Genomic DNA, 53,950 nt, shown 5'->3' with positions numbered 1-53,950 from the left:
CGTTGGCAGAACGCGCCAAACCGGCTGTCTTGTCCTTCAGGTCTGCCAGTTCCTCACGCACATCACCCAGAATTTCCAGCAGGGCCTGATGGTCTTCCGCAGCGCGGCGGTCTGCCCCACGGCTAAGCACCGCGTTGCCCACCATCAGCGCGGGCAGTGCTACAAGCTGGATACAGTTGCTGATATATAGCAGCGTGTTCTGCCACTGGGGCACAACCGCCGGCACCAGAGAGAACAGGAAAAACACATACACGCACCAGATACTGCCGAACATGATTGTCATTTTAACAGCCACGTTCTCGTTAAATCGGTTCACCCATGTATCTGTGGGTTTTTGGGGTTTGGGTTTCATTTTTATACCTTTGCCTGAAATTACCCACCCTGTTCGGGCAGGGCGTCTATTTGGGCAAAGGTGTATCACAGCGCTGTGTGCTTGTCCGCCTGCGGGCAGCAAGGCTGGCTCCCACTCCGCAGGGTTCAGGCCAGCAGAAAGGGCTGGCCGGTGGAGTTGGTGAGCACACCTTGCGGGGCCAGCACGGCGTTGGGGGGTATGGGTGTGCCATCTGCCAACGTGGGCATCTGTGGTGGTGGCGTGGCGGCACTTTGCGCGCTGATGTAAAGCTGCACATTTACCGTAACGCTGCGCCCCTGCACGGTATGCAGCACCATCTGCACCGTCTGCACCGTATCTGGCGGGCCGCTGCCCAAAAACACGCAGGCCATGCCTTGAATAATAGTCACCCACAGCACGGCCAGGTCTGTATTCTGCCCGGTGGCTGTGGGCACGCTGGCCTCCACCTTGGCAAGTGTATCCCCCGTGCTCTGCAACCATGCAGCGGGGGTAAGCGTATAATCCAGCGCATCTGCACTGCTGCGCGCGGGCCATGCCTGCACCACCTGCTCCGCCAATTGGCCGCGCAGGCACAAACCCGGTGCAATCATAACTGGCAGCACGCGCGCGCTGGCTGGCTGCCACCCCGGCGCCAGCACCGCCCCCTGCGGCAAAAGGGTGCAGGATGTATCTGCAATATTACAAGAACATGTCATGGTTTTTTACCTTGGCCCAATGGCGGTAACCCATACCGTTATGGGGGTGGAAACTGCGCCATCATGGTCATCCACCACGTAGCGCACACCCACCGCACCAATGCCCGTGGCGGTGGGGGCCTGCTCTGGCATGGCCAGTGTCATACGTTGTTCATACTGCATGCACTGCAACTGCACGGATGTAGGCGCCCCCGCAAAAGCCTGCGGAAAGGTAATGGCATCTCCATCCTGAATATTTACGGAAAAAGACTGAATGCGCTGCCCGTATGGCAGGTTGATAACGCGCCCATCCTGCGTGGCAAAATCGGCCTGATACGTGCCCTGCCCCACATAGCTGCCTGCGGGCTGAAACACCCCGTTGGCCCAACCCTGCGTGGCCACCACCGCACCATCTGGCATATGGATGGTGCCATCTTGGCGGAACTGCCATTCATGCCACCCGCCTGCGGCATCTGTTAACTGCACGCTGGCAAAGGCATATTGCTCAAACGCATCGCGCAGGCAGAACAGCGCCTTCATGGTGGCGCTATACCCCAGGCGAGAAATAAACTGCGGCCCCCACGGCATATCGCCCGCCTGCGGTGCGCCATTGCTGCCGCTGCCGCCCCATGTGCCCGTGCTATCATAATAGCCATTGCTAATTTTGCCGCCCGTAAGCGGAAAAAAGCTTTGCGCAGCCTGGGCAGATGTCAGCAACCCATTAAACAGGTTTGTCCACGCCGCACCCTGCGCGCCGGGGGTGGAAAGGTTGTTATCCTGCCCGGAAACCCAAAACGTGCCCGCAACGCTGCCCGCCACCACGGCCCCGGCGGGGTAACCGCCAATGGCTGCGGCAAAGCTGGCATCAAACGGGCCAACATAGCCTGTTTGCAAAACCTGTATGGCGGCGGAAAGTGTTTTTAAAAACCCGTTCATATCCGCCCCACGTGGGGGCACGCCACCGGCGGCGCGCTCTGTAAAGGTTTCTGGCGGAAAGCCCAACGCCATGCTGGCCGAGCCATCGCCCGCCGTGCTTTGCGCTGTGGGAATATCCGCACAGTTGGCCGCTGTGGCAGAGGCCGCAATGGGCGATGTAAACCGCCCGGAAATATCTGCTTGTTTCATAAGTGTTTCAGCCCCTGATGCTGTAGGAAACCGCAACCCCGGCAGGGCGCGGCAGCACGCCGGCGTTTTCGATAATGGAAACCTGCACATCTGTTGGCACAAAGCCAAAGGCGTAGGTCATGCTCATGTTGGCGTTATCTTCCACCCATGCATCGCCCTGCCCGGCAAACAGCGTGCGCAAAATGGCGTTGAGCGAAAGAACGGAACAATCCGTAATATTGGCCAGCGCCTTGGCATAAATAAGCTGCCGAAACCCGGAATCTGACAGGCTGCAATTTGCAAAATCACCCACCACAACACGGCCTGCATACCACGGGGCGGTGTTAAAGCCCTGCTCTGTCAGGTCATTGGCCTCGGCAAAGCCCAGATACTGGCCCGATGCCATGCGCAACACGCGTGATACCCCAACAATACGGCCCCATACATCCAGCCCGTAACCTTGGGCTGTTTCTATGTTCCATATGCTGGCAAACCAGTTTTCTATACTTTGTGCCGGATCAAAACACTGGTTCCAGCCTTCCAGCAGCGCGTTCAGGCTGGGCGAGCATGCATATTGCGAAAGCACCGTTTGCCCCACATTCTGCATCAGGCAAACTCCACGGTAATAGCGGCCAGTTCCAGCGTGAAAATCTGGTTGATATTGGCCTGTGCCGTAACCCCCGTGGGGCTGGCCGCCGTACCCACCCGAATATCCACCACTTGCGCCCAACGGCCCACCGCTGCCACGCAGGCGTAAAACCGGCTGGCATACAGCGTGCCGCCAATGCCCACACGGGCCGTGCCATCCTGCCCCAAAAAGCACGCCAGCACGGCTTGTTGAATGGCAGATGTTGCCGTATCTGGCACCTCTGCGCCTGCTGCCAGTGTAAGCGCAACATAAAGCGGCGTGGGCTGCGCGCGCTCAAACGCCACCGTATAGCTGGGCGGCGTGGTGTAGGTGCCGGATGTATCCGTAACCGTTACACGGGTGCTGCCGGTATAGGCGCAGCCGGGTGGCTTTTTGCGCAAAATGGCCAAGGCGACATCAGCATCCGCGCCACCATTTACGCACACATACAGGCTATAGGGCGCAAGGGTGATGCCCCCCTGTGTGACAGCAACATTGCTGCTGTTATCGGCAACATATGCATCTGTTACGCCCTCCACCGCCTGCACGGCAGCCAGAATGGCGGCCAATGGCCCTACGGAATTAACAGCCACGGCAGCCTGCCTGCGGGCTTCAAACGCCATGCGGCCTTCTACCTCACGCCCTGTTACCCCCGCCACGGCGTTGCTCACGCCAGACCACCCGGCAACAGACTGGCACAGCCGCACGCTGCCCGCCGGGCAGGATACCTCCCCCACCGTGGTGCAGGAAAACGTGCCAGCACCTGTGCCGGTAGTATCCAGCGTAATGGCGGCATCTGCCGCATAGGTGTTGCCCGCGGCATCTGCCACCAAGGCCCCTTGCGGAATAACCGTGCCCTCCACCCCCGTGCACTGGCATGTTACCACCGTGGGCGTGGCGGGTTTGCGTTCCATAAAGTAAATGCGGCCAATGGCATCCTGCATCCGGCCAGAAGCACGCGCGGGGTCCACCCCGTTAAACACGGCCAGCATCTGATCATACGCATCGCCCAAAATGGCGGTGAGCGATGTCGCCAACTGCCCCTGTGGGGTGGACAGATCCGTATTGAGCGTATTGCCAAAAGCGGCGTTTATATCTGCCAGAACACCGGCCAGCATGTCTGCCTCCTGCGGCAACACAAAGCCGGTATCATCCAGCGTGGGCGCGGGCACGGATGTGGTGCCCGCTGCAAATGAGGTTTCAGAAACTGGCAAGGGTTGTGCTTCCGTTTTGCAATATCAGATAAATCTGGCCGCTGAGTTTGCGGTCTGCCCCAAGGCTGGCCAGCACACAGGTGGCGCGCGCCACGTTGGGCACGGCAAGGGCCGCCTGCGCCACATCGGCCCGAAACAGCGCGGCAGACTGGTTGCGCCCCAAAATACCCGCCAGATAGGGCAGGCCAAGGGCCGTGTTGTACCAGCACTCGCCCCTAAACACGCGCACCGCGCTGGAAACATCCTGCGCGGTAGCATAGGGCACATCCGCCACGGCAATATTGCCCTGCGCATCCACAGCCAGATCCCATGTTGCGCGGTCCAGCAACAAGGTTTTCATATGTGCTTCTCCTAACCCTGCGGGGTGCTGGTGCTGCCACTGCCGGGCATAACCCCGCCATGCACATGCGATGTGAGGGATACACCACCAGCCTGCACATCCTGCCCCACATTCAGGCTGCCGCTTATGCTGGCATCTCCTGAAATCCTGAGTGATTTTGCAGATATTTCCACGGTTCCGGGTGTATGTATCACCACCCCATCGGGCGTGAACTGAATATACTGGCTGGGGGCCGCGTTTAAAAAACCACCCAGATACAAGGCATCCGCCATATTGTTGTGGCGGAAACTGGCGGGGGGTGCGGCGGCACGCGCGGTTTTAACGTTCAGGATATCCCGGTCCGCCATTACGGCCAGCCCGATATACCCCACCGCCGGGTCCAGCACCACAGCGCTGCTGCCCCCCTGAAGCCGAAAATACGGCACGTTATACAAAACCCCATGCGGCGTGGTCTGGCCTGCGGCATCCTGCTGGTGCACCATGGGCTGCACATCCACAAACCCTACGGGGGCCAAACCTGCGCCCCAAACCGCACACACCTTAACGGGTATGGCGGTGCGCACTTCCACCAACATGCGGCGCATAACGGCCACAAGTGCGTTGTAATCCGATGCCGCAGCCCCTGCCCTGTCAAACACCGCCTGGCCGGATGCAGGCATGTTGGGCGGAAATCCAGATGTAAAACTGTTTTGATACGTCATGATTTTTCTGCCCCAACAGCCTGTGCCACAACATGAGTAAACCACGGGCCATCTGGCATGTGTGCGCTTAAACTGTGCCGAAGCTGCAAAACCTGCCACAGCCCCACATCACCCCCGCCGGGCTGATACCGGCTTTGCAACGCCAGCACGCTGCCGTAGCTGATACGTGGGTTAAACAGCATGTTTAGCGCCACCCCACCGGCAGACCATGTGGGATACCCCACCAGCCCCGTGCTGGCCGAAACCGCAATGGCGGCAGATGTTTCCACCATTGCGTTGGCCCCACCCGTTCTGGCAGGCCATGCCACCAAACGTCCCCGCCCCAATGCGGCCTGAAAAGGCTGTGTGTTCCAACACTGGCTGATCTGCTGCCCTGCCGTGCCATGAAAATACGGATCATGCAGCACGGTGTTCAGCCCGTTATTTTCAAACGCCAACCCGGCCTGTGCGGCAATACGCGCCAACACCTGCGCCAGTGGCACAGCCCCCCTAAACCCGGTGGGCGCGGCAGGCAGTGCGTTTGGCAGAACTGTAGAAAACGCCTGCACTACAAAGGCAACATCTGGTGCGTCGCTGTAATCTGCAAAAGCCAGCGTAACCCCACCTTGAAATACAAGTGCCTGTGCGCCAGATGCGCCATCCGGCACCATCAGCAGCACCTCGCTGGCACTCTGGCTGGTGGGGTCTGGCGCGCTCAGGCTCAGGCGGTTCATCAAATCCGGGGGCAGGCCGGTTATGCGTATCTGCGCGGTTTCTCCCGTTGGGTACGGGGCCTGCATGATCTCCGCCTGCACCTGCAAGCCAGAAAGGGTAACCGTATCCACCCCATCCGCCGTGCCAAACACGCCATTGAGCAGACGGAACGTCACCTCCACATCTCGGCTGGCCCAATCTGGCGTTTTTGTGGTTTGTGTGTTGCTCATGCGGGCCAGCCTGTGCGCCACAGCAGCACATAGCGCGTGCCAAGCCCGGTGCTTTGCGGGGCCTGCGTGCCTTGAGTATCCATAAACGCCAGATCACCCGGCAGGCCGGTGGCGGCAGTGCGCGCCAGCCATGTGCGATCCTGGCACAGCACGCCAGAAAGCACGCGCGTGCCTGCGCACCAGATATCTGCATACAGGCCGGTGGCCCGCTGGCGCAGGGCTATCTGGAGTATCTGTTCGGCCAGCGTGATTTTAAACATTTGTGCAGGCACAGCACTTATGGGCACCTGCACCAGTGTGGCATCTGTGCTGCTCATGCAATTTCTCCGGCATCTGCGGTGCTGGTGGTGGCATAGGCCATGCCGCCGCACTGTATCTGCTGGCCCTGCGGCATGCGTGTGCTGGCAAACTGCGTGCTTCCGGTTATGCGCACTTCCTGCAAGGCAATTTCTACAACCGGCATGGTAATGCCCTGCCGGGCCTCCCGCATCCAGCGGTGGCCGATAATGTTCACGCTATCGTATTTCTTTTCCGGGGTTATTACGGCATACAGGTTTGTATCGGCCTCCAATGCCTCCAGCGTGGCAAAAAAGCCTGCACGCACATATAGCGCGCCCGCCTGCCCAGCCCCGGCCAGAACATCCAGCGCAAGGCTGGTGGCGCTGGCATCTTCCATCCCGGCTTCAGACCCATCGCACACCATCATAATCCGATGTTGCCGAGACATGCGCACCTTGCTGTAAGATAAAAACGCACCATCCTCCAGCGGGGCTTCTGCAATGCGCCATGCACTTTGCATATCGGCAGAAAGCACATGGGCAGATGTTAAAACCCGCTGCCCGTCCTGCGTAAAAATACCCCACTGGCTGGCCGCCTGCGTAATTTGCAGATCATCCAGCAAACTGCCCACCGTTACAGAGGCCGAAGCCTGCACCCCGGCAGAAACAGATTGCCCCATAAGGGCAGGCACCCCCGCTGCCACGGGAATATTCCATACAGATGGCAGGCTGACTGGCAACATGGGCATGAAACAGAACTCTTTACTGAACAGAAAACAGGTTTTTAAATGGAACCAAGCGTGGAAAGTGCTGCCAAAGTGGTGCTATCTCCCCCACCAAGGCCCTGCATGGCTGCGCGCGATGGCATGGGTGCGGGGTGTGGAGCAGGTGTTGCAAACGCTCTGGCAGATGTTTGCGGTACATACGCAGCCGGTGCAGGCCGCGCCACGGCCACAACAGGCTGAACCGCCGCCCGCATAAACAAAGATGACGGCAAAAATGCCCCCACCATATTGCGCGCAACAGGCTGGGCTTTGTCTGACACAGCAACACGCTGAAAAGTGCGCAAGCCACCGCGCCCAGCCTGTTGCGGAATACCCTGCAAACCCCGCCCATGCACCAGAACGCTCTCTAAACCACTTGTTCTTTCAAGAGGGTTTATATCACGCACCCTTCCCTGCCTTGGCACTAGCGCAGGGCGGGCAGATATAGGCATGGTAACTGGAGCACCTTTCCCTTCGGCCAGTATGCGCGGCACAGACCTTCTGCCCCTTGAGGCACGTACAGGCGGCACAGAAAACGGCCTGCGCGCCAGAAGATCCACCGTGTTTTTGGGTTTGTATTGGCGGGCTTTTCCGGGTTGCGTAAACTGTAAAGCGCCTTCCGCCGCCTGCGCCGTGCTGGACACCAACACAATACGCCGAGATACTGAAAGGTTATTTTGCAAAATACCTTTCTGCCGGTAAGGCACCGCCCTAACAGCTACCACGCCCGCCTTATACCGCACGCCACCACCCGTTCTGGCTGCAAACACAGGTTGCGCACTCCCCTGTAGAGCGTGCGCAACGGGCAACACGGGTTCTCTCATACCCAAAGGCGCATACCCCGCCCCCATGCTGTATTGGCGCAGAAGCTGCAATAATGCCAAAAGCCCCTTGTGCTTGGCCTTTTTTGTGTGTTTCTGGCTTTGCAAAAAGCGTTCCAACACACGGCGCAGGCGTTCCAGCAGCGGCAGCGTTGCGCGCACCTTGCTCTGGGGCGATGAATTTACAGTTTGGGCCATGTTTGCGGGCTTTCCTGCGCGGGCGTGTGCGCCATATTCCAGTTGCGCACAGAAAGTATTTCTAAAAGCGTGTAAAAATCTTCGCTGTCATAAACTGTTTTCAGGTCATGCAGGCTTGCAAGGCCGGATGCCACAACCGCCGCCATGGCGGGTGAGATGTTTACGCAGTTTACAACGGGGCCTGTGCGGCCTCGTCCCCCAGCAAAGCCGCCACTAGGGGGAAAAGCTGGTGCGCGGCGGCCCGCAAAAAACCCACATGCAGCCTAAAGGCCTCTGCCCGCACCATGCCCAGGGTTTCGGGTTCTGCAAAATCGGCGGAAATAACAGCGCGTGTCACTTCTGGCCGGTGTGGGTCTGGCCGTATTTTTACGCACTGCATCAGCCGTGCCAAAGCGGTATCCAGATCGGCTTCTTCCATAAAGCCAAAAATTTCCAGCCCAAAGGCGGCAAGCCCGGCAAGGCCCGCCTCTGCCATATCCGCCCCCACACGTGCGCCACCACGTATGGCGGCCTGCAATACATGGCGCGCCCAGCTATCTGCGGCAAAGGCATCCATGCGTGTGAGCACAAACACCTTGCCCTGATCTTCCCCCGGCAGGGGGTGCGTGTAATCCACGGTTTTCATGCCTGCTCTTTCCTGTCATTTTCAAAAACACATCTGTTTTACAGGGCAGCAGGCAACACACGTTCCCACACAATTTCAAAACTGCGGGCCTCCAGCACGCGGCCTGCGCTGGGCATTGCGGCCACGGCCTGCAACAACCCGCGCACCATGGTGTATTTACGCCCAATGGAGGGAAGCTGGATTTCCGCCCCAAGCCGATACAACCCGCGCTGTGCATCCTGTGCGGCGGCAATGGCCTCAAACACCAACCCACTTTCACTGCTGGCGGCAAGGGAGATTGTCTGCCTCACGGGTGTGGGTATCCAGCCTGCGTTCAGGTAGCCATCAATGCTCATGGCGGTTTCTGCCAGTTCCCGCGCGGTGGTTTCAAAAGCGCGGTCGGCAGAATAGTTTTCCAGCGTAATGGGCGTGTTGTACAACCCCGGAACCGTAATGGTAAAAACCGAGTTGGCGGCTGTAATATCGTAATCAGACATGCTTACTGCACCTCTACCGTAGCCAGAGAGATAGACTGGACAGACTGCCCATCCATATAAAAGAACCGTGCCTGCACCGGCCAGCGCTTGGCCCGTGTGGCGGCAGATGCGGTGGAGGCACCGGGCAGCAGATACCACCCGCGTGTGGCCAGCGTATCTGCAATGCTGCGCCCTGCCTGTGCGTTCACCACCTGCGCCTGTGCTGCAGAAAGCGTGACGTTGGGCTGGATAGCGCCAAAAGCCACAGCTGTATCAATGGTGTTTTGCACAGAAGTGGCCAGCAGCGTATCACCCTGCACGGCATAAGGTATCTGCCCCACGGCAGAAAACAGCGTGAGCAGATCAGACTGGAAGGAGGATGTCATCCAGATCTGGTTCAGATAACTATCTGCCCATGCAAATGCGCCAGATACGGCCCCGTTGTTGAGAAAACTGAATGTGGAATCCCCACTTTTATAGGACCCATAAAAGCTGTAGCCATTTTGCAGCAAGGCCTGCGCCTGTGTGGCCGTAATATCCGCGGCACTCACGCCGCCATTGTTACGGAACATCAGCGTGGTGCGCCCGGCATTGCGCTGCGGGTTTATGCTGGCTGCCCAGCCCAAACACAGGGCCGCAGCCAGTGTGCCGTTGCCATCCGTATTGCACAGGCATGTCAGCCCCGGCGTGGCCTGTTCTGTAACTATGTTGCCAAAACATCCTGATTCTGCCAGCAAAATGTTGGCATCAGCATCCTGCACAATACCCCAGTAACGGTTGGGGTTTGTGGGCATCCATGCGGCAATGGCGGTTTTGGCCGTAGCATCTGGCTCCTGCGCAAAGGCAAAGGCGCACCAATCTGCACTGGCGGCGGCAGCGTTTGTAAGGGCTGCGGTGTAATCCGTATCTTCTGGGGTGGCGGGCAGTTGGTAAAAATACAGTGTTTGCGGCAGATCCTGCGCATTGGTGTAGCCCGCAAAGTAAATGCTGGCCATGCGGGCTTCCATACTTTCTGCGCCGCATGTGGCTGCCACTTCCGCCGCGGTTGTAAATGTGGAAAGGCCGGAAGAAAGCGCTGTGTTTGTAGAAAATACAAGCCCGTTCAGCAGGTTTGTGGTGCCCCCCGCCGCCAGCACACCCGGCGTGACAGACACAAGGGAAGAAACAGGAAGGATCATGCAGGTTTCACTCGCATTTCAAAGCCTGTCTGCCACCACGCTGTGCACTGTGGCAGCGGTGGCTGTGGCGGCTGGCAGGGTAATGGAAAAAGTAAGCTGGCTGTGCAGGCTAAGCTGCCAATGGGGTTCGTATTGCTGTTGCGCGTTAACATAGGGCAGACATTCGGCGTTATCTGCATACAAGGGGGATAGGCGCGGCATGTCTTTTTGCTGTGCCGCAAGGTTTGCAAAAAACGTGGTGCTCCATACATCGCGCCATAGGGTGAACAGCGTTTGCGCGGCATCTGCTGCCCCTGCGCCAAACAGGCTGATCTGGGTGGCCAGTTGCTCCTGCCGCAACAGGGTGCAGCTTTGTGGCCCATAGCGTGTGCTGCCCGTACCAATAAGCTGGCGAGAAAGCGGCGTGATAAGCACCAACATGCCGCGCGGTGGTGGCGTGCGGTTTTGCCGAGTTTGCAAAACGGTTGTGCCTGTAGGCAAAACTTCCAGCACAAAGGCACGCAGGGCGGCAAATAGCTGTGCCTCATCTGGCTGTTGCACGTTCTTGCTCTTGGTGCTCATGCCGCCACCTGTTGGGTCACCAGCACGCGGCACCATTGCCCGCCCCATGCCTCGGGCTGGGCCGTTACCAGCCAGTGGGCGTTATCAAACACAAACACATCGCCCCCAAACTGATGCGTGCGCTCTACCCCGCAAATGGTGCCGGGCATATAGATTTCTCGCTGAATGGTGCTCTGGTTTTGCCCATCGGTTTGCATCAGTTCAGCCGTGGGCACGGGCTGCACCCTGATTGTTACGGCAATATCCATAAAGCACGGCGTGGTGCTGCCATCTGGCGCGGTTGTGTAACCCGTGTTCACACGCAATATGGCGGGCACAGATGGCAGCAAAGCCGCCGTGGCCCCCAACGCCATGTTGAACAGCGCATTCATGGCCAAGAAACCACTCTTTGCGGCCAGCCCGGAACATAGCGCCCCATGCGCAAAAAGGCAGATGCTGCCCAAAAGGTTGCGCCATAAGGTGTTTGCACCCACCACGCCTGTGTGGAGGAAACCGCGCCCATATCGGCCTGCACCTGCACGCTGCCCATGCGCGCGGTGGTAATGCGCCCCACAAGCGCGGCGGTGCCATCTGCCGCGCCGGTGGCATACGCCCCGCTATTGATGCCAAGCTGGAGCAGATGCGCTGTAATGAGCATAAGCAATTCTGCCCGCTTGGCCGGGTTGCGCACGGAGGATGTGCCAGTGTTGTTCAAAAACAGCCCGGCACGGGCAAAACACGCGCTGGCGGCATCTGCCCCCGTACTGGCCACAAGGTTGGGGTAGCGCGCCTTAAAGGCTGCGGCATCAAACACAACGGCCCCATCTTCCGCCATGTTGCAGGCAGAAGGTAAGCCAGCCGCTTGCATTGGCTGATTTTCCGGCATGGAAAACATCCTTTTACATGCTGCAAGATAACGGAAGTTCTGGCCTTACGCGGGCGTAATGCCGGGAGCTGGTGCTGCGGGGTTAAGTGGTTCCATACCCGTGCGCAGGCTGGCTTGTTCCTTGGCTTGGCCTGCGGCTTTTTCTGGCGTGGTCTGGGCAAAAATCAGCCCGGCTTCCAGTGGGGGAAAGCCTGCATATTTTTGCGCCCATACCTGCCAGAAATCTGCCGGCACGGGGGTAAGCCCATACCCGCCTGCCTTGGCCGTGCGTGCGCCTGCCAGCTCGTGCCGCTGGCCTGCCAGTTCCAGCACAAGCCCGTTGGGCAGTTTGCACCCAACGGTAACTGTTGATGTTGTTGCCATGTGTTTTTCCGTTTTTATGTGTGCGTGCCCTGTGGGGGTGTGTTTTACAGGCCGGTCATGGTGGCAATGCCTGCGGGCATGTAAATAACGGCCCCCCATGTGCCTTGGGAGAGCTTCTGCTTCCATGCCGAGGCCTCGGTTACCACCGCATGGGCCCGCAGTTTTTCTGTAAACGCGGCTTCGGCGGTTTTCTGCACATCCACATGGTCAGCCATAATCTGCATGGTCTGCACACCGTTGGCGGCGGCATCTCCATACTCTACGGCCTGCACAAAACGCAGGTTGGGGTAGGTTTCTCGCAACATGGTTAGGGCAGAAAGGCCAAACGTGTTGCGGCGTGTCAGCAACCCCATGCGGGTGGGGGCAAGGCCCAACACCATGGGCGTATCCGTATCCACCAGCCCGGCCGTTTGTTTGCGTAGCTGGTTGATAAGGGCAATCACGTCATCCTGCCGCTCTTCGGGGGTGGCGTTTTCCCACGCCGTGCCCCCTGCGGCTTTGGTGGCAGGCGTAATGGCGGCAGGCAGGCGCGGGTCATTCAGATAGCCATAAAGTTTCAGCCCGCTGATGCCAAAAAAGTATGTCTGGTTCTGAAACTTGTTCAACTTCAGGGCTGCGGCCTCTCGCAGGCTGGCGGCCCATTGCAGGCGTGCCTGCCCGGCCAGAGCCAGTTCCTGCTCACCCCACGCCACAAATACCTGATAATGGTAGGACTGGCGTTCGGGGAAACTGGGGTTGAGGCTGACCGTGCCATTCTGGTTCCAATCCCCGTAGGAGGAAACCTGCCCTGCCGTTTCCAGCATGGGAAAGACGGCTGTTTTGGAAACCCAGTCCCCCTTGCGCACCTCGCCCAGCAATTCGGCCGCGCGCATGGGGGCAAAGGCCACCTTGATAAGCCCCGTATCCACCCAGGCAGACATAAAGGCCGGAATACCTGCATTGGCGGTGGTGGAAAGCGCGGGCTGGGCATCCATCGCCATGGTGTCTGATACCAGATGTTCGGCACCAATCAGGCCGCGTGCATCGGGCACCACAAAGCCAAGGCGGTTGAGTTCCGCCAGTTCTGAATGAGAAGTCAGCATTATGCGTGCATCCATGTAGAAATCCGAACCAGCTCACCCGCAGCACCAGCGGAAGCTACAAAAAACCCTGTGGCCACCGCACCTGTTACAGAACTGCCTGTGGCGGCGGTGCTGATGGTGCCATCACTCAAACTGGCAAAAACGGCCTGCCCCGGCGTGGCCTGCGTGGTGGGCTGCACCCAGAAATCCCCCGCCGTAAACAGCGTTACGGGAAAGCCCTGCGGAATAACCATGCTTTCCGATGCCGTAAAATCCGTAATCTGGGCAGTCAGATCCCGATGCACAAAGCCATCGGGCGCGGCAGTGCTGCCAGATGGCGGCATGTTGGCCACACTTACGCCATCGGCCTGCACCCAGCCAAAGGCGGCCACCGTGCAGCCACCCGCAGCCGCCACCAATGCGCCCTCACCCGCCGGAAAGGTGGCCGTGGGGTTGAGAGATGCAAAATCACCCGGCACAGCGGGCGCTGGCTGGATGTTGACCTGATTTTGAAAAGACATTTACCTGCCTTGTATCATACGTAAAACAAAAAAGGCTTTCAGCCGCGCACGCCAATGCGTTCCAGCCCAAAGCGCTGCCGAAAGCCCTGCGTGGCTGCGGCATCCTGCCCCATGACCGGGGCGGCACCATCCGCACGCGGCTGCATGCGCGCAAAGCTTTCAAACAGCGGTTTCAACCCCTGTTCAGGCACGCCCGTGACATCAATGCCTGCTTCCTTTAAGGCAAAACCGTAAACGGCGGGGGCGCTATCCATCGCCACATCGCCCACAAAGGGGCGCACGGCAGCGCGGGCTGTGTGCAGGTCTGCCATCTGGCGTACGGCGCGTTCTTCCGCCTGCTGCACAGCCTGGGCAATGGCGGCATCCATGGCCGCAACGGTAATGGGCGTTTGATCAGGCATGGCCTGAAAGCTCCTGTTGTTAAAAGGCATGTTGGGGTTTGGTGCGGCATCGCCAATAATGGCGGAAGGCACACGGGGCTGGGCCACAAGGGCCAGATGGTTAAAGGCAATATCCGCCATTATCAGCGTATAGGGGGTGCCCATATAGGTGCCCGCCTGCCTGATGGCCGTGTACCGATACCCGGCGGAAACCGCGCGCTGTGTGCCGTTTTCTATGGCCGCAATGGCTGTGGCATCCCATATCGTTAAGCTGCCTGTCAGGTTGGGTGGGGTAAAGCGCACATCGCTGCCCACCGCGCCAACGGTTATGCTGGCTGGGTGATCCTGCGCACTTACAGGGGTATGCTGCATAAGCACCGGTTTGCCGCGCAGGCTGAGGGCGGCGCGCATAAGCGCATCGGGCGGGCGAAAAACGTTGTAAACGTCATCATCTTTCAGGCCCAGCGCAGCGGCTCCCGGTATTTCGCGCCCATAATAGGGGCTAACGGTTGCGGCGGAGAAAATGCAGTGCGCAATGTGCAAATGCCCATCTGCATCCACCCGGCGCACGCTGGCCCTGTCCAGCGCCAAAGGCTGCGTATCGGGCGCAACAGCAGCGTGCGGGCTGGCGCGGGCCTGCCCGGTATTGCGTGTGTTCATGGTGGCGTACTCTGTTTTTTGGCGTCTATGTCCGCCTGTTCGGCCTCATCCATCTGCCAGAGCGGGCGGAAGGTGAACGTAATGTCCGTATCCACCGCGCCCCACAGGTTCAGCATCACCATATGCAGAATGTACGTAAGGTTGGGGCGCAGGAAGGATTCCTGATAAGCGCTGATGCGATCATAAAAAACCCGGATCTCGCCATCAGCCGAGGCATTCAGCCCGGAAGGGGAAATACCGGCAAACTTTACCAGCGGCTGTTGTGCCACGGTGCAGATCTGCTCCAGCGCCTGTGCCTGCAAACTGTCCAGCCCGGAAAGGGGGGCTGCCAGAAGTTCCAGCTTTTCGCGCTCCTTATCCAGCACAAACGTGCCCCGGTTGGAACGAAAGCGGTTAAACGCCTCCACCCGCGCCAAAAGCCCTTCGGGGTCTTGCGCATAGGCCGCCATATTGGTGGACAGTGCGACAATGGAAAACGCATTCAGCAAATCCGAAACACTCTGGCGCGTGCGCAACCAGTTTTCCACATAGGGCCGCGCCATTTGCGTAAGGGAAACACCGCCGAAGTTATAAGCGGGTTTAAGAATATCCGGCACCTCCCGCGCGCAAAACCGCAACAGGCGCGTGGCATGTAAAAGCGTGCCCTGCACCCACCAGCTTTGCGGTTTGTAAAAGGCAGGGTGCAGCGGGTTTGCGGTTTCATACATGGCGGGGGTTGTCCAAACCGGCTCCACCGGCACCAGTGCGCGCAAACTGCCTTGGCGGAAGGTTTCTGGCCGCAACAGCAAGGGGGATGCCAAACCACCCGCCACGGGGGAAAGCCCGGTATCTACATACAGCAGGCCCATGCCGTAATGGCCGTCCATTTCCGCCATGCGGCGCAGCACATCGCGCACATTCAGGCGGGTGAACTCAGCCTCCAACTGGTTAATGCGGTCTGCCTTGCCCGCCCCTTGCCCGGAGCGGGAGGTAAACACCAGCCATTGCCGCGTGGCCTCGGTGGCAATGGTGTCCACCATGTGCCGGTATTCTGCCCGCTGGGCCATTTCCGCCAGCCGTGCATAACCGGGAAACACCACCCCATCCGCCACGGCATTGCGCAGCCAGTCCAGCAAACCGGGGGCGTTTTGTGCGGCGGCACTATCCATAGCCAGCGGGGCGGTGCTGCCATTGGCCCGCACCCCGCGCGGGGGCCGATACGGGGCAAACACATCTGCCCGCGCCACGGCTGCCGGGGCCACCTTGGCCACATCTGCCGCAAAGGCCCCCTGGGGCAGCATCGGCTCCTTACGCGGCAGGGGCACAGGGGCATGCCGCCCGCGCAAACGCTGCCACCACCCCAGCCGAGCGCGGGAAGAAAAAGACAAACCAGACATACCCTGCCCTTTGTTGAAAATTGGAAAAAAACTTGTCTGCCCCCGCTGCGGGCGGGTAAATGGGCGGCATTGAAATGCAACCTGATTGCGGTGCTGTAAGCCGTGGCGCGGAACGGATGATCTGCAATCACCCAACAGGCCCAAGGAACTTGCCGAGCATGACTGCCCAGCCCACAGCCCCCACGCCCGATACGGATACTGCTGCCCTGCCCATTTGCGTGGCGGCCCTTTACCGCTTTACCCCATTTGCAAACCCGGCTGATCTGCGCGGGCCGTTGCAGAATGTGTGCACCGCCAACGGGGTAAAGGGCATTCTGCTTTTGGCATCCGAGGGCATTAACGGCACCATTGCGGGCACAGATGCCGGTATTGAGGCCGTGCTGGCGCATATCCGCACCCTGCCCGGCTGCGCGGATATTGAGGTCAAGTTCTCCCGCGCGCCAGAAATGCCCTTCCTGCGCATGAAGGTGCGGCTGAAGAAGGAAATTGTCACAATGGGTGTAGAGGGCACAGACCCCAACCACATTGTAGGCACCTACGTGCCCCCCACAGAATGGAACGACCTGTTAAAAGACCCCGACACCATTCTGATAGACACACGCAATGATTACGAAGTGGCCGTAGGCACGTTTGAAGGCGCGATAGACCCGCAGATTAAAACCTTTAGGGAATTTCCCGCTTGGTTCCGCCAACACCGTGAGGAACTTCTGGCAAAGGGCCGCAAGCCGCGTGTGGCCATGTTCTGCACAGGGGGTATTCGGTGTGAAAAATCCACCGCCTTTGCCAAGGCCGAAGGGCTGGATGAGGTGTACCATCTGCAAGGGGGTATCCTGAAGTATCTGGAAACCGTGCCAGAGGAAGAAAGCCTGTGGCGGGGTGAATGTTTTGTGTTCGACCAGCGCGTAACGGTGGGCCACGGCCTTAAACCCGGTGAGCTGGAACTGTGCCACGCCTGCCGCACGCCCATTACGGCGGAAGACAAGGCCAGCCCCAAGTTTGAAACCGGCGTATCCTGCCCGCACTGCTACGGCCAGTGGGATGAAGCCCGCCGCGCCCGCCATGCCGAGCGTGAACGTCAGGCCCGTTTGGCCGCACAGCGTGGTGAGGCCCATCTGGGCGCCAACATGGCAGAAGAACGCGCCCGCAAACGCCAGCAGCGTGAGGAAGAAAAGCGCCGCCAGCAAGCCTTGCGCCAGCAGCACGCACACTAAATACGGGCCAGAAAATCCGGCCCAAAGCGCGGCAGGGGGTGTGCCTCTGCCAGTGCGGCAAAGGCACCGGCTGCGGCGTCCACTTGGTCATCATGCGTGGCGACGGGGAATGCTGCCAGTTCCTCCATAAACGCATGCACCCACGGGGCGCGTAGCAGCAGCACATTGCCAGCGTTCACCTGCGCGGCAAATGGGGCGGCGCGGGTGGCTTTATCTCCTGTTTCACGCACGCAGCGCACCTTGTAACCCGCCAGCCTGCCGGTAAGGTATCGTGCCTGCGCCACACCGGCTTGCCCGGGGTCTTGCGGCAGCACAATGTCCACCCCCACACCATCACGCGCGGCGGTGGCCAGCAGGGTGGCTTCTACCTGTGCGGGGTCTCCGCGCAGGCGGGTGATGTCCGCCACCACAAAGCGCCCATCTGGCAGGTGGTGCATTTTTACGCCCACTGTCCAGTCCGGGTTGTTGCTGCCGGTCTGGCGGGTAGCGGCAAGGTCCCACCTCCGCACGGCGGGGCCGGATGCTGCGGGCAGTGCCTCCTGCACCCCCAGCATGTGGGTGTGAAACAGATTGCCAGAAAGCGGCACCGGGTTTTGCTGGTACAGTGCGGCCCATTCCCGCTCCCCCACGGCCTGACGTATCCGCGCAAGTTCCGCCGTATCAAACGCCTGCGGCCACAGCGCCTGCCCCGGTATGCGGCCCAGTGCATCAGGTGCGGTGGCCAGGGCGGGCAGGTCCAGCACATGCCATGCCTCGCCCGTTTTGTTGTGCATATCATCCAGCAGGCGGCCTGCCAGATCATCCATGCTCCAGCGTGTCATCACCAGCACAATGGCGCCGCCGGGCATCAGGCGGGTGCGCAGCACGGCGCGGTACCAGTCCAGCACAGCGGCACGGCGGGCGGGGCTTTCGGCCTCCTGCCTATCCTTTACGGGGTCATCTATAATGGCCAGATGCGCGCCACGGCCCGTTAGCCCGCCGCCCACACCCATGCCGGTGTACCCTCCGCCCTGTGCGGTGTGCCATACATCACGCGCGCTGCTATCTGCCGCCAACTTTGTTGCAGAAAACAACGCCCCATAGCGGGAGGACGCCACAATATTGCGCACATCGCGCCCAAAATCCTGCGCCAGCGTGGCCCCGTAAGAGGCCCCGATAATCTGCCGCCTGGGGTGCCGCCCCAGATACCATGCGGGAAAGCGGCGAGATGTCAGCTCCGATTTTCCGTGCCGGGGTGGCATAAACACCATCAGCCGCGTAATACGCCCGGCCTCCACCTGCTCCAGCGTGCGGGCCAGCAGGGCATGATGTGCGCCTGCTTTGTAATCTGGCAGCGTATAGCGGGCAAAATCCAGAACATGCTGGCGAGCGGCCTGCCTGCGTGCCAGTTCTGCCCGCGCCACCCGGCCCGCCTGCAGGACGCGTGCAGGTTGAGGCAAGGAATGCCGCATAAAGCCCCCTGAACATCATAAGAAAAAACACTTTTTGGCAGGGTTGCCCGCACCTGTTCAGCGCCCTTCGCTTTCCGGCGTCTGGCCTGCGGCTGCCCGTACCCCATGTTGCGACGGCACGTTGTTTTCCTGCGCAAGAGCGGCCAGCTCCTCATCCGTAAAGGCATCGGCGCTGCGGCGTGGTTGGGCATCTGCGGCAAGCCCCGCAAGCTTGGGGTGCATGTAGGGGGCAGCCACCTTTGCGGCATCAAACTGGCGCTCTGTTATACTTTCATCCCCCTGCATGATGCGGATAAAGATATCCAGCGGCGTTACGGCCCGTGTACTGCGCCGCCTGCGGCGTGGCGGCGGCTCCAAAGCTGATGGCCCGGATACGCCCGGCGCGGGTGCTGGTGTCTTGCGTGGCATGGGCGCCCCCACTGTGCGGGTTATCAAAAAAACGGCTGCACCGCGTATCTGGGCGGCGCGTAGTGGTGGCAAAGGGGCGGCCTGTTTCATCCCTGTGGCGGCGCAGCTCCTGCACAAGAGTGGTGAGCATGCGCTGGCGTAGGGGGCTGTTCAGCCAGCCCACACCATGCAGCCCCGCCACATTGGCCCGCCATACGGGGCGGCAGCGCAGCACGGCCTGCGCGGGGCAGCCCAGTTGCAGCGCCTGCACCCAACCTATGCAGATATCCGCCCGATGGTGATGGCGGGGCACGCATACCAGCGGGCACACAACAACACCCGCCCCCACCGGCTGCGCCACAACCCACCAGCACCGTGCGCCACGCAGCACTTTGCCACACGCCGCCTGTGCCATGCGCGTTGCTATGGGCATACGGAATTTCCTTGGTTTTTTACAATTTTCGGGATGATGAGCAGGAATTAGAATTGACCACGCAGCCTGTCAAAACCCGATGATCTGCGATGTGAACACGCAGTTAAGAACCAATAACAATCAGGACTGGCAAATATGGCGGACACTGATATAGTGCGCCGCGCGTGACAAAATACTTTGGCAAACTGCGTGATGGGGAGGTCATGGACAAAGCTTGTGCATGGTGTGACCGACTCTACCATACCCCCACCTATGCGCCCTATTGCAGCGCCAGATGCCAAAAAAAGGCAGAAAAAGCCCTGCGCGCCGTTTCGGCAGAGCCTGTCTCCCACACCACGGATGAAACACGCGCCATACGTTTTGGGCTTATAAGCCTTGTGGGCATTGCGGCTGCGGGCTTTGCCATGCTGCTGCTGGCAGGCCCCGTGCCGCTGGAACCACCCCCCGGGCACAGGCCGCCGGGTGTGCCCTATGCGCTTAACACGGCGCCACCCCCTCCGCCGGGTTTGCAAACACAGGCCACCGCCACCACACAGGCAGACATACCGCAACTGACCCCCGCACAGGATATGACTGCGTATCATGAAGGGCAGAATGCCCGCCGCGTCTGGAACCGCTGGATTGCCGGGCTAAGTGGTGAGCGCAAACGTGGCGCCCTGTTTTGGATGCAGGGTGCGCTGCACCACCGCACCAACCCGTGCGATGGCACAACCGGCTTTGCCATGGGCTGTTTTCAGGCCCGCAGGCATCTTTCCCCCATATTGAACAGGTGGGATGATGCCCCAGATTTCTGGCTGGGGTGGAACGCCTCCTAAACGCGGGCTAACGGGCCAGCACGTTATCTAAAAACGTGGCGTGCTGGCTTACAAAACCGGGCCTTAAATGCTTGTCATCGGCATATTTTGGGGTGGCTGGCGGGGTGATGACCGCACAGGTGGGGCCGGTGCCACAAATATCGGGCCACGCATCCAACACGCTGGCCCCGGCCTGCGCAGCCACCTGCCGCAAAAAGGCTGTTTCCGCCGCCATATCCTGCCGTAGCTGTTCAGCCGGAATGCCCTGCTCCAGCAAGGGGGTGTTAATGGCAATATGCATCAGGCTGCGTGTTACCAACCTGTCGGGGCTGAAGCGCGCATCTACCGGGGTGGGCAGCACCAGCCATACAGGCCGCGCCCCGTTGGCGGAAAGGCTGCGTAAATCACGCACAAAATCCGCCTGTTTTTGTGCCATTGTGCCCGGTGTGTGCTGCACCACACGCGGCCAGAACGCCCCCACAACCACGGCCTGCACCTTCTGCCGCTGTATGATGCCCCGCTGCACGCTTTGCATATTTTGGCAATATGTAAAGGATTTTTCATAAACCTCGCCCGCAAAGGGGCTGCAACTGGGGCCTGCCACAAAAATAACCGTGTGCTTCAGCCGCCCCTGCTGCAACAGGGCCTCCACCCTTGGCGCCCACTGAAACAGCAGGCTATCCCCCGTAAACAGCACCGGCTGGCCCGCGTGGCCTATGGTGGCCACTGTCAGCCCACCTTCGTGCGTAATGTGCATATGTGGCGTGGGGGCAAAAATGCCATCGCGCACCGCCAGATTGATGGCGGAAAGATCCGTGCCCGCAGCGGTATGCGCAAACCGCCCCGGCCAGCCGGCATTGTGCCATGTAGCCAGCCCCGCCACGCCTATGGCTGCCAGCCCGCCTACAAGTGCTGCCGTTTTGCCACGCCGAAAGTGCCCGCCACGCAGCGGGTTTTCCACACCTTTGGTTGTCAGCCACGCCAGCGCCAGTGCTGTGCCTATAAGCGCAAACCCCGCGCGGTTGTGGATAACCCCCACCCCGCGCACGATATGAAACCACGAAACCAGCGGCCAGTGCCACAGATACAGCGGGTAGCTGACAAGCCCCACCGCCCGCACGGGCCGCGCGGCCAGCACATGCCGGTTTACCCACGCGCCCGCCCCGGCCCAAATCAGCAACGCCGTGCCCCCGGCGGGCAACAGCGCCCAAGGGGCGGGAAAGCCCATGCCCGGCCGCAGCACCACAAACCCGGCCAGCACGCAGGCCAAACCCAATGCCGCCGCCCCCTGCCGCACCGCGCCTGCATCTGCTGTGCTACGCCCCACGCCATGCACGGCAAGGCCCGCCCCCAGCATAAACTCCCACCCCCGGCTAAGCGGAGAATAAAACCCCGCTCCCGGCCACCACATGCTGCACGCCAGACTATATATAAAGCATGCCACCCCCGTGGCCCCCACCAGCACACCCGCACGCACCCGCGCGGCAAAGCCAAGTGCCAGCACCAATGGCCACAGCAGATAGAACTGCTCCTCCACCCCCAAAGACCATAAATGCAGCAGGGGCTTAAGCACGGCTGCGCGGTCAAAATACCCTTGTGCGTGCCACATCTGCAGATTGGCGAGGGATGCCGCACCCGCTGCGGCATCTGCCCCCACGGCGGCAAATTCGGTGGGCAGCAGGGTGAACCACCCGGCCAGCAATGTTGCGGCCAGCACCACCAGCAGTGCGGGGGCCAGCCTGCGCACGCGCCGGGCCAAAAACGAGGCCACAGAAAACCGCCCCGCCCCAAAATGCGCCACCAGATGCCTGCTGATTAAAAAGCCGGAGATGACAAAAAACGCATCCACCCCGCCAAACCCACCGGCCAACACGGCGGGAAAAACGTGGTACACCACCACCCCCACCACAGCCAGCGCGCGCAGGCCATCTATATCTGCCCGCCACCCGCCATGGGGCCGGGCAGCAAGCTGGGCGGCGCTGCCGGGCCACACCCACGCCATGCCCCGCGCCGCAGCCTGCATAACAGGCCGCAAAAAGCCAAACCCAATCATCCCGCCCCTTTACGCCGCCAGCCCATTACGCCCCTGCCCTTACGTATATTCTGCACCGCCGCCTGCTTCGTATATCCTGCATTGCGCCCTACACGCAGGTTTTACACGCAAGCCCCTTGCCTTGGCCGCCACATCCGCCACGCACCCCGCAAAAAGCACGCCCCACGGCCCCAACATGCCAGCATGGGTGCCATGCCAAAAGCCCGGCCCCGCCGCATTGCAGCGCACGCATGGATATGCCAAATCCATGCCCTGTGTGCATCCCTGTTATTACGGGGTACACCACACCCTACCGCCACCCCGCAGGCCAGCTTAGGGGCGGCAATTGGCTACGGTGTGCACACATCCGCCATGCTTGAGCGGAGGTGGACAGCCCCCCACCCCTGCTTATGTATATTCTGTAACAAAGGGGCACCATCTGCCCGTTTTTTCTTTTAATCCAGCAGATCCTGATACCCACATGCCAGCAAATGACCTACGCCTTCTGATCATTCAGCCCACGCATTATAAAGCCCCTACGGACCGAACGCTGTTTAAAACCAAGCGCCGACAGATGGTGCCGCTTGCCCTGCCGTACCTTGCCGCCCTGACCCCGCCAGAGTGGAAAGTAACGCTGCTGGATGAACAGCTTGAAGATATAGATTTTGATGCCCCGGTGGATGTTGTGGCCCTTACGGCCTGGACGCTCCATTCCTACCGCGCGTACGATATTGCCAAGGAATTTCGTAAACGCGGCGTAAAGGTGATTATGGGTGGCCCCCATGTGTATTTTAACGCCGAGGAAGCCGCCGAGCACGTAGATGCCGTGGGCGTGGGTGAGGCCGAACCCATCTGGAAGGAAATGCTGGATGATGCCGCCGCCAACCGGCTGAAAAGCATTTACCGCGCCACACCGCTAAAGGAACTGAACGGCCTGCCCGCCCCAAGGTATGACCTGCTGGACCTTAAAAAGTTTGGCCCCTTCCGCACCTTTGCTGTGCAATCCTCCCGCGGGTGCCCGTTTGTGTGCGATTTCTGCTCCGAACGGTTCTACCTTGGCGGCCGCTACCGCTGGCGCCCGGTGGACGAAATGGTGAATGAGCTTAAGCTCATCAAAAACCGTGGCAGCCACTTCTTTTTTGGTGAAAGCAACTTTGGCGGCAAAAAAAGCCGCGCCATGGAACTGATGGAAGGGCTGGTGCCGCTGGGCATTCGCTGGTCCACCCTGTGGTCCTCCAATCTGTGCCTGGATAAGGAGTTTCTGGATCTGGCGCGCAAATCCGGCGTGATGCACGTGAATATCGGTATTGAAAGTATTGATAAGGATATTCTGGACGGCATGCGCAAAGGCTGGAACAAAGCCAGCCGCTACCACGAAATGTTTGAAAACCTGCGCCAGCGCGATATCAGCTACTCGCTCAACTTCATCTTCGGTTTTGATGATGAAGACCACGATATCTACCGCGCCACCATCTCCTTTCTGGAGGAGCACAAGGTGCCTGCGGCGTATTTCAACATCCTTACGCCCACCAAGGGCACGGCGCTGTTTAACCGTATGGAAAAGGCAGGCCGTATTATCAACGCGCCAGAAATTGACCGCTGGCCCGGCCAAATCTGCCAGATCTGGCCCAAGAACTGCTCCCCCAAGGAAATGGAAGCCCGCATTCAGTGGATGTATAAAAAGTTCTACTCCATGCGCTCCATCTTCAAGCGGCTGCCTTTTCCGCCGCGCACCCGGTCTGACATGTCATCGTGGATTCTGGATCTTACAGAACGCCGCATGGCGTTTTCCTCCACCGGCAATAACGACTTCGATATCTACTAACACCCTTGTTAAATCTCGCTTTCCTCTGCCATCAGGGCGGAGGAAAGCACAGAACCATCCCCTCCAAAAATACATTACAGCCATAATATAATTGCATACGTAAATAAGCCTCAAACATGTTTTACAGTTATTGTTGTTAAATAAATGCACACATATCAAAATATCCCACTTTCAGCCTTTAGCCTTACATTATAACTTTACATTTCTGGGGTTTTTAGCTTTGCCACATCTTTTACACTGCAAAACAATAACAGAAAAACAAGAACAAACGCTTAAATAAAGAAAATATTATAAGTATAGTTTTTTATTTTAACAGTTTGTTAATGCTTTTCACACTTAGTATTGAGAATCTATATAGCCTTGCCAATTATATCCACCAAACCTCACGCACTTTATTTATTTTTTACCACTTGGCAAAATCTGGCTTCTTGGTCAGTATAGCGACAAGCAAAGCCAGATAAACGCGGTGGGCGCACGGGCCTTTGGACGTTTGCACCCTATGCAGCACAGGCATTGCAAAAAAGTTTCTAAATGCCCCTTATCCTTTCGCGGGGCAGGACGCATTTAAGTTTGAAACACATGTGAGGGAAACACCTTTCCCCTGTGTCAGTCAGAAGGAAGAAATGACAGCGCTTCCCCGCCATGCGCTTGTGCATGATATTCATAAACCAGATGAGCCATCCCTCCCCACGGGAGAGATGCATGTACCTTCCCCTTCCCTTCCGGGCGTTTTGCACGGCACAGACATTTATACCCAAACGGGCCATGTGCCTGTTCAAACCCTAACACCCACGCAAAAGCTGATAACGTATGACCCCGAAATGGCCGAGGTTTGCGCCACCATTACCAAGGTTGCCGCCCAGCACGTAAATGTGCAGCCCACCCAGCCAGAGGATGAGGCCGGCTACCCCATAAGAATTATAAAACACGCCATTGCAGATAACCTGCCCACGCAGGATGTGCTGCTTACACCCGACCAATGCCTGTTTTTTGAAAACAAATTTGTGCCCGCGGCCCTTCTTACAAACCGCGTTTCCATTTTTTATGATCACAGTTTTCAAAAATACACGGCCTACCCTATCCAAACACAAACCCCGGCCATTATTGTGGCCCAGGGCCTTTTGGTGGCCAGCGCCCTGCCGCCATGCCCCAACAACACGCACTGGCACACCCGCACAGATGTGCCCGTGGTAACAGAGCGCGCCGTAGTGGCCCCGCTGTATCACCGCCTGCTAGACCGGGCAAAACACTGCGGGCTGCAAAGCAAATTTTCAACATCTCATGCCATAACGCATGAACATGAGCTCAGCCTGATAACAGATACGGGCAAGCTTATCCGCAAAGCGCGGGAGCAGGATAATCTGGCCATGTTTATGCTGCCGCCCAATGTGCATGATGTGCATCTTTCCTCCCGCGCCAGCAGGCCGGTGGATGTTCTTGCCCCATACCTGCAAGACAAACGGCGGCTGGGCGTGCGCGTGGGCAACATTACCTTGCAGGAAAACAGAAAGCCCAAAAATATTTCTACCCATTTGCAAAAAAACCTGCCCGGATGGCACCCGCATGATGGCCAGCCCGGCCGCTGGACAGACGGCCACGCCCACCTGCCTTTGGAGCCAGAGCGCGGTAAAAACAGAATGGGCCTTTTATGCGTTCAAATATTGGAGAGCATTCCCTACCGGCATCATGATTTTCATGGACCGCGTAAAAATTATAAGTAAGAATAGGCAGTTTTAAAAAGCATTGCCATTCCGCAGCTTTTTGGCACACGGGCTGCGCTGCGGAATGATGTAAAACTTTTATGATATCACTTTAAGTTTTTGCAATATGCGTGAAACCATGCTGATACTTACATTATGCTGCTGGGCAATTTCGCGCAGCGTCAGCCCTTTGGCACGCGCCTGCGCCATGTCCTGAAAGTGCTGTTGTGTCAGTTTTCTGGGGCGCCCTATGCGGCACCAGGCAGATATGGCTTTTTGCCGCCCGCAAGACATTCTGTGGCGTATAAAGCGTTTTTCAAGATCTTCAATGCCAATCAGCACTTCCAACATCAGTATGCCACGCTCGGCTGTGGTGTTGGCCCAAGGCTCATCCAGAGAGGTGAGGGTACAGTTTTTTTGCTGAACCTGCATAATAATATTACGTAAATGCCGCCAACTGCTGACTATACAGTCCATCCGCGCCACAACAATGGTTGACCCGGCCTTAAGCTGGGCAACAAATTGCACAAATGGTAAACCTGTTTTTGCAAAACTCTTTACTATTATACTACTACATCCAAATTCTTCCAGTTTTTTTACCTGTTCCTTTTTACTAATAAAAGGGCAATCTGCACTTATATAACCCACAACCATAATTTTCTCCGCATGCAGATTATTCATTCTATCTCAATAAGATGAAATTTTATTATGTTCTGAAGATTTATGAACTTTTCAGAATCGCCCTATACCATTCCTTTGCGGCCATAGAAACATTCTGAGCGGAAAATAAACGGATTTCCATTTATGTCATAATTTTAATTTTAAAAGTTCTGTTTATATAAAAAGATATTTTTCATAAATTTACTATTTTTGAAAATAAAAATTGCTAACCATTATGGTCCTGTTTCCCTTACACAAAGCTTGGAAAATAATTTCTAAAGTCTCCTGACAGATTCGTAAGGAAACAAAAATGTCCTCCCCCGCACTCATCTCGGTTAACGCAGGCGTTGCCACCATTTACAGTAGTGGAGACCTGTCCAGCCTTGCCCAGATTTCGGCTCTGTCTGGCATTATTGTTACCCGCAACGCACAAACCCCGGCAGATGACCCGGTGGTGGTGGATTTTACGTCCGGCCTTGCAGGCGTAAGCGCGCTGTCCTACGTAAGCGTACGCAACGGCGCAACCCTGATAAATGATGGCGGGCTGGCCAACATAACCGCTCTTAAAGCCATTAATATTGATGGCGGAACTTACGAATCCACCACCCAGCTTCTGGATGTTTCAGCACTTTCAGGCATTACCATCGGGCCTGCGGGTGGGGTGCTTAAAATTGATCAGCCCGGCCTTGCTGCGGTTACGCTTAACCTGCCCATCTCTTATGTAGATGACAAAGGCAACGCCACCAGCACACCGCCAGACAATTTTGTGCTGGATTTGCCCTACCAGAAATTTCTGGGTGGATCACTTGCTGTTCCTATCAGTGTCAACTATTTCAATGGTGTCACCACCGTTCAGGATGATACCGGGCCAATCACACAGCTTTTGGGCCTTGCAGGCATCAACGTGCTCACCCGCACCATCTATATTGATGGCAACCCGTTTGACATGAAAAACGGCCAGACCAAGATATATGATGATTCCAACGGCGCCTCAGATGCCCTTATCTGCTTTTTACCCGGCAGCATGATCCGCACACCCAACGGTGATGTTGCGGTGGAAAACATGGTGATGGGGCAAGAGGTTCTGACATTTGATGCAGATGGCCAGGCCACCGCGCGCCCCGTTACATGGGTGGGCAAGGCACAGGCCCGCGTCAACCCGGATCAGCCAGATGATATGGCCGGCTACCCCGTGCGTGTGCGCGCCAACGCCATTGCCGCAGGCGTGCCCGAAGCAGACCTGCTGATTACGCCAGAACACAGCCTGTATCTGCAAGGCCGTTTTGTGCCTGCACGCATGCTGGTAAACGGCACATCCATTGTGTACGACAAAAGCATTACCAGTTACGACTACTACCACATTGAAACCGAAGACCATGCCGTTATCATGGCCAACGGCACGTTTACAGAAAGTTATCTGGATACCGGCAACCGCGCCAGCTTTACGCAAACCGGTGCCGTGGCACGCATTGGCGCCCCGGTTAAAAACTGGGCGCAGGATGCCGCCGCCACGCTGGAAACCTCCCGCGCGTTTGTAGAACCTCTGTTCCACACTCTGGCCACACGTGGCAGCACGCTTTATCCGGCGCAGCAGGCCGCGCAGCCTGCCGCAACATCTCGCCAGCCCAACCTGCATCTGGTTCTGGCAAATGGGCACACCATCCGCCCGTTGCGGCACAATAAAGATACCTATACCTTTATGCTGCCCGCGCAGGATTTGGAAAATGTGCATCTTGTCTCCCGCACATTCCGCCCGTGTGATGCAGAAGGCCCGTTTGTAGATGACCGGCGCATTATGGGTGTGGCTATCGGGCAGATCAGCGTGGCCTCTGCGGGCACGGTGCACGCCATCACCACACATCTGAACACCGATGATCTGCAAGGCTGGCATATTATGGGGGCTTCCCGGCGCGCACGCTGGACAAACGGCCACGCCGTTCTGCCGCTTCCCGCAGGGTTGCAGGGGCTTTGCCTGCTACAGGTGCAGGTGCTGGCAACAGGCACCTACACCATGCAGGCCGAGGCCACGGCAGAACGCAAAGAAGCTGTATAAAAACGCTTTATTGCAAACACCTGTTTTGCAAAAAGGGGCTGGTGCGCAAGCATCGGCCCTTTTTGCATGGCGTAGGTGGGGTTGAGGGTTTTATTTTAAAACCTTGCTGTGTGCAGGTGTGGTTTTTGGGGTGCGTTTTCTTTTTTCCTGCGCTGCACGGCGGAATGTTTCCTCCAACGCTGCCAGCTGTTCCAGCACCAGGGCACATTGCGCCGCAATCTTGCGCTGGGCAGAACTGCTGGAAATGGTGGGGAACAGGGCCTCCCCCATAGCGCGGAAGGAAAGATCATCCACCAGCATCATGCGCAAACGCTGGTGGGCGCACAGGCCCAGTGCATCACGCACCGCGGTAATACGCGCCATGGCCTGCGCACGCACCATCTGCCAGGATACGGCATCATGCCGCACGGTCTGGCCTTGTGGGGCGGGGCTGGTGTGTTCCAGATAATCATAGTAGCCAAATACATAGTTGCGGCACCAGCGCTCTGCGGCATCGGCGGCAGCCTGCGTAATGTCTCCGGCCTGTAGCAGCCCCTGCACCGTGCGGCGCGGGCGGTTAAGCGTGGCCTGAGCCATAAGGGCATTGGGGGTTGGGGCCTGTGCGGGGTTTGTATGCGTTTTCATAAACAGTCCTGAAACATCATTATTTTTGCAAATCTGGCGCACGCGTATCAAGCGCCAGCAGCGCCTTGCAGCCGCGGGCATCGCGCCAGATGGTGTTTGCAAAAGGCAGCAGCACGGCACGCAGTTCTGCCGGGGCTGGCCAGCGCGCACCTACAGGGTAACCATTGCGGGCAGGCTGGCGCGCCCATGCCAGACGCGCCTGCGGGCACCACGCCCCTACGGGCATATCCGCACAGACCTCGTATATGGCGCGGCATTGTGCTGCGGCATCTGCCGCCCCCGGTGGGTTGGAAACAAGCTGCCCCAGTTTTTTCAACCACGCGGCCACAATGGGTTGGCTAACCGGCTGCATGGCCCCCTGCACATGCTGCCAGCAAGCCTGCACATGGGCCATAACATTGGGCGGCATATCCCGCGCAGTTAGGGCCACGCCCTCACGCAGGGCGGCAAACAGGGCTTGCACATCTGGCGGCGCAGGCGTGTAGCCACCCCCACCCTGCGGCACCGGCGGCGTGGAACAGCCCTTGCCCGGCCCTCGCCACGCTGCATGCGGCTGCACAACGCTTGCGCTGTGTGAAAGATGCGGCATGTTACACGCCCTCCACATCCGGCACGCCATCCCACGCGGCCATGCGGCGGGCGTGCTGGCTGGTGGGTTCTTCTGGCGCGGGGCGCATCTGCAACTGGGTGCGCAGGGTGGCATCTATCCACGCCACAGGTTCTGCGGGATTAAAGTTGGCACATTCGGCCAGCACGTTCAGCACCACGGTGGCATCATCCCCCGTCAGCTTCAGCCAGCGGCCCAGAATGGCACGGGCGGACCGATCTGGCCTGCCGGTGGCCTTTTTTAAAAACGCCAGACCAGATTTGAACAGATGCGTGCGCGCATCCGTGTCCGGCCCGAACTTGGTGAGGGGATGTTCTGCTTCTGCCTCTGTTTCTGCCTCTGCTTCTTGGAGCATAACCTTGGCTTCGGGTAGGGGTGTTATCCCCTGTCCGGCCTCGGTTGTGGGGGCATCGGGCTTAAGCTGCGGGTTGCCCCCGGTGCGGCCCCACGCGGCCCCGGCATCGGATGCAGCGCGGTCTCGCACCAAACGGCGAGAATACGGCACCCCCTCCGCCGTGATGGCATACACGCCGGCATCTTGCAGCTCTGCCATATAGCGGCGCACCTGCTGCGGGCCTACGCCCACCATCTGGGCAATCTGGCGCGGGTGCAGGGGTTTACCGTTGACACATAAATGGCCGTAGGGCTCGGCCTCGTGCATCAGGCATAGCAGGCGCATCCACAAGCCTTGGGCTGCCAGACTGCACAAGCGCAAGGCGGGATCTCGCTCATGGTCCTGCCACCAGAACTTGGACCACCTGCGCCGCGTGCTGGCGGGTGTGGCTGCGGGCGTTGCGGGGGATGAGGCTGAAGCAGCAGAACGGGGCATTAAGCAGCACCTCCGTTCCACAGCAGGGCTTGGGCAAGGGCTGCTTCATCCTGCTGCCATGTGGTGGGAGCGTGTGCCTGCGCGGGTTGCCAGTGTTCCAACCCTTTCCAAAGCCCACGCATGGCAATGGGGTGGCCTGCGGGCAGGGGTTCGGGGTCTCGCACCAGTTCGGCATAGCCTTTGGGCTGGGGCGCGTGGGCGGGGGATTGGGCCTTCAGGGCATCTTCATACCGCATGAGCACCTGCCGCACGCCCTCCATACACCGGCCCACTTCCCGCCCGATCCGCCGGAAAGAATAGCCCCTGCGCCGCAACCCCACCATGCTGGCCACCATCTGGGCCGATGTGCCGGGCCGCTGCGCCTGCTGGCAGGCCCGTGTGCTCACACTCCCATCCTCTGGCACCGGCGGGGCGGATTCGGTATTTCCGTGTGATGTATCACACCACGTTAAGGGGATAGAAACATCTACATCCCCCGGCCTGCCCCCCTTATGGTCCGTGTTGGCCGCCCCTTTTCCTGCACGCTTGGGGGTGGGGGTGCCACTGGCCATAACCCCTCCCCCCTTCCGCAAAGACAGCAGGTTAGGAAATGGCAAAACATTATGATTTGAAAACTGTTTTGATGAAATATCAAACACAATGGAACCGGAAACAGGCATAATGGGTGATCCGTGGGTTGCAGGGTGGCTGGCCATTAACACCACCAAAACATGGCCTGCCCCGGACGCTATGGTGACCACTCACGCAGCGTCAACCCAAAAAATGGGATATATCCCCTTTTGCGCGCATGGCTCCGGCATGGAATAGTGCACAGGCCATGACAAGATCACCCGTAGCAGATGAACTGGAACGCAGGATGGCCCAGCTTGGGCTCTCCCAAAAGGCGCTGGCCCGCAAAGCGGGTGTGGGCGATACCTATGTGCGCGATATTCTCAAGGGGAAGTCTCGTAACCCCGGGGGGGAAAAGCTGGAATGTATTGCCGCCGTGCTGGGCTGCACTGCGCGGGATCTGCTTTTTCCCGGTGTGGACCATGCCCAGCCGGGGCTGATGCTGCGTGAGCGCCGCACCCCATACCTGCCCCCACCCTTTACCCCGCCAGAAAAAACAGGTTTTGCACGTGGGCACACCACGCTGGATGATACGCACCCTTCCGGCCCAACAAGGCCGCATTCTGGCGCGCAACACTACTTGCGGCTGCCCACACCGCCACCGCCTTCTGCACCACCGGCCCCGCCGGGCTATGTTACGGTGCCGTTTCTGGCCCGGCGCAGCACACTGCGCGGCCAGTATGATGAAGCGCAAATGCTGGGCAGCCCCAAATATTTTGAAGAAAGCCTGATTACCCAGCGCCTGAACGCCCATGCCGCAGATTTGCGCGCCCTGATGGTGGAAGGCCAAGCCATGGAACCCCTGCTGCGTGATGGCGATATGGTGCTGCTGGACACCCGGCGCACCACCTTGGCCGAACCGGGGCTTTTTGTGCTGTTTGATGGGGAAAACGTGGTGTGCCGCTGGGCAGAGCGCACGTTTGATGCCCACGGCCGCCAGGTGGTGCATATAAGCTGCGAAAACAAGCGGTTTTCTGCCTATAACCTGCCCGCCAGCCATGCCCTTATTTTGGGCCGTGTCGTGTGGTATGCGCATTGCGTATAGGTGATGCGACTTTTCTGCAACAGTCGTATTGAGAGTTCGTGAATACCTCACTTTTTCTTTAACAAGACCCTTGCGGTCCTGTTTCCTGCTGCGTAAATATACTTTACCAACGCGTTAAGATCAACCAAACAACGCCTTAAAGTGAACAAAAACACCAAGTACTCATCTGCTTGCTGAATGTTTTTACTGTATTCGCACAGGACTATACAAATCTATGACAAATACGGCTTCGACCACAGGTTCATCCTACACATGGGTTGGCCCTACTTCAGGGGGAGATTGGGACAACGCAAGCAACTGGCTCTATAACGGCCAGCCCGCACCCAATGCGCCAGACGCCAACACATCTGGCACCGTAACCATTCCCGCTGGGGCAGATGTCACCCTTCCGTCACGCGTGACGGATCTGGGGCATATGGTCATAGACGTACAGGGCAAGCTGAGCATTGTCAGCAGCACCACCAATCTGACATTTGGCGCCCTGATAGTGAATAACGGCGGCAGCGCCACCATTTCACGCGCGCTGAAAACAGATAGCGGCCTGACAGTCAACAACGGTGGCACGGCCACGTTCAAGGATGTCACGCAGGATTGGCACGCCTCTGGCTTCATGTTCGGTGTGGCCTCTGGCGGCACGCTGAACATTGATGATTCCAATATTGTCATCGGCACGGTCAACGGCGCCACGGCCGGGGCGCTGAACATTACCAATGGCTCCAATGTCAGCTCATATGATAACGGGCTCAGCTATAGTGGCCCCATTACGGTTACGTCCTCCACCTTTACGCCCAATTTTCAATATAATGGCACGCTTACGCTGAACAATGGCGCAACCGCCACGTTTGGCAACGCCACATGGCCCACAGCCACTGTTGTGTTTGGCACGGGCAACAACACGGTGGTGTTGCCAACAGGTGGCAAGGCCGCAGGCGTATCCATTACCGGCCTGAAAAGTGGAGACAGGCTGGGCGTGAACGGGCAGATTGTTGATACCGCCACACTCAGCGTTAGCAATGTCTCATTGGTCACGACAGCGGGGGAGACTGTCCAGCCCAAATCTGTCACGTATGACAGCTCCTTCAAAGATGCCCCCACGGAAGGTAACCCCCAGACGACCTTTCAGGATAACGGGCAAGCCGTTGTGTGCTTTCTGGCTGGCAGCATGATTGCCACACCCAACGGCGCGGTAGCGGTGGAAAACATCCGCCGGGGGGATGAGGTGCTGACATTTGCCGCCGATGGCACCACCCATGCTCGGCAGGTGGTGTGGGCTGGCACGGCGCAGGCCACGGTCAACCCCGCTCTGCCCGATGATATGGCAGGCTGGCCCGTGCGTATTTTGGCAGATGCCTTTGCCCCCGGCGTGCCCAACCAGGATCTGCTGGTAACTGCCGAGCACTGCATTTTTGCCAATGGGCATTTGGTGCCTGTGCGCATGTTGGTAAATGGCAGCAGCATCTTTTATGATCGCACCATAACCACTTACAGCTATTACCATGTGGAAACAGCGCAACACAGCATCATCATGGCCAATGGTATGCTGACAGAAAGCTATCTGGATACCGGCAACCGCCCCAGCTTTGTATCGGATGGCAATGTTGTGACCCTTGGGGCCAAGCCCAAAAACTGGGCAGAGCACGCAGCCGCGCCGCTAGGTGTTGCCCGGCCTCTGGCAGAACCGCTGTGGCGCATGTTGGCCGCCCGCGCGCCCGATGTGGCAGGCCACCAGCCCGCCCCCACAGCGCCAGAAACCACCACCAACCCCGACCTGCACCTTGTTACCCCGGCAGGCCGTGTTATCCGCCCCTTGCGGGTAACGGGGGCGCAGGTGTCCTTCATGCTGCCTGCAGGCACACAGGCCGTGCATCTTGTTTCTCGCAGTGCGCGGGCGTGTGATGTGGCAGGCCCGTTTGTGGATGACCGGCATAACAGAGGTGTGCTTGTTGGCCGCGTAACGGTGCTGGCCGGTGGGCAAACCACCATGCTCACCCCGCATTTGGATACAGCCATCACATCGCCCGAAAACGGCTGGGTGACCAAACCGCACAAGAACACCCGCTGGACAAACGGCAACGCCCTGTTGCCGCTAGGCACCGCCGCAGCGCATGGCCCGGCCCTGCTTACTGTGGAAGTGCGCCGTGCTGGCCCGTATTTTGCCACTGTGGCCGATACTGCGCCGCTACGGGCACGCGCCAACGGCTAAAACCGCTACGCCCCCGCATAACTATCTGTTTATGCGGGGGTTTTTAGTTACCGCCGCCGGGCCTGTTCTTCCATTCTATGGATTGATCGGCAATGTAATAAGTAATGGCGGAAATAAACAGCCAGAGCGGCCCGGCCACGCTGTTTTCCAGCACCAGCGCCACCCCCATGCTAAACGCGGCAATGGAAAGGCCAAGAATAATGCAGCAGCACAGCACGGCCAAAGGCCAGCTTCTGGGCCATCCCTTTTTGGGCTGAGACATGTGCTGTGTATCCTATCCGGCCAATGTTGCGGGCTGGGCTGCGTATTACTGTTATTGCGTATCGTAATCAACTAGCGCAGCCCTCACAACAAGCGTAGCGAATACCTGCCCCTCCCCCACGGCTGAGGTATGCTTAGGCCCGGCCCCGTAAAAGTACGGCCCCAAAGCCCACAAACACACAGGCCGTAATACGGTTGAACACCCGGCGCACAGAGGGGCGCTGCAACTGCTGGGCCAGTGTGTAACCCCCCACGGCATAAACGGCGTACCACAGGGTTTCCAGCAGCGCGAAGGTGGTTATCAGCACCACAAACTGCGGCAGATGCGGGGCTTGTGGCGTAATAAACTGCGGGAAAAACGCCGCCGCAAACAGCAACAGCTTGGGGTTGCTCAGGCCCACCCAAAACCCTCTGCGCCACCGCCCCCACGCGCCATCATACGGTACGGTTTGCGCTGCCTGGGGTGCACGCTGTGGCGCGGGTGTGGGTGGTGCAGGTATTTGCCCGCCCTCTCGCCATGCCTGCACGCCAAGCCAGATCAGATACGCGGCCCCGCACACGCGCAAAACACCAAACAGATGTGGAGAGGCCGCAAGTGCTGCCCCCAACCCCGCGGCAGAGGCCACAAGCACCAGCACAACCGCGCTAAGGCAGCCCAGCATGGTGGCCACCCCGCGCGCCATGCCCACCCGCGCCACGCTGGCCAGCACATGCAGCATGTTGGGGCCGGGAATGGCACACAGAAAAAACACGATGCCGCAGAACACGCTCCACTCATGCCAGTTCATACTACAGGCCCTTTGCGCCGAGGTTTTGGATGGAGTGTTTTTATACCCCAACAGGCCACAGAGCCAGAAATGGCGGAACACAGCCGCGTGACGAAATTTTTGAAAAAGTTCCATCACTTTTAAAGTAATGAAAATATTTTTTTGTTTTATTTACTTTTTATATACCTTTTTTGTATTTTTATATTTGAGAATCCTTAACACAATGCACCATGAAAGAAAAACCCATGCCAACCGTTGAAAAAACCACCGTAGATACCAACAAAACCGTTGTGTTTGATGCCGCAGATTCGGCACGCCACAGCAACGTAGATTTTACGGGCACAGGCGGGAATCTGGAGATCCAGAACCTCTCCCCCCATCATCCCATTGCGCTGACAGTGAGCGGCAATTTTGGAAAAAACATCTCCAACGTGCTGACATTCAGCGCGCAGGACCATCTCTCAACTTCCAAAAGTACTGTAAGTTACAACAAATTTACAAAAACAACCGTGATCACGCTGGAAAATGCGCACGGAAAGTTTTTGGGCACCATTACCCTGCACGGCAATGTGTATGATCTGGGTGGCTGGCACCATCATGGCACCACTGTGCCCTTGTCCAGAATTGCCAGCTTCAACCACAATCATCAGGCCACAGTGTGCTTTTTGGCAGATAGCCAGATCAGCACCCCAACGGGCACCGTGGCCGTGCAGGATTTGCGCGCGGGGGATGAGGTGCTGGTGCATAACAATGCTGGCACACAGCCCGCAGCCCTTATCTGGGCGGGCAAGGCGCAGTGCACCGTTAACCCCGCCCTGCCCGATGATATGGCAGGCTGGCCCGTGCGTATTGTGGAAAACGCCATTGCCCCCGGCGTGCCCAACCAAGATTTGCTCATAACGGCCGAGCACTGCCTATTTTTAAACGGCGGCTTTGTGCCCGTGCGCATGCTGGTGAACGGGGTTTCCATCTTTTATGATAAATCCATCAGCTCTTACGAATATTACCATATCGAAGCCCCCAACCATGCCGTTATTATGGCCAATGGTGTGCTAACTGAAAGTTATCTGGATACCGGCAACCGCAGCAGCTTTGTATCCGATGGCAATGTGGTGCGGATTGGGGAGATACCCAAAAGCTGGCAGGAAGATGCCGCCGCCCCGCTTTATGTGGCGCGGGATAAAGTGGAACCCCTGTTCAAGCAGATTATGGCCCGCCTGCCTGAAGGTGCCCGCAAACCGGCGGCAGAAACCACACAGGCCCCGCAACTGCGCCTGAAAACCGCCAGTGGCGCCACCATCTGGCCCGCAAACAGCCAGAACAACACTTACAATTTTATTCTGCCGCCCCACACACAGTCTGTGCATCTGCTCTCCCGCACAAGCCGCCCTGCGGATATTATTGGCCCGTATGTAGATGACCGGCGCAACCTTGGCGTGGCTGTGGCAGACATTACCCTGCTTTCTGGCCGGAAGCGCCACGCCATTACCGCACATTTGCAGGCTGAAAAGCCCGAAGGCTGGTATGAAACAGAGCAGACCATAACCGCAAAAACAGCCTGATCCTTTAAAAACAGGCTGGCATATTGGGGCGTTTTTACAAGGCCCCAATATGTTGCACGGCAGGGGGCACACACCTGCGCCCCCTGCCGTATGGGGCCATCACTTTTTGGGCATTCTGCTTCTGCCAGATGCCCTTTTTTGTATACTGCCAGCACTTCATCCTTACGGTAGAAAGGCTGGCAGTATGACCAAACCTTCCACACCCCCCGCATGGTTTGCCGCCAAGCGTTTTGGCTATGGCGCGGGCCTGCCTATTGCGTGGCAGGGCTGGGTGGCCTTGGGGCTTTTTCTGGCTGTTACTTTGGGTTCCACCTTTGGGCTGTCGGTTTTGCCCCTGCGCAGGCCGCTTGTGGCCGTGGGCGTGGTGATGGTGCTGAACCTTGCCGCCACGGTGGCCTTTTTCTGGGTGTGCAAAACCCGCACCAAAGGCGGGTGGAAGTGGCGCTGGGGCACGCGAGATTAACGCGCCAAAAAAAGAAATGGCGCACCCTTCCGCAAAAGAGAAGATACGCCATGACAGCAGCTTGGTTATTGCAGCCGCAAAATTACTTGGATACGCCTGCCACTGGTGCAAAGTTTTCATCCTTTGCTACAATCACAACGTGCTTGCCGTACCCTATTGTTACACCCCGCGCATGCAATTCATCTCTGGTTTCTTCATGGGCCTTGTCTGTCCAGTGCTTGCGCTCTGCAATGGCATAAACATCTGCCCACGGCAGGGTCACGCAGTTTTTGCCAGATTTTTCTAAAATCCCCTTCAGTTCCTGCGCAACAAGATCCGCCTTTTTGGGGGTGGTGTCGGCCATAATGCGTCATCCTTTATATATAAATAACATGAGCCAGCATGGCATTGCCCTTTAAGGGGTGAAAGTTCTGTTGCAGCGCATCTCTTATGCATGCAGCGGGCACGCCTCTTTCCCGCCCGCATGGTCCTGCCTAAGCGTGCAAGAACACCTCTTGCAGGATAAAGCCCGTTATGCCCACACCGCCAGCGCCTTCCGCCCCCCGCAAGCGCCCCCTGCCCAACACGCAGGCATGGCCGCCCTTGCCCGGCACGCGCGCCTATATGGCCCGCCAGCTTGCGCAGGATACCGCCACCGTGCGCCAGATTGTGACAGTTTTGCAAAACTGCGCCGGGCAGATAACCCCGCTTGTGGGCCAGCTTTACTTCACCAACGGCCCGCTGGCGGTGCTGGACTGCGCCGCCACCCTGCACGCGCTGGCGGATGACATTGCGCATGATGACCCCCAAACCCTGGCCGAGCTGGCGGCAGAGCACACCCCCACCCGCTGATATGTGGGTTTTGGAAACATCCTTGCCCTGCTATGTTGCCCCCTCGCCACCGCTGCGCAACAAAACAGAAACCGTATAGAGGACAGACCTTTTGAAACGCAGAAACCTTTTTGCCGCTTCTCTGGCTGCCGGGGCGCTGGCCGCCGGGCGCAAAAGCTGGGCCAGCGTGCCAGAGGCCGCTCAGGCCATGGGCCGCACCGCGCCGCCCGGCACCGTACCCCCGCTTACGCCCGCCCGCGTGCATGCAGACCAGATAATGGACATTAAGGTGTGCCTGCGCCCCTTCCGCCCCGCTGGCCCTCGGCTGGAAATAGAGCCGGTGGCAGATAAAATTGTGGTGCATAATTACGGGCATGGTGGCAGCGGGTGGTCTCTTTCATGGGGGTCTGCCGCCATGGCGGTGGAACGCGCCGCCCCACTGATGGAAAAACGCGTGGCCGTTATTGGCTGCGGCATTATTGGCCTCACCACCGCCATAACCGCCCAGCGCGCAGGCATGAATGTAACTATTTATGCGCGGGACATGCTGCCCCATACGCGCTCTGTGCGGGCCAATGGCAGTTGGACGCCAGATTCACGCATTGCGCTGATAACCGCCGCAACGCCAGATTTTGCCGCCACGTGGGAGCGCATGGCCCGATATTCCTGGCAAACCTACCGGGAATATCTGGGCCTGCCCGGCAACCCGGTGGATTTTAGAGACAATTACATTCTCTCCGACACCCCGCCGGATGAGGCCGACCATACCGAGCCCGCGCCTGATATCAGCAAAGGCTCCTATGCCTCCACCGGCATGCCGCAAAGCGAGGCCGAGTTTGCCAAATATGGTGACAGGATAAAGGACATTATTCCCGCAGCGGAGCTTCTGGCCGGGGCGGACAACCCTTTCCCCGTAGCGTATGCCCGGCGCAAGCCCATTATGATTTATAATTTTGGCGCGTTCGGCCACGCCCTGCTTTCTGACTTCTATCAGGCTGGCGGGCGGATTGAGATACGGGAGTTCCATAGCCCATCCGAGGTGGCAGACCTGCCCGAACGCGTGGTGTTTAACTGCACCGGCTATGCCGCGCGGGATTTGTGGGGTGATAAATCCCTTATTCCCGTGCGTGGGCAAACGGCGTGGCTGCCGCCACAACCGGCGGCCAATTATGGCGTGCGCTATAAGGGTGCGGCCATGCTTTCCAAATCCGATGGGCTGATGGTGCAGGGTGTCAACCTTTCTGGCCTAGGGGAGCTGGAAGGCGTGGGCAACAGTATGGAACAGCCCAACCGCGCAGAGGCCGAACAGGCCGTGGCTGTGTTTGAAGATCTGTTCTCCCGCTTTCGGCCCCGCAGAGGATAACGGCATGGCACCGCACCCCATTTTTGCAAAACAGGCCCAAAAGGCCAAAGGGTTTTGCACAGCACTGTTGGCCATAACCGCGCTTGTGGCCACCACACACGCAGCCCTTGCCGCCCCGCGCCATGCCCCAGCCCCCGCACCTGCCACAGCACCCAGCTTTACCGCAGAACAGGCAGACCACGGGGCACAGATTTACGCAGGCACCTGCGCCATGTGCCACGGTGCAGCGCTGGAAGGCGCGCATGATATGCCGCCCCTGCGCGGGCTGTTTGTAGCCCGCTGGGCCAACACACCGCTCAACAAGCTGTACGCCTACATTACCCACGCCATGCCACTGATGGCGCCGGGCACCCTGCCCCCGCAGGACAACATAGACATTATGGCCTTTCTGCTGCGTGAAAACGGCACAGAGCCGGGGCATACTCCCTTACCGGCGGATGAAAACCGCTTGGCGCAAATGGTGTTTCCCGCCCCCAATGCGCTGCCGCCCGTAAAAGCGGCACCACCGGGCAAGGCCCCGCGCACACGGTAAAAAATAACCCCGCCCACTGTTTTATAGCGGGCGGGGTTTTTAAAATGTATCTGGCATTTTGGTCTGTTTTACAAAACAGCCGGTTTATTTACCACTTAAAGCCAATGCTGCCTTGGGCATTTCGGCGCTCTCCATAATAGCACCATTCCTGCCCGTAAGAGGCATAGGCCATGCAATTGCCGATATACTTTTTATCAAACAGGTTGCGCACGCTGGCCGCCACGCTCCACCCACGCAGGGAGGGAGAAAGGTTGGACAGATCATACCCGATGGAGCCATCAAACACCGTGTATTGCGGCACATGCACGGTGCCGTAAGAGGCCTGGCCCCCATAGCTTGGGGCGGAATAGCGCAGGCCGCCGCCAAAGCCAAAACCCTTCATCACCCCTTTGGGCATAGTGTAATAGGCAAACAGCGAGGCATTGCCCTTGCCAGACTGCATAAGCGGCTTGCCGGTGGAATCATCCTTTACCTTCTGCACACTTACGGCTGCGGTAATCATCAGGTTTTTATAGGGTTCGGCGTGGGCTTCAAATTCAAAACCATCTGAATGTACCTTGCCACTTTGCGTATTGTAGCCCAGATTCCCCACAGCCACCAACACGTTGGATTGCTCGATATGGAAGCCCGCAGCCGTAAGCAATACGGATGTGCCGGGGAACTGATACTTCACGCCGCCTTCAAGCTGTTTACCCAGTGAGGGATCTGCCTGATGGAAGCTCTGCCCCCCATTGTTGGACACAATGCCAGATTGCGGCTGGAAGGATGTGGAATAGCTGATGTAAGGCGCAAGCCCGAAATCAAAGTGATACAGGCCAGAGGCGCGCCATGTAATCTGGCGCGGGCTTTCACTGGTGCCGGTGTGGCTGATATAGTTCATCTGGTGGGATCTGTACCAGTCATTCCGCAAACTTCCTGTAATAATCATCTTTTTCCAACGAAGTTCATCCTGCGCGTACATGCCAATCTGGTGTGAATCTGTCTGGTAGCTCATATACGGGCTGCCCATGTTGGGCATGGTCATGTGGTAATCGGGGTGCAGCACGTTCAGAGAGGGCGCCGAGGCATAATAGCCCACTTCTGATGCGCTCTGCTGCATGTAGTCAAACCCGAACATCATGTCATGCGTCACAGGCCCGGTGCGCACATGGCCCTTAAACTGGCTATCAAACGCCAGATTATGCGTGTGCTCGTTGGTGCCAAAGGCGGAACGGGCCAGCATTGTGGGGTCTGTATCGTAATAGCCGCTATCATACACGCTGCGGTAAATGGTTTTGATGTCATCATACCGGCCGCGGGTGCTAAAGCTCCAATTATCATTAAACTTGTGGTTCAGAATATAGGTAATGCCGCCCTGCCTGCGGTTGAACTTTTCAAAAGGCACGTCACCATCATAAAAGTTGCGCGGCAGATAGCCGTAGGAGGCACGTTTGAGAGAGCCCACAAGCGGCACGCCGCCATAGGTGCCGTTTTCGGGGTCGTACTGATAATTGCCCAGCAGGGTGAGCGTGGTAGGGCCTTTGGCGCCAAAGGTAAAGGCCGGGCTTATGGAAAAACGGCGGCTGCCGGTGCGGGCAAGCTGGCTGTGCTGACCGTTAACCGTGCCATAAAGCCGATACTGTACGGAACCATCCTTGGTGGCATAACCGCCTACATCGGCATCCACGCGGTACAGATCAAAACTGCCGCCTGTGGTGGTGATATCTCCGTAAAACTGTTTGTCTATCGGCAGTTTGCTGGAAAGGGCCACAAGCCCGCCGGGGCTGGATTGCCCATACAGGGCAGATGCCGGGCCTTTTAACACCTCCACCCTATCTAGGCGCGATGTATCTGTTTGCGCTGTGGCGTACCCGGTGGGGCTGCTTTGCACCTTCAGCCCATCCAAAAAGGTGGGCACGGTAAAGCCACGCAGCATGAACTGATCATACCGCGTGCCCACGCCACCACCACGCAGATCAGACGTAATGCCCGCCGCATAACGGATGGCCTGATTAAGGCTGAGCACGCCGCGCACATCCATCTGGTCCCGCGTAATGACTGTAACAGACTGGGCTGTTTCAATCAGCGGTGTGTTGGATTTGGTGGCGGATGAGGCCATGGTGGAGGCCCTGCGTGCGCGCACCTCCACCCCTTCCACATGCACGGCAGAGGCGGGTTTCTGGTTGGCGGCCCGGCCCTGTTTTGCCGCCGTGGCCCCAACCTGTTGAGATGGCCCGGTGCTTGTGCTCCGGGTTGCTGCAAGAACCTTACCGCTGATGAAAAATGTAAGGGGAAGCGCACAAAAGAGAGTCGTATTGCGGTTCATACCCGTATGTATCCTGTGGTTCCTGCTGAACTTGTGGCTGGGCAGTTACCAATAATGCGAATCATTTTCAAGAATTAATAACGGGCAGATTTTTGGGGGTTTTGTGCCCCAGCGTGCCTCTTTTTGGGAGCTGTTTCAGGGAGCAAAAAACATAGGCTGCACCCCCACACACAGGCGCGCACGCAGCACCACTAAGGCCACAAAGTGGCGGCGATATTTTATAAATATTCTTTTAAGGTTCGGGCGTTTTTAAAACAGAACACGCCACATGTGGCAGAGCAAAAAGGGGCAATACACCCCTATGCCCCTGCCTGCCTTACCCTTTGGGCCAACACTGTTTATGCCCCGCTTTTGTGGGGGCAAACAGGGCGCGCGTGCTCTCTAAAATTTGCGGATGAGAACAGATTGCAGTTGTAACTGTGGCGTTAGGGAGACACTTCCCCCTTGCTGGCCCAGCCATCTGCCGTATCCAGCGCAGGCCCCAGCCCCCCAAGCGGAAAGTTTATGGTCAGCACGCCAGCACCGCGCTTGGCCAACATCAGGTGGCCCGTGCTGCCACGGCGCAGGGCGTCCATCAGCTCCAGCGTAAAGGTGGCCTGCGCCACGCAGCCTCGGTTATCGCAATAATCCCACTCCAGCGGCACGGGCGCGGCGTTATCCACCCCCAAAAAGGAATGTTTGCTTAATGAAAGGCCAAGCGGCACACGCACGATAATTCTGTAAGGTGCATCCGATAACCGCACCGTGCCGTTGGGGGGCACGGCCCGGATAACCTGCATGCTACCAATAAGGCTGACAATGTGGTGCTGCACATCGTTCATCTGAAAATTCTGCGTTACACCACATACAAACGGCTTGCTGGTGGCACTGTTAAAATTGCACTGCCAGCCCCAGCTCTGGATAATGCCGCTTTTGCGGTCTATCTGGAGCGTACCTGCCTGCCCTGTGCCTACGGGGCCTTTATCATGCAGCGTATCGAGCAATGTATTATCTTGTGAAGGAGATGTGCTGGCAGCCTGCGCCGCACCCCCCAGCACCCCCGCCACAATACCACAGGCGGCAAAAAGCCCCGCTTGTGCAAAAAGCACTTTTAAAAAACGCTGCCGGGCCATAGCTCTTGCTCCTGTTGTTTGCGTTATAAACCCGCCTGCCGCCACTAGGGCACAGGCAGGGCGGCGCTGCACCGCACGAAGGATTCCTTATCGCGGAAAATAAACAGCACGTAGTAATCCAGCGCGCGACCACGCCTGCGGGTGGTGTGGGTGTAAAACGGAAATACATCCTGCGGGGGGCCGTATTCTGGCGGCAGGGGGTCACTCTCCAGCAGGGTTTCCACCCTAAACAGCGGCACATAAATATGCACCGGCCCAGGGTTGCGCCGCACATGCCACAAATTGCGCCGAAACTTGCGCAACCGGTCTGGCAGAATGAAGATCATGTTTTCTTCAATAAACCGCTCATCCGGCTGGGCACGGCGCAGGTAGCGCGCGTCATCGGGCATATCGCAAAAAAAGTTGTAACCCTGTATTTTCATGCTTTTCTATTCTGTATCTTCATCTGCGTTTTCTTGCTCCATACGCAGTTCCTGCAAGGTCTTGCCCTTATACTGCCAATAAAGTGGGCCACGGAACGCCCGTTGTTTAGAGCCTGAGCGTGCAAACAATATGCGCGCGGCATCTGAAAGACTGACAACCTTGCCCTCAAACTCCACACTTTTGTTGTTATGCACAGTGCAGGTTATGGCGGGGTCCCGCACCCATGTCAGCACCGCGCCAGGTGGAATATTTACCATACCAAAGTTAAACCGCTCTGCCCGGCGTTGTTCCCTGTTCAGGGCGACCATATCGTTTTCATCTTCCGCACCGGCATCTTCTGAAAGATCCAGTTCCTCACCGGGCATAACATCCAAAATGGCACGCGCGCATTCCGGGTCCAGCCGAAAGAACTCGCGGCTCTTATTAACTCTGTGGGGATCAAACGCCTTATGCAGCGCGGCTTCCACCTGCCGGCAACTGGGCACATGCTTGGCGTAAAAACATTCAAACGGCACCGGCACGCCAGATTGATACAGGGAACGCATGCGAGCTGTGACATCCCGCGCAATGCCTATTTTTATCAAATCCGGCATTACCGGGTTTGTCAGCACATAAACATAACCGGCATCGGCGCCTATTTCGGCATTTTCTTCGGGGTCATATCCACTGGGCTGGGGCATGGGGGTCTCCTTTAATCACTCTGCTGCCCCTTCCATACTGCGCGCGCGCAGGCCACAAAACCCCCGGCACCGGCCCGGCTGCCATTCGGGCCTCTTAACAGTTTGGGCATTATGCGGCACAGATACACTTCCGCCCTTTTTTACCGCCCGGCGTGCCTGTGCTGCCAAGGGGCACCCAAACCAGAAGGACACCTGGCCATGCGCTTTTTTGCCCCTTTTTTCCGCTCCGGCCTTTTTGCGCTGTGCGCTGCGGGCACGATGCTGGCTGGCTGTGCAGAACCCCGCACCCCCACCACGCCAGAAGGCAAGGAAACCCCGGTGGCCGCCACCGGCCCCAAAGGGGTGTATGAAGCCCGCGGGAACGAACCCTTCTGGAACATGACGTTGGCCGATGGCGCGCTTTCTGTTGAAACACCGGATGGCCCGCGCATGGCCCGTGTGATCCGCCATGCGTATTCTGAAGCTGGCACCCGGTATTATGAGGCATCGGACATAAAAGCCGCCCTTACCGCCTCTGCCTGCACAGATGGCATGACCGGGCAGGTGTTTACAGATACCGTAACCCTAACAACCGCCACCAAAACCCTGCACGGCTGCGGCGGCAACCTTGTGCCCCCCACCAGTTTGAACGATACGCGCTGGGTGGTTACCGCCATGGATGGCCGCAGGCTGCGCGGCGGCAATTTTGTGCCCGATACGGATGACAGCGCCACGGATGAAAACCCCAACCCGGCGGCAGACATGTTTGCCCCCACGCTGGACATTAACGATACGGGCAAGATTTCTGGTTCCGATGGCTGCAACCGCTATGTGGGCGGGCTGATATTTGGGCCAAAGGGCAGCGTAAAATCCATACCCGCAGGGGGCATTAGCACGCAGATGGCCTGCATTGGCAAACAGAACGATATTGCCAACACCTTCCGCCCGCTGCTGAACAGCGTAACCGGCTGGACAACAGATGGCACACACCTTGTGCTGCAAACCTCCGGCGGCAAAACCATTCGCTTGCGGCAGGTATTTTAACCCTTTGCAAACGGGCTGGTGCATCACGCAGGCGTGAGAGCACGCGGCCCTAACACCGCCGCCGCGCCAGCCCCATATATAAACAAAATGTGCCCGCCCACCCCGTGCAGGAACCTCTGCCGGGGCAGGCCGTTACAGGCATATCGCCCCCTTATCTTTTATGTTCGAGAAGGCGCTTTTGTATGATTTCAGCCAGCAAAAAAGTATTTCGCAACGTGGCTCTGGGTGTCACACTTGCCATTACGGTGGCCCCGGCGGCTATCAGCGCGCTGGTTTCCACCGCCCATGCCGAGCGGAGCGAACGCTTTGCAGGTGATTTTAGTGCTGAGCACAATGCCACATCGCACCCCAGCGGCAAGGTGGATGCGGTGTTTTTCCCTTCCACGCATGAGCTGCGCTATACCATTACATGGGATGGGCTGAGCGGGCCGGTTACGGTGGCGCATTTTCATGGCCCGGCAGATCCGGGGCAGGAAGCCGACCATATGATTACCCTGAAAGGCCCGTTTAAAAGCCCGTTTTCTGGCACGGCTGTTTTAACCGCAGAGCAGGAAAAGGCACTTAGCGCGGGCAAGATGTACGTCAACCTCCACACCGCCGCCTACCCCAAGGGGGAAGCCCGCGCGCAGTTGACATCTCCTTACCCTGACCACGCGCAAGACTCCAACCACACCTAAGCTGCGCACATAAAAAAGGCCCCGCTGCCTGCACCCAGTATAAGGGCCAAGGCAGCGGGGCCTTTTTGCGTTTTATGCCCAAAAGGCAGGCATGGGCCACAGCTTACAGGTGCTGCTCTCCTTCTGGCTGAGGCTCAGCCTGCGGGCCGGCATTGTTTTGCGGGTTGGGCTGCATGGTGCCGGGGGTGGTAGAATGTTCTACATCATACGCTGTGGCTTTTTGCTCATACGTGCCTTTTGCGCCGGGGTGTTCCTTATCATACAGCGCAGCTTTGGCGCGGGCTTCCTTACGGTATTCGTGCCGGCGATACATGCCCGCAACACACCCGGCCGCCGCACCCAGCACAGCATGATGGTTGGCCACATGGCCGCCCACGGCACCGGCAGCGCCATACTTCAGGCAGCCGCCCGGCTCGCTGGCGTTTGCAGCGGTGCCAATGGTGGCGGCCATAACGGTGGCAAGGCCAAGGGTTACAATCTTACGCATTAGTTTATATCCGTCTTTCTAGTGCCTGCCGGTTGGGCGGGCATCTGCCAAACTTCTACAATCAGATAGATAGGGCAGCCGTTTTGTTCAACTCCGGCAGAGTAAGCTGCAAACCGTGGCAGAATGTGGGCCAAGGCCAGAGACAGCACAGCCTATTGCGCGGGTGGCCCATAGGCATTGGGGCCTTGCGTGCCTTTGGCACAAACAAGGTAAATCCAATACATGATGCCTATATATGGAACAAACCATAAAACAGAAAACCAGCCGCTGCGGCCCAGATCATGGTTTCTTCTAACCAGAGCGGAAACAATGGCAAACAGTAAAAACACATATACAAATAAAAGCGCTGTATAAAACACATAAACCGCTGTTACGGCGTTTATGGAGGCAGCTGCATTATTATTAAGCACAGATACAGCATATAAATGCGCAATATATGTCAACGCAAATATTACAAGCAGCCAAAGGCTCCATACCCGATAATCGGAAACAGACAGGCGGCCCGTATATTTAAAACTTTGTTTAAACTGCCTGAGCAGAATAGACATACGGCGCCTCTGTTCTATGGCGGCCTAGGCAAAAGCCCGCCAGCATGGGAGCCAGCGGGGCAGCCTGTTTTACAAAGGGGCAAAACGCACGCGCCCTAGCGCACACCTCTGGCCTGTGCGGCAGCCTGACGCGCAAATTCGGCCTGTGCTGCGGCCTCTCGCGCTTCCGCCTTTTGCGCCACTTCATCCTGAATGGCCTGTTGCGAGGGCAGCGGCGTATAGGGCACCGGCTTGGGGGCCACCACAGCAGGTGGTGGAGCAGCCACAACCTGCTGCGCGGGGGCAGAAACCGCAGGCGGCGCAACATGCGGGGCAGCCGCCACGGCGTGCGGCGCAACATACGGAGCAGATGGCACAGAGGGCGCCACCACAGCCGGGCGCGGGGGCACAGCACGTGCAACAGGGGCAGAAACCGCACGCGCGGGGGCTGTAACCTTGGGCATGGCGGCCACACCGGCGGGAACAGCCGCCGCAGCCGCAACAGGTGGCGCTGCACGAATGGGGGGAGGCGGTTCCGCCGGCCATCTTGGTTTTTCATCCGTGGCGCGCTGGTTATCCACTGCGGGCGCGGCATCGCCATTGCGGGCGGCCTTCAGCAGGTCTGGCCCCATCAGGGCGGTGCGGGAGCACACGGCCTCACGCTGGTCCCGGTTGAGGGTGCGGGTATCAAACATCTGGTCCGGCCCAAGGCGCAGCATGCCAATGCCGCCCCATGCGTAATCGGACGAATCGCGCACATCGGGCAGTTCTGCCAGCTCACGCCCCAGCATGTTCACCGTGGTGTCTGTTATCAGCTTGTTGTGGTAGCAAAAATACATCAGCCCAGCCACGTTGGCCGCATTTGTGCCCAATACGGTGGGTATGCCATCATAGTCCAGAACACCGGGGGCGGCTGTGGCAACTGTCATGGGGGGTGGGCCGGGGCGCATCTTCATGATCTGCAGCCCGTAATGAGGGTTCTTCTCCGCCGCATAAGCCGCCGGGGGCGCGGCCAGCAGGGCAGTGCAGGCCCCCAACGCCAGAAAAACAGGACGGAATCCCAACATCTACTTTGTTCCTTGCTTTGGTCTGGCCGCAGAATACGGAAAAACCCCACCTGCCAGCAAGGCCCGCCGCACGGGCCATGCCGCATAAACTTGCGCATAGATGCATGATTCCACACCCACGGCCACCCCCACACTGGCCGGCACGCTGGCTTACACCCCTGTGAGTGGCACATACACCCCATAGCGGGCAAAAAAGGCACACAGTGGATTTTGTGTAATGTGTGTATAGAGTGAGCATAAATATGGCTGGGCCTTCTTCCTCCTCTTCGGTGCGGGTTTCTGCGCGGCGTATTCTGGTGCTGGACCTTCTGGCCGGGTATGTGGATGCGCTGGGCTTTGTTTATCTGGGCGGGCTGTTTGCCTCCGCCATGACAGGCAACACCACCCATCTGGCCGCCGCCCTTGTTGGGGGAATATGGCCGCATGCGTTTATGTTGCTGGGTATTTTGGCCACGTTTTTTGTGGTGGCCATGTTGGCCACTCTGGCGCGGCTGCGCTGGCAGGCGGCCATTGGCATAGCCTGTGTGGGCGTGCTGCTGGGGGCCACGCAAATTGCCATGCTTACACCGTGGCACCGCACGCTGGCCCTTGTGCTGCTGCCCGCCCTTATGGCCGTGCAGGGCGAGACAATAGCCCGCTTTTCCGGCACCGCTATCCAGACCATTGTCATCACCAGCAACCTTTTAAAATGTGCCTCTGCCCTGGCCACATCTTTGGCCGCACGTTGGCCGGGCAGCACCGTAAAACCGCCTGCACCGGGGGCAGCCCTGCTGCCGGGGCTTTCCTGGCTGGGGTTTGCGGCGGGGGCGCTGTGTGGCACTCTGGCCATGGCGTGGCATATGCCGCTGCCCTTTATATGGCCCCTGCCCCTGCTGATTTTACTATATTTGGATATTGCCCGCGCCGAAGCCCATAACACGCCGCCCTAAACGCCACCCACCCTTTTGCGACAAGAGAATGACCTTTCTGCCCTGCCCCTCGCTGCCATCTTCGCCCTTTTCCGCCCTTTTTGTGCGCCGTGCGCGCTGGCTTGTAACTCTGGCGCTGCTGCCCGCGCTGGCAGGCTGCGGGTATATAGACAGCCGCACCGCCCATAAGGGCCAGCTGGCCGTGATTGGCATGACAAACGAGGATTTGCAGGCCTGCGCGGGTATTCCCGACAAAACGCAGAAGATAGATGACCACACCACGATTTATCAGTACGTGCGCTCGGTCAACATGCCTTCCACCAACGATTCCTCGCTGTTTCCGCTCCAGACATTTGTGAACATGACACAAACCACCTTTGGCGGTGCGGGCAAAACCTGTGTGGCCACCATACGCCTGGTGGATGGCCACGTGTATGACCTGCATTACAGTGGCGATAATGACCGTATGATCGGCACAGATGGCGCATGCTCCACCGTGGTGAAAGGGTGCATCCGCTCCCCTGTAGCCTCCACCAACCGGTTTCATGACAGGTTGATCGGGTTTGGCCCGGTTTCGGCCTTTCATCAGCCCAGTATAGAGGCACAAAAGCAGGCGCTGCATACAGCCTACGGGCAGCCAAAACCCCAGCGCGTTATGAACACCCAGCCGGATTCCGCCGCCACACCCTCCTCCGCTGTGCAAGGGGCACAGGGAGTGCAGGCCGCACAACCGCTCACAGGCCCGCAGGCTGTGGCTGCGGCGTGGGCGGCCAAGGCACAGGCGCAGCAGCCCACCACGGGCACAAGCAGCACGGCTACAAACAGCAACGCCCAGCACTAGGCCGGGCGTTTTTGCACCATACGGGCCAAGGCGCATAAGCCCCGGCCCGGCTGTTATAGAGGCGGATGTTAGCCGCGGCCGCGTGCGCCTTCCTGCAACTGGGCTTCCAGCTTGCGCAGGCGTTCACCCAATGCTTTTGCGTGCTCTGGCCGGTCCTTCAACGCAATATCATATTCACGCTTCACCTGCTCCATTTCCCGGCTGATATCCGTGGCGGAGGGCAGATGATGGGTGTGGTTTTCTGTTTTTTCAGACATGAAAAATCTTATCCTTGGTTTTATAAGCCTGCCTTAAACATTGGCTCCGCTCCCTCTGCCCGCAACCCGCGCAAAAGCAGACCAGCATTACCCGCCACAAGGCCATGCGCCAGATAGCGGTTGACCACGCGAGGCAAAAGAGTAAGTGTGACGCTGTTTTGATTTGGCAAGATTCCGGTCGGACTCTGCATGGCGGCTGTGCAACACCTGTTACAGGCAACAGCGCAGGCCCGGCAGCCTGTTTCTGGCGGAGCAATATAAAGGGGTTTTTGGGATGGGCATGTTTTTGTGCGTTGCAGTGCTGGGCCTGGATCTGATGATGTATTTCCTAGGCATGAACGTTACATCTTTTGGTTCTGTTGTGGTGGCCTTTATTATTCCGGTTATCGTAATGTGCAGCTACAGCCTGATCCACATTGAAAAAGACCCGAACCCTTCTTCCGGTCACTAAAAGCACGCTGGCGGGGGTTTCACCCGCCACAGCGCCGCAAAGCCGCCGCAGCCTTGATAAAAGGCCCCGGCGGTTTTTTTTGTGCCTGTATGTATGCGTGTGTTTGTAAGGTGCGGCCTTACTGTGCCGTGCGGGCCAGTTGCGCGTGGGTAAAGGCGCAGGCCCCGTTATGATAGGGCGCGCAGTTTTGTTCCGTGCTGTCTGCCACGCCATGCGCCCCCATACGGAAGGTAATGCGGCAGGACTGGCCATTATATTCCGGATCTGTTGTGACCACCCATGTATTGCCGTGGCGTGTGGCTGCGCCCTCGGCCGATCCGGCGCAGGTATCCCCCACAACTGAAACCTCGGCAAAGGTTTCATCCCCCGTTTGCACCAGTTTGAGCGTGCCCTGCCCACCGGGCATGGTGCCGGTGTAAATCTGGGCGGGTGTGGCAGGCGGCGCATCCTGCGCCAGCGCGGGCGTGGCAGCTATGGTGGCGCAAAACAGGCCCAATGTGCGAAAAAGATGCGGCATGGCGGGTGCTCCCTTTATTGCAAACCGGGCCAACGCCAGCCACCGCACGTTTTTAATGATACATTAGCGCACGAAACAGGCTGACCAGCCCCGGCTGAAGCACATACTGGATAATAAGCAGCACCACCATTGGGCTAAAGTCCATGCCGCCCGGCATTGGCAGCATACGCCGTATGGGGGCCAGCACGGGTTCTGTTACCCGTTCCAGAAACATGCCTATTTTCCAGACAATCTGGTTGCGGTTATCCAGAATGCCAAAGGCATACAGGTTTACAAAAATACAGGCTGCCAGAAGCACCCAGCTATACAGTTCTAAAAGCCGCATCAGCAGCATGAACACGAAAAACACGAACGCCAAACCCTGCCTTGCTAAAAAACCGGGCACACCCTTATGGCATGCCCGCATATCTGCCATTGCGGGCCTACAATACAGCTTGACAGCAAATTGGTAAGCCCTATACACCCAAAAATCACGGAACAGGCGGGGCTGTAGCTCAGATGGGAGAGCGCCTCGTTCGCAATGAGGAGGTCAGGGGTTCGATTCCCCTCAGCTCCACCACCCTCCTGTTCAACCCATTGTTTTTATTGGGTTTTTTGGTGGAAAGTGTAAAATTTACACTTTATTTTCCGCCAAGATAAAACAAAATTATCTATTCTGTTTGTCTTTTCGGCTTTTGTGGCTATCTGACCCCGTTACAATGCGGGAGACTGTTGCCGGGCTGATACCAAACAGCTGTGCAATATCCTTAAGCAACCATCCTTCCAGCCGTTTTTGAATAATTGCCTGCCTTTGGGCAATGGTAATACGGGCACGGCGGCCCATCTTCTTTCCCTGCGCAATGGCCCGTGCGCGCCCTTCCGCTGTGCGTGTGCGAATAAGATCGCGCTCCACATCCGCCAAACCACCCAAAATGGCCAGCATAAGGCGGCCTGTACTTGTACTGGTATCTGTCCACGGCTCTGACAGAGAGTAAAACTGTGCGTTTTTTTGGGAAATTGTTCTGACGATAGAGAATAGATCAAATGTACTGCGTGCCAGCCGATCAAGCCGTGTAACAACCACTATCTGGCCCGCCCGCAAATTGCCAAGTAATTTCTGCAGTTCCGCACGCTTGGTATCTGCTCCACTCGCTTTTTCCCGGTAGATACGCTGGCATCCATATTCTTTGAGAGTTTGTAATTGAAGTTCCAGAGTCTGCCCTATCGTGCTGACTCGGGCATATCCAATTTTCCAGCGTGATTTCTGCATATTCATAAAGGTCTAAACTTTAGAAAAAACAGGGCGTTCCTTACGCAAATCTTGAATTGCGCAAGAACAGATCAGGGCTCTTGCTTAGTTAAAATCACACCTAATTACTTACGCCCCAAAAATTGTTTGTGCAACTCAAATGTAAAATTAAACAAAACATTTTGAATACAAAATATTTTCAAAATTTAAGGATTACGAAAATGGCAGATACAACATACGACTGGGCTGGCGGCGACGGTGACTTTAACAATCCTTCAATGTGGAAGGATGCTTCCACAGGGGCCACTTCCTCTTATCCGCCGAACGGACAAACCCCTGCTGTCATTTCAACTGATACAGACATCACGATCAGTACAGATCCTTCTCCATTTATTGATCCTTATGGAAATCATTATAGTTACGATACCGTTCCACAAACTCTTACATTCTCGGGCACCGGAACAGTGACCTTCACTGGTTCCGATCCGGTTAAATCAAACGGTGGAATTACTATTGGCAGCCAGCAAACGGTTGTTCTTGATGGCGTAACCATGAGCACCTCCAATGGTGTGTCTGGTGGCACAATCAAACTTGAAAATGCTGCAAACCTGAGCGTTAATGCCTCTTTGGACACCACAACCATTGATTTTGGCGGAAATACAACCGGGAGTGGCCACAATACTGTTACGTTAGCCAGTGGAGCATATTCACTTTCCAATATTACAAATTTTACCCCGGATGATTCAATAGTTGTTCAAAACAGCTCTGGATATACAAATATCGAATGGATAAAAACTGGCACAAATACATATGCTTTGGTTGGGGTTGACCAATACGGCGGCACAAGTTCTTCTAAAGGCGAAAACTATATCGCCCAAAATGTTTCTTTTGCCCAGAAAAGCACAGATAGTTCTGGCAACCCAGTTTATTATACACCCGCAGATCTTTACGGTGGAGCAGCAGCTACCGGAACAGTAAGTGACGGAACATTTCAGGGCGATACGTATTATACAGGAAATGGCTTATCTTCTTCCTCTGATAATACATTGGTCATCACCTGCTTCCTTTCTGGCAGCATGATCCGCACCACCAAAGGTGATGTGGCTGTGGAAGACATGCAGATTGGTGATGAAGTTGTTGCCTATGACTGGCAGAACAACAAGGACATCACCCGTTCTGTTATC

At 57.8% G+C, this 53,950-nt stretch carries 66 protein-coding genes, 1 tRNA gene and 1 pseudogene (1 of these 68 cut by a window edge); 20 read left to right on the top strand and 48 right to left on the bottom strand.

Annotation, left to right across the window (positions count from 1 at the left end):
- From CSR02_RS06205 to CSR02_RS06100, 23 genes are all read right to left on the bottom strand, one after another.
- On the bottom strand, positions 1-352 hold the 5' portion of the coding sequence (locus CSR02_RS06205) for a hypothetical protein (RefSeq protein ID WP_099540947.1). Its footprint begins 95 nt before the window's first position; the window shows 352 of its 447 coding nt (coding positions 1-352); it begins with the start codon at positions 350-352; its stop codon lies beyond the left edge, outside the window.
- A gap of 125 nt (positions 353-477) precedes the next feature.
- Positions 478-1,047 (bottom strand): phage fiber-tail adaptor protein, encoded by a 570-nt coding sequence (locus tag CSR02_RS06200; RefSeq protein ID WP_099540946.1) that lies wholly within the window; start codon positions 1,045-1,047, stop codon positions 478-480.
- 6 nt (positions 1,048-1,053) lie between these two features.
- Entirely contained in the window at positions 1,054-2,151 is a 1,098-nt protein-coding gene (locus tag CSR02_RS06195; RefSeq protein WP_099540945.1) for a phage tail protein, read from the bottom strand.
- Between the two features lie 7 nt (positions 2,152-2,158).
- Positions 2,159-2,737, bottom strand: a complete 579-nt coding sequence (locus CSR02_RS06190) for a DUF2612 domain-containing protein (protein ID WP_099540944.1) — start codon at positions 2,735-2,737, stop codon at positions 2,159-2,161.
- Positions 2,737-3,930, bottom strand: coding sequence for a baseplate J/gp47 family protein (locus CSR02_RS06185; protein ID WP_183172596.1), 1,194 nt, complete (start codon positions 3,928-3,930; stop codon positions 2,737-2,739). The genes CSR02_RS06190 and CSR02_RS06185 overlap by 1 nt, the downstream gene beginning before the upstream one ends.
- A gap of 28 nt (positions 3,931-3,958) precedes the next feature.
- Entirely contained in the window at positions 3,959-4,312 is a 354-nt protein-coding gene (locus CSR02_RS06180) for a hypothetical protein (RefSeq protein WP_099540942.1), read from the bottom strand.
- 11 nt (positions 4,313-4,323) lie between these two features.
- Positions 4,324-5,013 (bottom strand): Gp138 family membrane-puncturing spike protein, encoded by a 690-nt coding sequence (locus CSR02_RS06175; protein WP_099540941.1) that lies wholly within the window; start codon positions 5,011-5,013, stop codon positions 4,324-4,326.
- On the bottom strand, positions 5,010-5,936 hold the full coding sequence (locus CSR02_RS06170; protein WP_099540940.1) for a baseplate hub protein: 927 nt from the start codon (positions 5,934-5,936) through the stop codon (positions 5,010-5,012). The genes CSR02_RS06175 and CSR02_RS06170 overlap by 4 nt, the downstream gene beginning before the upstream one ends.
- Entirely contained in the window at positions 5,933-6,253 is a 321-nt protein-coding gene (locus CSR02_RS06165; protein ID WP_099540939.1) for a phage baseplate plug family protein, read from the bottom strand. The genes CSR02_RS06170 and CSR02_RS06165 overlap by 4 nt, the downstream gene beginning before the upstream one ends.
- On the bottom strand, positions 6,250-6,963 hold the full coding sequence (locus tag CSR02_RS06160) for a phage baseplate protein (RefSeq protein WP_042786886.1): 714 nt from the start codon (positions 6,961-6,963) through the stop codon (positions 6,250-6,252). The genes CSR02_RS06165 and CSR02_RS06160 overlap by 4 nt, the downstream gene beginning before the upstream one ends.
- A 35-nt stretch (positions 6,964-6,998) precedes the next feature.
- On the bottom strand, positions 6,999-7,997 hold the full coding sequence (locus CSR02_RS06155) for a hypothetical protein (RefSeq protein ID WP_244176839.1): 999 nt from the start codon (positions 7,995-7,997) through the stop codon (positions 6,999-7,001).
- Positions 7,982-8,143, bottom strand: a complete 162-nt coding sequence (locus tag CSR02_RS16565; protein ID WP_167384106.1) for a hypothetical protein — start codon at positions 8,141-8,143, stop codon at positions 7,982-7,984. The genes CSR02_RS06155 and CSR02_RS16565 overlap by 16 nt, the downstream gene beginning before the upstream one ends.
- Positions 8,144-8,166: 23 nt before the next feature.
- Positions 8,167-8,622, bottom strand: a complete 456-nt coding sequence (locus CSR02_RS06150) for a hypothetical protein (RefSeq protein WP_099540938.1) — start codon at positions 8,620-8,622, stop codon at positions 8,167-8,169.
- A 38-nt stretch (positions 8,623-8,660) separates the two neighbouring features.
- Positions 8,661-9,098, bottom strand: coding sequence for a phage tail fiber protein (locus tag CSR02_RS06145; RefSeq protein ID WP_042786888.1), 438 nt, complete (start codon positions 9,096-9,098; stop codon positions 8,661-8,663).
- Positions 9,099-9,100: 2 nt separating this feature from the next.
- Complete coding sequence (locus tag CSR02_RS06140; protein WP_099540937.1) at positions 9,101-10,255, bottom strand: DUF3383 family protein; 1,155 nt, start codon at positions 10,253-10,255, stop codon at positions 9,101-9,103.
- A gap of 18 nt (positions 10,256-10,273) precedes the next feature.
- Positions 10,274-10,864 carry a phage neck terminator protein gene (locus CSR02_RS06135; RefSeq protein ID WP_244176837.1) on the bottom strand — a complete coding sequence of 197 codons (591 nt, stop codon included), beginning with the start codon at positions 10,862-10,864 and terminating at the stop codon, positions 10,274-10,276.
- Positions 10,813-11,187: a hypothetical protein gene (locus CSR02_RS06130; RefSeq protein ID WP_244176835.1), complete on the bottom strand. Its 375-nt coding sequence runs from the start codon at positions 11,185-11,187 to the stop codon at positions 10,813-10,815. The genes CSR02_RS06135 and CSR02_RS06130 overlap by 52 nt, the downstream gene beginning before the upstream one ends.
- Complete coding sequence (locus tag CSR02_RS06125) at positions 11,184-11,690, bottom strand: DUF4054 domain-containing protein (RefSeq protein WP_099540934.1); 507 nt, start codon at positions 11,688-11,690, stop codon at positions 11,184-11,186. Before CSR02_RS06125 ends, CSR02_RS06130 begins: the two co-directional genes overlap by 4 nt.
- A gap of 36 nt (positions 11,691-11,726) precedes the next feature.
- Entirely contained in the window at positions 11,727-12,044 is a 318-nt protein-coding gene (locus tag CSR02_RS06120; protein WP_099540933.1) for a hypothetical protein, read from the bottom strand.
- 44 nt (positions 12,045-12,088) lie between these two features.
- The gene (locus tag CSR02_RS06115) at positions 12,089-13,126 is read right to left on the bottom strand and encodes a major capsid family protein (RefSeq protein WP_099540932.1); all 1,038 of its coding nucleotides are present in this window, start codon (positions 13,124-13,126) and stop codon (positions 12,089-12,091) included.
- Positions 13,126-13,626, bottom strand: a complete 501-nt coding sequence (locus CSR02_RS06110; RefSeq protein ID WP_099540931.1) for a structural cement protein Gp24 — start codon at positions 13,624-13,626, stop codon at positions 13,126-13,128. The genes CSR02_RS06115 and CSR02_RS06110 overlap by 1 nt, the downstream gene beginning before the upstream one ends.
- A 38-nt stretch (positions 13,627-13,664) precedes the next feature.
- Entirely contained in the window at positions 13,665-14,666 is a 1,002-nt protein-coding gene (locus tag CSR02_RS06105) for a DUF2213 domain-containing protein (protein ID WP_099540930.1), read from the bottom strand.
- Positions 14,663-16,042, bottom strand: coding sequence for a DUF1073 domain-containing protein (locus CSR02_RS06100; protein ID WP_099541118.1), 1,380 nt, complete (start codon positions 16,040-16,042; stop codon positions 14,663-14,665). The genes CSR02_RS06105 and CSR02_RS06100 overlap by 4 nt, the downstream gene beginning before the upstream one ends.
- Before the next feature lie 158 nt (positions 16,043-16,200).
- On the opposite strand from CSR02_RS06100, the gene trhO reads away from it, so the two are divergent.
- The gene (trhO, locus tag CSR02_RS06095) at positions 16,201-17,253 is read left to right on the top strand and encodes an oxygen-dependent tRNA uridine(34) hydroxylase TrhO (protein ID WP_099540929.1); all 1,053 of its coding nucleotides are present in this window, start codon (positions 16,201-16,203) and stop codon (positions 17,251-17,253) included.
- Here trhO and terL read toward each other — a convergent pair.
- Genes terL through CSR02_RS06080 form a run of 3 tightly spaced genes read right to left on the bottom strand, consistent with a single transcriptional unit; the run spans position 17,250 to position 19,524 of the window.
- On the bottom strand, positions 17,250-18,704 hold the full coding sequence (terL, locus tag CSR02_RS06090) for a phage terminase large subunit (RefSeq protein WP_099540928.1): 1,455 nt from the start codon (positions 18,702-18,704) through the stop codon (positions 17,250-17,252). The genes trhO and terL overlap by 4 nt on opposite strands.
- A 57-nt stretch (positions 18,705-18,761) precedes the next feature.
- Positions 18,762-18,989, bottom strand: a complete 228-nt coding sequence (locus CSR02_RS06085; protein WP_099540927.1) for a hypothetical protein — start codon at positions 18,987-18,989, stop codon at positions 18,762-18,764.
- Positions 18,976-19,524 (bottom strand): hypothetical protein, encoded by a 549-nt coding sequence (locus CSR02_RS06080; protein ID WP_099540926.1) that lies wholly within the window; start codon positions 19,522-19,524, stop codon positions 18,976-18,978. The genes CSR02_RS06085 and CSR02_RS06080 overlap by 14 nt, the downstream gene beginning before the upstream one ends.
- A 203-nt stretch (positions 19,525-19,727) precedes the next feature.
- Between CSR02_RS06080 and CSR02_RS06075 the strand changes: the two genes are divergently transcribed.
- Complete coding sequence (locus tag CSR02_RS06075) at positions 19,728-20,339, top strand: hypothetical protein (RefSeq protein WP_373319843.1); 612 nt, start codon at positions 19,728-19,730, stop codon at positions 20,337-20,339.
- Between the two features lie 7 nt (positions 20,340-20,346).
- Here the strand turns inward: CSR02_RS06075 and CSR02_RS06070 are convergent, their stop codons facing one another.
- Complete coding sequence (locus tag CSR02_RS06070) at positions 20,347-22,371, bottom strand: acyltransferase family protein (RefSeq protein WP_099540925.1); 2,025 nt, start codon at positions 22,369-22,371, stop codon at positions 20,347-20,349.
- Between CSR02_RS06070 and CSR02_RS16560 the strand changes: the two genes are divergently transcribed.
- The 3 genes from CSR02_RS16560 to CSR02_RS06060 all read left to right on the top strand — a co-directional run bounded on the left by CSR02_RS16560 (position 22,270) and on the right by CSR02_RS06060 (position 25,896).
- The gene (locus CSR02_RS16560) at positions 22,270-22,809 is read left to right on the top strand and encodes a hypothetical protein (RefSeq protein WP_167384103.1); all 540 of its coding nucleotides are present in this window, start codon (positions 22,270-22,272) and stop codon (positions 22,807-22,809) included. The two genes, CSR02_RS06070 and CSR02_RS16560, sit on opposite strands and share 102 nt — an antisense overlap.
- Before the next feature lie 22 nt (positions 22,810-22,831).
- On the top strand, positions 22,832-24,175 hold the full coding sequence (locus tag CSR02_RS06065; RefSeq protein ID WP_026019463.1) for a B12-binding domain-containing radical SAM protein: 1,344 nt from the start codon (positions 22,832-22,834) through the stop codon (positions 24,173-24,175).
- A gap of 623 nt (positions 24,176-24,798) precedes the next feature.
- The gene (locus CSR02_RS06060; protein ID WP_099541117.1) at positions 24,799-25,896 is read left to right on the top strand and encodes a Hint domain-containing protein; all 1,098 of its coding nucleotides are present in this window, start codon (positions 24,799-24,801) and stop codon (positions 25,894-25,896) included.
- 78 nt (positions 25,897-25,974) lie between these two features.
- Here the strand turns inward: CSR02_RS06060 and CSR02_RS06055 are convergent, their stop codons facing one another.
- Positions 25,975-26,529: a recombinase family protein gene (locus CSR02_RS06055; protein WP_099541116.1), complete on the bottom strand. Its 555-nt coding sequence runs from the start codon at positions 26,527-26,529 to the stop codon at positions 25,975-25,977.
- Between the two features lie 316 nt (positions 26,530-26,845).
- Here CSR02_RS06055 and CSR02_RS06050 point away from each other — a divergent pair, with 316 nt between their 5' ends.
- Complete coding sequence (locus tag CSR02_RS06050; protein WP_099540924.1) at positions 26,846-28,588, top strand: Hint domain-containing protein; 1,743 nt, start codon at positions 26,846-26,848, stop codon at positions 28,586-28,588.
- A 90-nt stretch (positions 28,589-28,678) separates the two neighbouring features.
- Here CSR02_RS06050 and CSR02_RS06045 read toward each other — a convergent pair whose 3' ends face one another.
- Genes CSR02_RS06045 through CSR02_RS06030 form a run of 4 tightly spaced genes read right to left on the bottom strand, consistent with a single transcriptional unit; the run spans position 28,679 to position 31,307 of the window.
- Positions 28,679-29,212 (bottom strand): hypothetical protein, encoded by a 534-nt coding sequence (locus tag CSR02_RS06045; RefSeq protein WP_099540923.1) that lies wholly within the window; start codon positions 29,210-29,212, stop codon positions 28,679-28,681.
- Between the two features lie 19 nt (positions 29,213-29,231).
- Positions 29,232-29,801: a hypothetical protein gene (locus CSR02_RS06040; RefSeq protein ID WP_244176827.1), complete on the bottom strand. Its 570-nt coding sequence runs from the start codon at positions 29,799-29,801 to the stop codon at positions 29,232-29,234.
- A gap of 1 nt (position 29,802) precedes the next feature.
- A complete protein-coding gene (locus tag CSR02_RS06035; RefSeq protein WP_099540922.1) occupies positions 29,803-30,648 on the bottom strand; it encodes a winged helix-turn-helix domain-containing protein in 846 nt (281 codons plus the stop codon).
- Complete coding sequence (locus CSR02_RS06030; protein ID WP_099540921.1) at positions 30,648-31,307, bottom strand: hypothetical protein; 660 nt, start codon at positions 31,305-31,307, stop codon at positions 30,648-30,650. Before CSR02_RS06030 ends, CSR02_RS06035 begins: the two co-directional genes overlap by 1 nt.
- A 158-nt stretch (positions 31,308-31,465) precedes the next feature.
- Here CSR02_RS06030 and CSR02_RS06025 point away from each other — a divergent pair, with 158 nt between their 5' ends.
- Both CSR02_RS06025 and CSR02_RS06020 read left to right on the top strand, forming a co-directional pair.
- Positions 31,466-32,302 carry a LexA family transcriptional regulator gene (locus tag CSR02_RS06025; protein WP_099540920.1) on the top strand — a complete coding sequence of 279 codons (837 nt, stop codon included), beginning with the start codon at positions 31,466-31,468 and terminating at the stop codon, positions 32,300-32,302.
- A gap of 214 nt (positions 32,303-32,516) precedes the next feature.
- A complete protein-coding gene (locus tag CSR02_RS06020; protein ID WP_244176823.1) occupies positions 32,517-34,505 on the top strand; it encodes a Hint domain-containing protein in 1,989 nt (662 codons plus the stop codon).
- 43 nt (positions 34,506-34,548) lie between these two features.
- Here the strand turns inward: CSR02_RS06020 and CSR02_RS06015 are convergent, their stop codons facing one another.
- On the bottom strand, positions 34,549-34,767 hold the full coding sequence (locus CSR02_RS06015; RefSeq protein WP_042786950.1) for a hypothetical protein: 219 nt from the start codon (positions 34,765-34,767) through the stop codon (positions 34,549-34,551).
- A gap of 133 nt (positions 34,768-34,900) precedes the next feature.
- Entirely contained in the window at positions 34,901-35,554 is a 654-nt protein-coding gene (locus tag CSR02_RS06010; RefSeq protein ID WP_099541115.1) for a LysE family translocator, read from the bottom strand.
- Positions 35,555-35,778: 224 nt separating this feature from the next.
- On the opposite strand from CSR02_RS06010, the gene CSR02_RS06005 reads away from it, so the two are divergent.
- Both CSR02_RS06005 and CSR02_RS06000 read left to right on the top strand, forming a co-directional pair.
- Positions 35,779-37,095, top strand: coding sequence for a Hint domain-containing protein (locus tag CSR02_RS06005; protein ID WP_099541114.1), 1,317 nt, complete (start codon positions 35,779-35,781; stop codon positions 37,093-37,095).
- Between the two features lie 184 nt (positions 37,096-37,279).
- Positions 37,280-37,558, top strand: a complete 279-nt coding sequence (locus CSR02_RS06000) for a hypothetical protein (RefSeq protein ID WP_099541113.1) — start codon at positions 37,280-37,282, stop codon at positions 37,556-37,558.
- Positions 37,559-37,640: 82 nt separating this feature from the next.
- Here the strand turns inward: CSR02_RS06000 and CSR02_RS05995 are convergent, their stop codons facing one another.
- Positions 37,641-37,901 (bottom strand): hypothetical protein, encoded by a 261-nt coding sequence (locus tag CSR02_RS05995; RefSeq protein WP_099540918.1) that lies wholly within the window; start codon positions 37,899-37,901, stop codon positions 37,641-37,643.
- 170 nt (positions 37,902-38,071) lie between these two features.
- On the opposite strand from CSR02_RS05995, the gene CSR02_RS05990 reads away from it, so the two are divergent.
- The 3 genes from CSR02_RS05990 (at position 38,072) to CSR02_RS05980 (ending at position 40,263) form a co-directional block, all read left to right on the top strand.
- Positions 38,072-38,389, top strand: a complete 318-nt coding sequence (locus tag CSR02_RS05990; RefSeq protein WP_099540917.1) for a hypothetical protein — start codon at positions 38,072-38,074, stop codon at positions 38,387-38,389.
- Positions 38,390-38,480: 91 nt separating this feature from the next.
- Positions 38,481-39,731 (top strand): FAD-dependent oxidoreductase, encoded by a 1,251-nt coding sequence (locus tag CSR02_RS05985; RefSeq protein ID WP_099540916.1) that lies wholly within the window; start codon positions 38,481-38,483, stop codon positions 39,729-39,731.
- 4 nt (positions 39,732-39,735) lie between these two features.
- Entirely contained in the window at positions 39,736-40,263 is a 528-nt protein-coding gene (locus tag CSR02_RS05980; RefSeq protein WP_099540915.1) for a c-type cytochrome, read from the top strand.
- A gap of 88 nt (positions 40,264-40,351) precedes the next feature.
- On the opposite strand, the gene CSR02_RS05975 is transcribed toward CSR02_RS05980, so the two are convergent.
- The 5 genes from CSR02_RS05975 to CSR02_RS16815 all read right to left on the bottom strand — a co-directional run bounded on the left by CSR02_RS05975 (position 40,352) and on the right by CSR02_RS16815 (position 44,975).
- Positions 40,352-42,568, bottom strand: coding sequence for a TonB-dependent siderophore receptor (locus CSR02_RS05975; RefSeq protein WP_099540914.1), 2,217 nt, complete (start codon positions 42,566-42,568; stop codon positions 40,352-40,354).
- Positions 42,569-42,993: 425 nt separating this feature from the next.
- Positions 42,994-43,680 (bottom strand): invasion associated locus B family protein, encoded by a 687-nt coding sequence (locus CSR02_RS05970; protein ID WP_099540913.1) that lies wholly within the window; start codon positions 43,678-43,680, stop codon positions 42,994-42,996.
- A gap of 44 nt (positions 43,681-43,724) precedes the next feature.
- Positions 43,725-44,102, bottom strand: a complete 378-nt coding sequence (locus CSR02_RS05965) for a hypothetical protein (RefSeq protein WP_042786959.1) — start codon at positions 44,100-44,102, stop codon at positions 43,725-43,727.
- Positions 44,103-44,108: 6 nt separating this feature from the next.
- Positions 44,109-44,783, bottom strand: a complete 675-nt coding sequence (locus tag CSR02_RS05960; protein ID WP_099540912.1) for a GIY-YIG nuclease family protein — start codon at positions 44,781-44,783, stop codon at positions 44,109-44,111.
- A 15-nt stretch (positions 44,784-44,798) separates the two neighbouring features.
- Positions 44,799-44,975, bottom strand: coding sequence for a hypothetical protein (locus tag CSR02_RS16815; RefSeq protein ID WP_208616812.1), 177 nt, complete (start codon positions 44,973-44,975; stop codon positions 44,799-44,801).
- Between the two features lie 6 nt (positions 44,976-44,981).
- On the opposite strand from CSR02_RS16815, the gene CSR02_RS05955 reads away from it, so the two are divergent.
- Positions 44,982-45,806: an META domain-containing protein gene (locus CSR02_RS05955; RefSeq protein WP_099540911.1), complete on the top strand. Its 825-nt coding sequence runs from the start codon at positions 44,982-44,984 to the stop codon at positions 45,804-45,806.
- 182 nt (positions 45,807-45,988) lie between these two features.
- Positions 45,989-46,483, top strand: a complete 495-nt coding sequence (locus CSR02_RS05950) for a CHRD domain-containing protein (protein WP_099540910.1) — start codon at positions 45,989-45,991, stop codon at positions 46,481-46,483.
- A gap of 103 nt (positions 46,484-46,586) precedes the next feature.
- On the opposite strand, the gene CSR02_RS05945 is transcribed toward CSR02_RS05950, so the two are convergent.
- The 3 genes from CSR02_RS05945 to CSR02_RS05935 form a co-directional block, all read right to left on the bottom strand.
- Positions 46,587-46,970 carry a hypothetical protein gene (locus CSR02_RS05945; RefSeq protein WP_099540909.1) on the bottom strand — a complete coding sequence of 128 codons (384 nt, stop codon included), beginning with the start codon at positions 46,968-46,970 and terminating at the stop codon, positions 46,587-46,589.
- A 152-nt stretch (positions 46,971-47,122) separates the two neighbouring features.
- Positions 47,123-47,518: a DUF805 domain-containing protein gene (locus tag CSR02_RS05940; protein WP_099540908.1), complete on the bottom strand. Its 396-nt coding sequence runs from the start codon at positions 47,516-47,518 to the stop codon at positions 47,123-47,125.
- A gap of 95 nt (positions 47,519-47,613) precedes the next feature.
- Positions 47,614-48,564, bottom strand: a complete 951-nt coding sequence (locus tag CSR02_RS05935) for a hypothetical protein (RefSeq protein ID WP_099540907.1) — start codon at positions 48,562-48,564, stop codon at positions 47,614-47,616.
- 242 nt (positions 48,565-48,806) lie between these two features.
- On the opposite strand from CSR02_RS05935, the gene CSR02_RS05930 reads away from it, so the two are divergent.
- Entirely contained in the window at positions 48,807-49,493 is a 687-nt protein-coding gene (locus CSR02_RS05930) for a YoaK family protein (RefSeq protein WP_099540906.1), read from the top strand.
- Between the two features lie 28 nt (positions 49,494-49,521).
- Positions 49,522-50,313 carry a hypothetical protein gene (locus tag CSR02_RS05925; protein ID WP_099540905.1) on the top strand — a complete coding sequence of 264 codons (792 nt, stop codon included), beginning with the start codon at positions 49,522-49,524 and terminating at the stop codon, positions 50,311-50,313.
- 68 nt (positions 50,314-50,381) lie between these two features.
- Here the strand turns inward: CSR02_RS05925 and CSR02_RS05920 are convergent, their stop codons facing one another.
- Both CSR02_RS05920 and CSR02_RS16555 read right to left on the bottom strand, forming a co-directional pair.
- The gene (locus CSR02_RS05920) at positions 50,382-50,570 is read right to left on the bottom strand and encodes a hypothetical protein (RefSeq protein WP_042786968.1); all 189 of its coding nucleotides are present in this window, start codon (positions 50,568-50,570) and stop codon (positions 50,382-50,384) included.
- A gap of 20 nt (positions 50,571-50,590) precedes the next feature.
- The gene (locus CSR02_RS16555; protein ID WP_167384105.1) at positions 50,591-50,740 is read right to left on the bottom strand and encodes a hypothetical protein; all 150 of its coding nucleotides are present in this window, start codon (positions 50,738-50,740) and stop codon (positions 50,591-50,593) included.
- 104 nt (positions 50,741-50,844) lie between these two features.
- On the opposite strand from CSR02_RS16555, the gene CSR02_RS16550 reads away from it, so the two are divergent.
- Positions 50,845-51,021: a hypothetical protein gene (locus tag CSR02_RS16550; protein ID WP_167384104.1), complete on the top strand. Its 177-nt coding sequence runs from the start codon at positions 50,845-50,847 to the stop codon at positions 51,019-51,021.
- Positions 51,022-51,139: 118 nt separating this feature from the next.
- Here the strand turns inward: CSR02_RS16550 and CSR02_RS05915 are convergent, their stop codons facing one another.
- Together CSR02_RS05915 and CSR02_RS05910 are read right to left on the bottom strand one after the other, a co-directional pair.
- Positions 51,140-51,586, bottom strand: a complete 447-nt coding sequence (locus CSR02_RS05915) for a hypothetical protein (RefSeq protein ID WP_042786970.1) — start codon at positions 51,584-51,586, stop codon at positions 51,140-51,142.
- A gap of 4 nt (positions 51,587-51,590) precedes the next feature.
- Positions 51,591-52,001 carry a YggT family protein gene (locus tag CSR02_RS05910; RefSeq protein WP_183172581.1) on the bottom strand — a complete coding sequence of 137 codons (411 nt, stop codon included), beginning with the start codon at positions 51,999-52,001 and terminating at the stop codon, positions 51,591-51,593.
- A gap of 20 nt (positions 52,002-52,021) precedes the next feature.
- Here CSR02_RS05910 and CSR02_RS05905 point away from each other — a divergent pair.
- Positions 52,022-52,097: transfer RNA gene (locus CSR02_RS05905), tRNA-Ala, on the top strand.
- Between the two features lie 87 nt (positions 52,098-52,184).
- On the opposite strand, the gene CSR02_RS05900 is transcribed toward CSR02_RS05905, so the two are convergent.
- Entirely contained in the window at positions 52,185-52,793 is a 609-nt protein-coding gene (locus CSR02_RS05900) for a recombinase family protein (protein WP_099540904.1), read from the bottom strand.
- A 155-nt stretch (positions 52,794-52,948) separates the two neighbouring features.
- On the opposite strand from CSR02_RS05900, the pseudogene CSR02_RS05895 reads away from it, so the two are divergent.
- Positions 52,949-53,950: pseudogene (locus tag CSR02_RS05895) on the top strand (Hint domain-containing protein); the annotation flags it as partial.

The organism is Acetobacter pomorum (assembly GCF_002738225.1).
Classification (GTDB): Bacteria; Pseudomonadota; Alphaproteobacteria; order Acetobacterales; family Acetobacteraceae; genus Acetobacter; species Acetobacter pomorum.
Note: the sequence above shows the minus strand (reverse complement) of the source record. Positions and strands in the feature narration are given on the sequence as shown.

Bases quoted from the DNA above. Each gene is read 5' to 3' on its own strand.
- CSR02_RS06200 (WP_099540946.1), bottom strand. From the start codon at position 1,047: ATGACATGTTCTTGTAATATTGCAGATACATCCTGCACCCTTTTGCCG.
- CSR02_RS06195 (WP_099540945.1), bottom strand. From the start codon at position 2,151: ATGAAACAAGCAGATATTTCCGGGCGGTTTACATCGCCCATTGCGGCC.
- CSR02_RS06190 (WP_099540944.1), bottom strand. From the start codon at position 2,737: ATGCAGAATGTGGGGCAAACGGTGCTTTCGCAATATGCATGCTCGCCC.
- CSR02_RS06180 (WP_099540942.1), bottom strand. From the start codon at position 4,312: ATGAAAACCTTGTTGCTGGACCGCGCAACATGGGATCTGGCTGTGGAT.
- CSR02_RS06175 (WP_099540941.1), bottom strand. From the start codon at position 5,013: ATGACGTATCAAAACAGTTTTACATCTGGATTTCCGCCCAACATGCCT.
- CSR02_RS06170 (WP_099540940.1), bottom strand. From the start codon at position 5,936: ATGAGCAACACACAAACCACAAAAACGCCAGATTGGGCCAGCCGAGAT.
- CSR02_RS06165 (WP_099540939.1), bottom strand. From the start codon at position 6,253: ATGAGCAGCACAGATGCCACACTGGTGCAGGTGCCCATAAGTGCTGTG.
- CSR02_RS06160 (WP_042786886.1), bottom strand. From the start codon at position 6,963: ATGCCCATGTTGCCAGTCAGCCTGCCATCTGTATGGAATATTCCCGTG.
- CSR02_RS06155 (WP_244176839.1), bottom strand. From the start codon at position 7,997: ATGGCCCAAACTGTAAATTCATCGCCCCAGAGCAAGGTGCGCGCAACG.
- CSR02_RS16565 (WP_167384106.1), bottom strand. From the start codon at position 8,143: ATGGCGGCGGTTGTGGCATCCGGCCTTGCAAGCCTGCATGACCTGAAA.
- CSR02_RS06150 (WP_099540938.1), bottom strand. From the start codon at position 8,622: ATGAAAACCGTGGATTACACGCACCCCCTGCCGGGGGAAGATCAGGGC.
- CSR02_RS06145 (WP_042786888.1), bottom strand. From the start codon at position 9,098: ATGTCTGATTACGATATTACAGCCGCCAACTCGGTTTTTACCATTACG.
- CSR02_RS06140 (WP_099540937.1), bottom strand. From the start codon at position 10,255: ATGATCCTTCCTGTTTCTTCCCTTGTGTCTGTCACGCCGGGTGTGCTG.
- CSR02_RS06135 (WP_244176837.1), bottom strand. From the start codon at position 10,864: ATGGGGCGGGCAATGGTGCCGCGTGCTGGTGACCCAACAGGTGGCGGC.
- CSR02_RS06130 (WP_244176835.1), bottom strand. From the start codon at position 11,187: ATGAATGCGCTGTTCAACATGGCGTTGGGGGCCACGGCGGCTTTGCTG.
- CSR02_RS06125 (WP_099540934.1), bottom strand. From the start codon at position 11,690: ATGTTTTCCATGCCGGAAAATCAGCCAATGCAAGCGGCTGGCTTACCT.
- CSR02_RS06120 (WP_099540933.1), bottom strand. From the start codon at position 12,044: ATGGCAACAACATCAACAGTTACCGTTGGGTGCAAACTGCCCAACGGG.
- CSR02_RS06115 (WP_099540932.1), bottom strand. From the start codon at position 13,126: ATGCTGACTTCTCATTCAGAACTGGCGGAACTCAACCGCCTTGGCTTT.
- CSR02_RS06110 (WP_099540931.1), bottom strand. From the start codon at position 13,626: ATGTCTTTTCAAAATCAGGTCAACATCCAGCCAGCGCCCGCTGTGCCG.
- CSR02_RS06105 (WP_099540930.1), bottom strand. From the start codon at position 14,666: ATGAACACACGCAATACCGGGCAGGCCCGCGCCAGCCCGCACGCTGCT.
- CSR02_RS06100 (WP_099541118.1), bottom strand. From the start codon at position 16,042: ATGTCTGGTTTGTCTTTTTCTTCCCGCGCTCGGCTGGGGTGGTGGCAG.
- trhO (WP_099540929.1), top strand. From the start codon at position 16,201: ATGACTGCCCAGCCCACAGCCCCCACGCCCGATACGGATACTGCTGCC.
- terL (WP_099540928.1), bottom strand. From the start codon at position 18,704: ATGCGGCATTCCTTGCCTCAACCTGCACGCGTCCTGCAGGCGGGCCGG.
- CSR02_RS06085 (WP_099540927.1), bottom strand. From the start codon at position 18,989: ATGCAGGGGGATGAAAGTATAACAGAGCGCCAGTTTGATGCCGCAAAG.
- CSR02_RS06080 (WP_099540926.1), bottom strand. From the start codon at position 19,524: ATGCCCATAGCAACGCGCATGGCACAGGCGGCGTGTGGCAAAGTGCTG.
- CSR02_RS06075 (WP_373319843.1), top strand. From the start codon at position 19,728: ATGGACAAAGCTTGTGCATGGTGTGACCGACTCTACCATACCCCCACC.
- CSR02_RS16560 (WP_167384103.1), top strand. From the start codon at position 22,270: ATGGGGCCGGGCAGCAAGCTGGGCGGCGCTGCCGGGCCACACCCACGC.
- CSR02_RS06070 (WP_099540925.1), bottom strand. From the start codon at position 22,371: ATGATTGGGTTTGGCTTTTTGCGGCCTGTTATGCAGGCTGCGGCGCGG.
- CSR02_RS06065 (WP_026019463.1), top strand. From the start codon at position 22,832: ATGCCAGCAAATGACCTACGCCTTCTGATCATTCAGCCCACGCATTAT.
- CSR02_RS06060 (WP_099541117.1), top strand. From the start codon at position 24,799: ATGACAGCGCTTCCCCGCCATGCGCTTGTGCATGATATTCATAAACCA.
- CSR02_RS06055 (WP_099541116.1), bottom strand. From the start codon at position 26,529: ATGGTTGTGGGTTATATAAGTGCAGATTGCCCTTTTATTAGTAAAAAG.
- CSR02_RS06050 (WP_099540924.1), top strand. From the start codon at position 26,846: ATGTCCTCCCCCGCACTCATCTCGGTTAACGCAGGCGTTGCCACCATT.
- CSR02_RS06045 (WP_099540923.1), bottom strand. From the start codon at position 29,212: ATGAAAACGCATACAAACCCCGCACAGGCCCCAACCCCCAATGCCCTT.
- CSR02_RS06040 (WP_244176827.1), bottom strand. From the start codon at position 29,801: ATGCCGCATCTTTCACACAGCGCAAGCGTTGTGCAGCCGCATGCAGCG.
- CSR02_RS06035 (WP_099540922.1), bottom strand. From the start codon at position 30,648: ATGCCCCGTTCTGCTGCTTCAGCCTCATCCCCCGCAACGCCCGCAGCC.
- CSR02_RS06030 (WP_099540921.1), bottom strand. From the start codon at position 31,307: ATGCCTGTTTCCGGTTCCATTGTGTTTGATATTTCATCAAAACAGTTT.
- CSR02_RS06025 (WP_099540920.1), top strand. From the start codon at position 31,466: ATGACAAGATCACCCGTAGCAGATGAACTGGAACGCAGGATGGCCCAG.
- CSR02_RS06020 (WP_244176823.1), top strand. From the start codon at position 32,517: ATGACAAATACGGCTTCGACCACAGGTTCATCCTACACATGGGTTGGC.
- CSR02_RS06015 (WP_042786950.1), bottom strand. From the start codon at position 34,767: ATGTCTCAGCCCAAAAAGGGATGGCCCAGAAGCTGGCCTTTGGCCGTG.
- CSR02_RS06010 (WP_099541115.1), bottom strand. From the start codon at position 35,554: ATGAACTGGCATGAGTGGAGCGTGTTCTGCGGCATCGTGTTTTTTCTG.
- CSR02_RS06005 (WP_099541114.1), top strand. From the start codon at position 35,779: ATGCCAACCGTTGAAAAAACCACCGTAGATACCAACAAAACCGTTGTG.
- CSR02_RS06000 (WP_099541113.1), top strand. From the start codon at position 37,280: ATGACCAAACCTTCCACACCCCCCGCATGGTTTGCCGCCAAGCGTTTT.
- CSR02_RS05995 (WP_099540918.1), bottom strand. From the start codon at position 37,901: ATGGCCGACACCACCCCCAAAAAGGCGGATCTTGTTGCGCAGGAACTG.
- CSR02_RS05990 (WP_099540917.1), top strand. From the start codon at position 38,072: ATGCCCACACCGCCAGCGCCTTCCGCCCCCCGCAAGCGCCCCCTGCCC.
- CSR02_RS05980 (WP_099540915.1), top strand. From the start codon at position 39,736: ATGGCACCGCACCCCATTTTTGCAAAACAGGCCCAAAAGGCCAAAGGG.
- CSR02_RS05975 (WP_099540914.1), bottom strand. From the start codon at position 42,568: ATGAACCGCAATACGACTCTCTTTTGTGCGCTTCCCCTTACATTTTTC.
- CSR02_RS05970 (WP_099540913.1), bottom strand. From the start codon at position 43,680: ATGGCCCGGCAGCGTTTTTTAAAAGTGCTTTTTGCACAAGCGGGGCTT.
- CSR02_RS05965 (WP_042786959.1), bottom strand. From the start codon at position 44,102: ATGAAAATACAGGGTTACAACTTTTTTTGCGATATGCCCGATGACGCG.
- CSR02_RS05960 (WP_099540912.1), bottom strand. From the start codon at position 44,783: ATGCCCCAGCCCAGTGGATATGACCCCGAAGAAAATGCCGAAATAGGC.
- CSR02_RS05955 (WP_099540911.1), top strand. From the start codon at position 44,982: ATGCGCTTTTTTGCCCCTTTTTTCCGCTCCGGCCTTTTTGCGCTGTGC.
- CSR02_RS05950 (WP_099540910.1), top strand. From the start codon at position 45,989: ATGATTTCAGCCAGCAAAAAAGTATTTCGCAACGTGGCTCTGGGTGTC.
- CSR02_RS05945 (WP_099540909.1), bottom strand. From the start codon at position 46,970: ATGCGTAAGATTGTAACCCTTGGCCTTGCCACCGTTATGGCCGCCACC.
- CSR02_RS05940 (WP_099540908.1), bottom strand. From the start codon at position 47,518: ATGTCTATTCTGCTCAGGCAGTTTAAACAAAGTTTTAAATATACGGGC.
- CSR02_RS05935 (WP_099540907.1), bottom strand. From the start codon at position 48,564: ATGTTGGGATTCCGTCCTGTTTTTCTGGCGTTGGGGGCCTGCACTGCC.
- CSR02_RS05930 (WP_099540906.1), top strand. From the start codon at position 48,807: ATGGCTGGGCCTTCTTCCTCCTCTTCGGTGCGGGTTTCTGCGCGGCGT.
- CSR02_RS05925 (WP_099540905.1), top strand. From the start codon at position 49,522: ATGACCTTTCTGCCCTGCCCCTCGCTGCCATCTTCGCCCTTTTCCGCC.
- CSR02_RS05920 (WP_042786968.1), bottom strand. From the start codon at position 50,570: ATGTCTGAAAAAACAGAAAACCACACCCATCATCTGCCCTCCGCCACG.
- CSR02_RS16550 (WP_167384104.1), top strand. From the start codon at position 50,845: ATGGGCATGTTTTTGTGCGTTGCAGTGCTGGGCCTGGATCTGATGATG.
- CSR02_RS05900 (WP_099540904.1), bottom strand. From the start codon at position 52,793: ATGAATATGCAGAAATCACGCTGGAAAATTGGATATGCCCGAGTCAGC.